General features: G+C 56.1%; 51 protein-coding genes and 1 riboswitch. Of the genes, 2 read left to right on the top strand and 49 right to left on the bottom strand.

All coding sequences use genetic code 11. The annotated features are described in order from the left end of the window. Positions 1-284: 284 nt before the first annotated feature. From lysS to yabP, 28 genes are all read right to left on the bottom strand, one after another. On the bottom strand, positions 285-1,808 hold the full coding sequence (lysS, locus tag AC0YNU_RS32110; protein WP_475763962.1) for a lysine--tRNA ligase: 1,524 nt from the start codon (positions 1,806-1,808) through the stop codon (positions 285-287). Between the two features lie 135 nt (positions 1,809-1,943). Continuing rightward, positions 1,944-2,420, bottom strand: a complete 477-nt coding sequence (gene greA, locus AC0YNU_RS32105) for a transcription elongation factor GreA (RefSeq protein WP_161705580.1) — start codon at positions 2,418-2,420, stop codon at positions 1,944-1,946. A 262-nt stretch (positions 2,421-2,682) separates the two neighbouring features. After that, complete coding sequence (gene dusB / locus AC0YNU_RS32100) at positions 2,683-3,714, bottom strand: tRNA dihydrouridine synthase DusB (protein WP_475763959.1); 1,032 nt, start codon at positions 3,712-3,714, stop codon at positions 2,683-2,685. 65 nt (positions 3,715-3,779) lie between these two features. Continuing rightward, a complete protein-coding gene (locus AC0YNU_RS32095) occupies positions 3,780-3,986 on the bottom strand; it encodes a helix-turn-helix domain-containing protein (RefSeq protein WP_475763957.1) in 207 nt (68 codons plus the stop codon). After that, entirely contained in the window at positions 3,938-4,510 is a 573-nt protein-coding gene (gene folK / locus AC0YNU_RS32090; RefSeq protein WP_475763955.1) for a 2-amino-4-hydroxy-6-hydroxymethyldihydropteridine diphosphokinase, read from the bottom strand. Before folK ends, AC0YNU_RS32095 begins: the two co-directional genes overlap by 49 nt. Continuing rightward, positions 4,482-4,874, bottom strand: a complete 393-nt coding sequence (gene folB / locus AC0YNU_RS32085; protein WP_475763966.1) for a dihydroneopterin aldolase — start codon at positions 4,872-4,874, stop codon at positions 4,482-4,484. Before folB ends, folK begins: the two co-directional genes overlap by 29 nt. Positions 4,875-4,960: 86 nt before the next feature. After that, the gene (gene folP / locus AC0YNU_RS32080) at positions 4,961-5,806 is read right to left on the bottom strand and encodes a dihydropteroate synthase (RefSeq protein WP_475763964.1); all 846 of its coding nucleotides are present in this window, start codon (positions 5,804-5,806) and stop codon (positions 4,961-4,963) included. Between the two features lie 56 nt (positions 5,807-5,862). Further along, positions 5,863-6,735, bottom strand: coding sequence for an aminodeoxychorismate lyase (gene pabC / locus AC0YNU_RS32075; RefSeq protein ID WP_475763953.1), 873 nt, complete (start codon positions 6,733-6,735; stop codon positions 5,863-5,865). Further along, the gene (pabA, locus tag AC0YNU_RS32070; protein WP_475763951.1) at positions 6,732-7,313 is read right to left on the bottom strand and encodes an aminodeoxychorismate/anthranilate synthase component II; all 582 of its coding nucleotides are present in this window, start codon (positions 7,311-7,313) and stop codon (positions 6,732-6,734) included. The genes pabC and pabA overlap by 4 nt, the downstream gene beginning before the upstream one ends. Further along, positions 7,297-8,919 carry an anthranilate synthase component I family protein gene (locus tag AC0YNU_RS32065; protein ID WP_475763948.1) on the bottom strand — a complete coding sequence of 541 codons (1,623 nt, stop codon included), beginning with the start codon at positions 8,917-8,919 and terminating at the stop codon, positions 7,297-7,299. The genes pabA and AC0YNU_RS32065 overlap by 17 nt, the downstream gene beginning before the upstream one ends. Before the next feature lie 231 nt (positions 8,920-9,150). Continuing rightward, positions 9,151-10,089, bottom strand: coding sequence for a cysteine synthase A (gene cysK / locus AC0YNU_RS32060; RefSeq protein WP_475763946.1), 939 nt, complete (start codon positions 10,087-10,089; stop codon positions 9,151-9,153). A 114-nt stretch (positions 10,090-10,203) separates the two neighbouring features. After that, positions 10,204-11,178 (bottom strand): peptidylprolyl isomerase, encoded by a 975-nt coding sequence (locus AC0YNU_RS32055; protein WP_475763944.1) that lies wholly within the window; start codon positions 11,176-11,178, stop codon positions 10,204-10,206. A gap of 104 nt (positions 11,179-11,282) precedes the next feature. Beyond that, the gene (gene hslO, locus AC0YNU_RS32050) at positions 11,283-12,191 is read right to left on the bottom strand and encodes an Hsp33 family molecular chaperone HslO (RefSeq protein ID WP_475763942.1); all 909 of its coding nucleotides are present in this window, start codon (positions 12,189-12,191) and stop codon (positions 11,283-11,285) included. 52 nt (positions 12,192-12,243) lie between these two features. After that, entirely contained in the window at positions 12,244-13,011 is a 768-nt protein-coding gene (locus AC0YNU_RS32045; protein ID WP_475763940.1) for a type III pantothenate kinase, read from the bottom strand. Beyond that, a complete protein-coding gene (gene nadC / locus AC0YNU_RS32040; RefSeq protein ID WP_475763938.1) occupies positions 13,008-13,904 on the bottom strand; it encodes a carboxylating nicotinate-nucleotide diphosphorylase in 897 nt (298 codons plus the stop codon). The genes AC0YNU_RS32045 and nadC overlap by 4 nt, the downstream gene beginning before the upstream one ends. Beyond that, positions 13,897-15,516: an L-aspartate oxidase gene (nadB, locus tag AC0YNU_RS32035; protein WP_475763936.1), complete on the bottom strand. Its 1,620-nt coding sequence runs from the start codon at positions 15,514-15,516 to the stop codon at positions 13,897-13,899. The genes nadC and nadB overlap by 8 nt, the downstream gene beginning before the upstream one ends. 40 nt (positions 15,517-15,556) lie before the next feature. After that, positions 15,557-16,495: a quinolinate synthase NadA gene (gene nadA, locus AC0YNU_RS32030; RefSeq protein WP_475763934.1), complete on the bottom strand. Its 939-nt coding sequence runs from the start codon at positions 16,493-16,495 to the stop codon at positions 15,557-15,559. Positions 16,496-16,900: 405 nt separating this feature from the next. Beyond that, positions 16,901-18,919, bottom strand: a complete 2,019-nt coding sequence (ftsH, locus tag AC0YNU_RS32025) for an ATP-dependent zinc metalloprotease FtsH (protein ID WP_475763932.1) — start codon at positions 18,917-18,919, stop codon at positions 16,901-16,903. Between the two features lie 103 nt (positions 18,920-19,022). Further along, positions 19,023-19,562: a hypoxanthine phosphoribosyltransferase gene (gene hpt / locus AC0YNU_RS32020; protein WP_475763930.1), complete on the bottom strand. Its 540-nt coding sequence runs from the start codon at positions 19,560-19,562 to the stop codon at positions 19,023-19,025. Between the two features lie 68 nt (positions 19,563-19,630). Continuing rightward, on the bottom strand, positions 19,631-21,085 hold the full coding sequence (gene tilS / locus AC0YNU_RS32015; RefSeq protein ID WP_475763928.1) for a tRNA lysidine(34) synthetase TilS: 1,455 nt from the start codon (positions 21,083-21,085) through the stop codon (positions 19,631-19,633). Between the two features lie 106 nt (positions 21,086-21,191). Continuing rightward, positions 21,192-22,133, bottom strand: a complete 942-nt coding sequence (locus AC0YNU_RS32010; RefSeq protein WP_475763926.1) for a serine/threonine protein kinase — start codon at positions 22,131-22,133, stop codon at positions 21,192-21,194. Next, complete coding sequence (locus AC0YNU_RS32005; protein WP_475763924.1) at positions 22,117-22,842, bottom strand: vWA domain-containing protein; 726 nt, start codon at positions 22,840-22,842, stop codon at positions 22,117-22,119. The genes AC0YNU_RS32010 and AC0YNU_RS32005 overlap by 17 nt, the downstream gene beginning before the upstream one ends. A gap of 276 nt (positions 22,843-23,118) precedes the next feature. Continuing rightward, on the bottom strand, positions 23,119-23,727 hold the full coding sequence (locus AC0YNU_RS32000; RefSeq protein WP_475763922.1) for a hypothetical protein: 609 nt from the start codon (positions 23,725-23,727) through the stop codon (positions 23,119-23,121). 1 nt (position 23,728) lies between these two features. Next, a complete protein-coding gene (gene spoIIE / locus AC0YNU_RS31995) occupies positions 23,729-26,227 on the bottom strand; it encodes a stage II sporulation protein E (protein ID WP_475763920.1) in 2,499 nt (832 codons plus the stop codon). 476 nt (positions 26,228-26,703) lie between these two features. After that, a complete protein-coding gene (locus AC0YNU_RS31990; protein ID WP_475763918.1) occupies positions 26,704-27,282 on the bottom strand; it encodes a S1 domain-containing RNA-binding protein in 579 nt (192 codons plus the stop codon). Positions 27,283-27,451: 169 nt separating this feature from the next. Beyond that, on the bottom strand, positions 27,452-27,769 hold the full coding sequence (locus tag AC0YNU_RS31985) for an FtsB family cell division protein (RefSeq protein WP_475763916.1): 318 nt from the start codon (positions 27,767-27,769) through the stop codon (positions 27,452-27,454). A gap of 23 nt (positions 27,770-27,792) precedes the next feature. Next, positions 27,793-28,443 (bottom strand): spore cortex biosynthesis protein YabQ, encoded by a 651-nt coding sequence (yabQ, locus tag AC0YNU_RS31980; RefSeq protein ID WP_475763914.1) that lies wholly within the window; start codon positions 28,441-28,443, stop codon positions 27,793-27,795. Then, positions 28,440-28,727, bottom strand: coding sequence for a sporulation protein YabP (gene yabP, locus AC0YNU_RS31975; protein ID WP_475763912.1), 288 nt, complete (start codon positions 28,725-28,727; stop codon positions 28,440-28,442). The genes yabQ and yabP overlap by 4 nt, the downstream gene beginning before the upstream one ends. Positions 28,728-28,943: 216 nt before the next feature. Here yabP and AC0YNU_RS31970 point away from each other — a divergent pair, with 216 nt between their 5' ends. Continuing rightward, on the top strand, positions 28,944-29,525 hold the full coding sequence (locus AC0YNU_RS31970) for a hypothetical protein (protein ID WP_475763910.1): 582 nt from the start codon (positions 28,944-28,946) through the stop codon (positions 29,523-29,525). A gap of 146 nt (positions 29,526-29,671) precedes the next feature. On the opposite strand, the gene AC0YNU_RS31965 is transcribed toward AC0YNU_RS31970, so the two are convergent. From AC0YNU_RS31965 to AC0YNU_RS31925, 9 genes are all read right to left on the bottom strand, one after another. Continuing rightward, positions 29,672-29,953 carry an RNA-binding S4 domain-containing protein gene (locus tag AC0YNU_RS31965; RefSeq protein ID WP_475763908.1) on the bottom strand — a complete coding sequence of 94 codons (282 nt, stop codon included), beginning with the start codon at positions 29,951-29,953 and terminating at the stop codon, positions 29,672-29,674. Then, on the bottom strand, positions 29,954-30,226 hold the full coding sequence (locus tag AC0YNU_RS31960) for an HU family DNA-binding protein (RefSeq protein WP_161705641.1): 273 nt from the start codon (positions 30,224-30,226) through the stop codon (positions 29,954-29,956). It abuts the gene before it with no gap. Positions 30,227-30,404: 178 nt separating this feature from the next. Beyond that, entirely contained in the window at positions 30,405-31,883 is a 1,479-nt protein-coding gene (gene yabN, locus AC0YNU_RS31955) for a bifunctional methyltransferase/pyrophosphohydrolase YabN (protein WP_475763905.1), read from the bottom strand. Positions 31,884-32,144: 261 nt separating this feature from the next. Beyond that, the gene (locus tag AC0YNU_RS31950) at positions 32,145-33,227 is read right to left on the bottom strand and encodes an ABC transporter substrate-binding protein (protein WP_475763903.1); all 1,083 of its coding nucleotides are present in this window, start codon (positions 33,225-33,227) and stop codon (positions 32,145-32,147) included. A 287-nt stretch (positions 33,228-33,514) separates the two neighbouring features. Further along, positions 33,515-35,620, bottom strand: coding sequence for a polysaccharide biosynthesis protein (locus tag AC0YNU_RS31945; RefSeq protein ID WP_475763901.1), 2,106 nt, complete (start codon positions 35,618-35,620; stop codon positions 33,515-33,517). 151 nt (positions 35,621-35,771) lie between these two features. Continuing rightward, positions 35,772-36,314 carry a stage V sporulation protein T gene (spoVT, locus tag AC0YNU_RS31940; RefSeq protein ID WP_475763899.1) on the bottom strand — a complete coding sequence of 181 codons (543 nt, stop codon included), beginning with the start codon at positions 36,312-36,314 and terminating at the stop codon, positions 35,772-35,774. 300 nt (positions 36,315-36,614) lie between these two features. Continuing rightward, positions 36,615-37,649, bottom strand: a complete 1,035-nt coding sequence (locus tag AC0YNU_RS31935) for a glycoside hydrolase family 18 protein (RefSeq protein WP_475763897.1) — start codon at positions 37,647-37,649, stop codon at positions 36,615-36,617. 26 nt (positions 37,650-37,675) lie between these two features. Further along, a complete protein-coding gene (locus AC0YNU_RS31930) occupies positions 37,676-40,303 on the bottom strand; it encodes a transglutaminase domain-containing protein (RefSeq protein ID WP_475763895.1) in 2,628 nt (875 codons plus the stop codon). Then, positions 40,300-41,340, bottom strand: a complete 1,041-nt coding sequence (locus AC0YNU_RS31925; RefSeq protein WP_475763893.1) for a carbohydrate-binding family 9-like protein — start codon at positions 41,338-41,340, stop codon at positions 40,300-40,302. Before AC0YNU_RS31925 ends, AC0YNU_RS31930 begins: the two co-directional genes overlap by 4 nt. A gap of 99 nt (positions 41,341-41,439) precedes the next feature. On the opposite strand from AC0YNU_RS31925, the gene AC0YNU_RS31920 reads away from it, so the two are divergent. After that, the gene (locus tag AC0YNU_RS31920; RefSeq protein ID WP_475763891.1) at positions 41,440-43,746 is read left to right on the top strand and encodes a helix-turn-helix domain-containing protein; all 2,307 of its coding nucleotides are present in this window, start codon (positions 41,440-41,442) and stop codon (positions 43,744-43,746) included. A 113-nt stretch (positions 43,747-43,859) separates the two neighbouring features. Here AC0YNU_RS31920 and AC0YNU_RS31915 read toward each other — a convergent pair whose 3' ends face one another. From AC0YNU_RS31915 to AC0YNU_RS31860, 12 genes are all read right to left on the bottom strand, one after another. Further along, the gene (locus AC0YNU_RS31915; RefSeq protein WP_475763889.1) at positions 43,860-45,494 is read right to left on the bottom strand and encodes a type 2 periplasmic-binding domain-containing protein; all 1,635 of its coding nucleotides are present in this window, start codon (positions 45,492-45,494) and stop codon (positions 43,860-43,862) included. A 48-nt stretch (positions 45,495-45,542) separates the two neighbouring features. Beyond that, complete coding sequence (locus tag AC0YNU_RS31910; RefSeq protein ID WP_475763887.1) at positions 45,543-46,451, bottom strand: carbohydrate ABC transporter permease; 909 nt, start codon at positions 46,449-46,451, stop codon at positions 45,543-45,545. A gap of 18 nt (positions 46,452-46,469) precedes the next feature. Further along, positions 46,470-47,441 carry an ABC transporter permease gene (locus AC0YNU_RS31905; protein WP_475763885.1) on the bottom strand — a complete coding sequence of 324 codons (972 nt, stop codon included), beginning with the start codon at positions 47,439-47,441 and terminating at the stop codon, positions 46,470-46,472. 712 nt (positions 47,442-48,153) lie between these two features. Continuing rightward, complete coding sequence (locus AC0YNU_RS31900) at positions 48,154-48,987, bottom strand: ABC transporter ATP-binding protein (protein ID WP_475763883.1); 834 nt, start codon at positions 48,985-48,987, stop codon at positions 48,154-48,156. A 75-nt stretch (positions 48,988-49,062) separates the two neighbouring features. Next, a complete protein-coding gene (locus tag AC0YNU_RS31895) occupies positions 49,063-49,863 on the bottom strand; it encodes an ABC transporter permease (RefSeq protein WP_475763881.1) in 801 nt (266 codons plus the stop codon). Positions 49,864-49,869: 6 nt separating this feature from the next. Next, complete coding sequence (locus tag AC0YNU_RS31890) at positions 49,870-50,880, bottom strand: ABC transporter substrate-binding protein (protein ID WP_475763879.1); 1,011 nt, start codon at positions 50,878-50,880, stop codon at positions 49,870-49,872. Positions 50,881-50,983: 103 nt separating this feature from the next. Then, positions 50,984-51,110, bottom strand: a riboswitch (guanidine-I (ykkC/yxkD leader). Positions 51,111-51,244: 134 nt separating this feature from the next. Next, positions 51,245-51,940, bottom strand: a complete 696-nt coding sequence (urtE, locus tag AC0YNU_RS31885; protein WP_475763876.1) for an urea ABC transporter ATP-binding subunit UrtE — start codon at positions 51,938-51,940, stop codon at positions 51,245-51,247. After that, a complete protein-coding gene (gene urtD, locus AC0YNU_RS31880; protein WP_475763874.1) occupies positions 51,918-52,712 on the bottom strand; it encodes an urea ABC transporter ATP-binding protein UrtD in 795 nt (264 codons plus the stop codon). Before urtD ends, urtE begins: the two co-directional genes overlap by 23 nt. Then, a complete protein-coding gene (urtC, locus tag AC0YNU_RS31875) occupies positions 52,675-53,763 on the bottom strand; it encodes an urea ABC transporter permease subunit UrtC (protein ID WP_475763872.1) in 1,089 nt (362 codons plus the stop codon). The genes urtD and urtC overlap by 38 nt, the downstream gene beginning before the upstream one ends. 39 nt (positions 53,764-53,802) lie before the next feature. Continuing rightward, positions 53,803-54,708 (bottom strand): urea ABC transporter permease subunit UrtB, encoded by a 906-nt coding sequence (gene urtB / locus AC0YNU_RS31870; protein ID WP_475763870.1) that lies wholly within the window; start codon positions 54,706-54,708, stop codon positions 53,803-53,805. Between the two features lie 544 nt (positions 54,709-55,252). Next, on the bottom strand, positions 55,253-56,533 hold the full coding sequence (gene urtA, locus AC0YNU_RS31865) for an urea ABC transporter substrate-binding protein (RefSeq protein WP_475763868.1): 1,281 nt from the start codon (positions 56,531-56,533) through the stop codon (positions 55,253-55,255). Between the two features lie 678 nt (positions 56,534-57,211). Further along, a partial coding sequence (locus AC0YNU_RS31860; RefSeq protein ID WP_475763865.1) for a hypothetical protein occupies positions 57,212-57,420 on the bottom strand: 209 nt, incomplete at its 5' end.

The raw sequence follows: 57,420 nt of genomic DNA, 5'->3' as shown, positions 1-57,420 counted from the left end.
GTCGCTCATTGTTCAGTTTTCAAGGAACAAATTCAAGTGTCGTTCGCCCAATGTCTCAGCGGCGACTTGATTAATATATCACAGTTGCTTGTCTCAATGCAAGCTTTTTTTATTTTACTTACTAAAAAACTGTGATACATTTCTTTGCCTCAAAAGCGGCAAGGAGTAATATATCACAGTTATTATAGAGGGGTCAAGCCTTCTTTTGAATTTCTTTTTGTACACTCGATGCTCTCTGAAATACAAAAGGATCGCAGCACTTTGGGCTGCGTTCCCTTCATCTATTATTCGCCTGCACGCTCACGCATAGCCGGGAACAACAGTACGTCCCTGATTGATGGCGCATCCGTCAGCAGCATAACCAATCGATCGATACCGATGCCGAGCCCGCCTGTAGGCGGCATGCCATATTCCAGTGCACGGATGAAGTCTTCATCCATTTCGTGCGCTTCATCGTTGCCTTGTTCCTTCTCAACCAACTGCGACTCAAACCGTTGGCGCTGGTCAATCGGATCATTCAGCTCCGTAAAGGCGTTCGCATGCTCCCGCGCGACGATGAACAGCTCGAAGCGGTCGGTAAACCGCGGATCGAGATCGTTTTTCTTGGCAAGCGGCGAAATTGCAACGGGGTGGCCCGTTACGAACGTCGGTTGAATCAGCGTATGCTCAACGAATTCTTCGAAGAATGCATTAAGGATATGGCCAAACGTCATATGCGGCTCGACCTTCACGTTGTGAGCTTTGGCATGCGCATGTGCTTCCTCGTCGGTCATTTGCTGGCTGAAGTCGACGCCTGTCGTTTCCTTAACCAGATCAACCATGGATACGCGGCGCCATTGCGGCGTCAGGTCGACTTCTTGGCCTTGGTACGTAATCTTCGTCGTGCCCAGCACTTCTTGCGCGATATGGGCGATAAGTGTTTCCGTGAGCGCCATAATGTCTTTGTAATCCGCATACGCTTCATACAGCTCAATCATCGTAAACTCAGGGTTATGACGTGTCGAGATGCCCTCGTTACGATACACGCGGCCGATCTCGTAGACTTTCTCCATTCCCCCGACGATCAGACGTTTCAGGTGAAGCTCGATTGCGATCCGCATATAGAGCTGCATGTCCAGCGCATTATGGTGCGTAATGAATGGACGGGCAGCCGCTCCGCCGGCAATCGCGTGCAGCGTAGGCGTCTCTACTTCCAGGTAGCCGCGCGAATCCAAGTAACGACGCATCGACTGGATGATCCGCGAACGGGAGATGAACGTTTGCTGTACATCTGGATTCGTAATGAGATCGACATAACGTTGACGATAGCGAAGCTCGACATCCTTCAGGCCATGGAATTTATCAGGCAGCGGCAGAAGCGACTTAGACAGCACCACAATTTCTTTCGCTTTAATGGATGTCTCGCCCGTATTGGTCTTGAATACCGTGCCTCGAACGCCGATAATATCACCGATATCCAGCAATTCGAACGCTTGATACTGCGTCTCGGCAACGGAATCTTTCCGTACGTAGATTTGGATCTTGCCGCTCAGATCTTGAATATGTGCAAAGCTGGCCTTACCCATGCTGCGTTTCTGCATAATACGGCCCGCAACCGTTACTTCGACGCCTTGCGTTTCCAGCTCTTCCTTGCTAACTTCGTCATACGATTCGAGAATCTGCTTTGCATGATGAGACCGTTCGAATTTGCCGCCAAATGGATCAATCCCAAGACCGCGCAGTTCGTCCAGCTTATCTCTTCTGATCTGCAGAAGCTCGCTTAATTCTTGCTCCTGTGTACCCGTGCCCGTACCCGTACCTTGCTCCACCGCATTTCATCTCCTTATCGTTCCAGCAGGCCGTCTCATAACCGCCTACTGCTTAATCCCTGTTTAGACCAAAAACTACTCCTCTATGTTGAAAAAAGCTTCCACAAGGAAGCTTTTTCGAAAGGCATGCCTGTTTTATTTCTTGATATCGACGATTTTATATTGAATAATGCCGGCAGGTACGCTGACTTCCACGGTAGTTCCTTTGCTCTTGCCGAGAATCGCTTTTCCAACCGGGCTTTCATTCGAAATCTTGTTCTTGAGCGGATCCGATTCCGCCGTGCCAACGATCGCATATTCCATCGTATCGCCGTATTCCAGATCTTCTACCGTCACGATCGAGCCGATGCTGACCGTATCGATATCAATATCGTCATTATTGATGATGCGCGCATTACGGAGCATCTTCTCCAGCGTAATAATACGGCCTTCGATAAACGCTTGCTCGTTCTTCGCATCCTCGTATTCCGAGTTCTCGCTGATATCGCCATAGCCGATTGCCACTTTGATCCGTTCGGCAACTTCGCGCCTCTTGACGGATTTCAGGTTCTCCAGTTCGTCCTCAAGCTTATTTAGACCGTCTTGTGTAAGAATAATCTCTTTATCGCTCATGTGACCATTTCTCCTGTCGTGTGGCTTTTATTCATACCGTGTATGAGCTCACTGTTACTTAAATATATTACGCTTCATGCCCTTGATGACACCGCGCAGTAAGCAGTTCGACATTCCCAAACCCAGGCAGACGGTTTGTTATTGGAAGATTATATTGCAAGTTTATCTATATGTCAACGAAAGCCAATTCACTATGTAATCGCTTTACTTCTTAAAACACCAAGAGCCGGCCGGGCTCCTTGGTGTTCTCCTTGGTGTTCCGTTAATGGTAAGCGACTTCGTCTCTGGCGGAAGTGACCGCAGCCACTGGGGCTTCGCTTATTTCGCCTAGGGATTCGACAAATTGCCCCAAAATTCCAACCATTTTATCACGCGTCGTCTCCTCCATGATGACATCCTTCACGCGAGCGCCTCCTGGAATGCCCTTCAAGTACCAGGCCATATGCTTCCGCATCTCGCGGACGGCCGTGAATTCTCCCTTGAGGTTCACGAGCCGGTCCATATGAAGAATCGCCACATCCATCTTCTCGCGCGGCGTTGGGTCGTTCAGGAGTTCCCCCGTCGTCAGGTAATGAATCGTGCGGTACAGCATCCACGGATTGCCAAGCGCGCCCCGCCCAATCATGACGCCGTCGCAGCCGGTGTGATCCAGAATCTTCCGCGCATCCTCCGGCGTGAATACATCCCCGTTGCCGATAACGGGAATCGATACCGCTTGTTTAACATCTCTTATAATATCCCAATTGGCCGTACCCGTATACAATTGTTCCCTTGTACGTCCGTGTACGCTGACGGCTTTGCCGCCTGCACGCTCGACAGCCCGGGCATTCTCGACCGCATAGATATGATCGCTGTCCCAGCCGATACGCATCTTGACGGTAACGGGCTTCTCGACCGCGTCGACAACAGCCGACACCATTTCATAAATTTTATTCGGATCGAGCAGCCATCTGGCGCCCGCATCGCATTTTGTTACTTTCGGCACGGGGCAGCCCATGTTGATGTCGATAATATCGGCATTCGTTTGTTTATCGACGACTTTGGCCGCTTCTACGAGCGATTCACGGTCACCGCCAAAAATTTGCAGGCTGAGCGGCTTCTCGCGATCGTCGACGTACAGCATCTCCATGGTGCGTTTGTTACCGTGCAAAATGGCTTTATCGCTAACCATCTCGGCGCAGACGAGGCCTGTGCCGAATTCCTTGGCTATCAGTCGAAAAGCCGGATTGCACACGCCTGCCATCGGCGCCAGCACGACTTTATTTTTCATCTCGATGTTTCCGATCTTAAGCATGGACATCCAGTCTCCCTTCTGATTCGCAGAGGATATTTATATACAGTGTGACGATAGGGCAAATTCTATGATTCGGCGGTTAAGTCGGCGTAGCTGACTCCGAGCGCATCCGAAATTCGCTCAAGCAGCTTGGGATCCGGCTTGCGCGTTCCCCGCTCGAGCGAGCCTAGAACCGCAACGGATATTTCAAGCTTCGCGGCCAGCCCCTGCTGCGTGTACCCTTTCAGCTTTCGGAATGCGCGGACGCGCCCTGCCAGTTGATCGTATTCCATAGCGCGATTCCTTCCCCTCTGTCCTGCAACGCTCGCTGCGCGATATCGGTTGCTTGCTTGTACAGCGGATGCACGGCCTCCAGCACATCGGCAAGCGGAACGAGCACGAATGCCCGCTCCATCATTCGCGGATGAGGCAGAGTCAGCTCTTCCCCTGACAGCTCGACGGCTTCGTAAAGCAGCAAATCCAGATCGATCGTACGCGGTCCCCAGCGGATATCTCGCGTGCGGCCAAGCCGTCCCTCCATGTCCAGCATGGCATGAAGCAGCTGAAGCGGCGCAAGCGAAGTGCCGAGGGCAGCAGCCATATTAAGAAAAGCCGGTTGATCGGTAAAACCGACCGGTTCGGTTTCATACACGGCCGATACGCGGAGCACCTGAATATCGGGATGCTGTTCCAGCAAGCTCAGCGCATCCCGCAGAAGTCCTGCCCGATCCCCGACATTGGAACCAAGCGCGATATAAGCAACTTGGCACGCATCCTTCAGCCGTTCGTTAATTCCCGGCGGGTTGTTGTCTTCCATGGTCATCCCGCTTTCTGCAAAGTTCCACCGTTACCCCGTCGAAGTGAATTTCGAACGGCGGATGCGGCTTCGTTACGGATACCGTCACTTCATTTACACTAGTATAAGCGTCGAGCACGGCCGATGCAATGTGACCAGCTAAAGCCTCGATCAGTTTGAACGGCGGTCCTTCCACGATCGTCTTCACGAAAGCATGAACTTCGGCGTAATTGACGGTCGCTTCCAGATTGTCCGTGGCTGCTGCTTCCGATAAATCCATTTGAAGCGAGAGATCAACGAAATACTGCTGGCCCAGCTTGTTTTCTTCGGGAAAAACGCCATGATACCCAAAAAACCGCATTCCCCGTAGCGTCATTTTATCCATAGACATGATTCTATTCCCCTTCCCGCTTATCAAGCTTGTACCGCTTGCTCTCGTATTAGCTTACAATAACCGCGCCACGCGTTTCGTTAACGCGGATAGACGATGGCATCCGTCATCATGGCCGACTCCCGGTTACTGCGCACGTCATGCACACGCACGATCTGGCAGCCCTGGACGATGCCGAGTACCGTTGTGGCGGCTGTACCGAAGGCCACCTCGTCCGATGCCAGTCCCAGCGTATCGCGGATGAATTTCTTGCGAGATGTACCGAGCAGCACGGGATAACCTTCTCCGGTCAGCTTGTGCAGCTGGTTCATGAGCGCAAGGTTATCCTCATGGGTTTTGGCAAAGCCAATGCCTGGATCCAGCCAAATACAATCGTCGGTGACGCCGGCTGCTTTCGCAAGCGCGACACTTTCTTGGAGATCGGCCAGCACATCTGCCGCGAGATCCACATAGTCGCGATTATGCCGATTGTGGCTGATAATGACCGGGCATCGATAATTCGCCGCAACCCTCGCCATATCAGGGTCGCCTTTCAGTCCCCAAATATCATTGATGATATGGGCGCCAGCTTCCAGTGCCTGCTTGGCCGTCTCCGCTTTGTAGGTATCGATGGACAGGACCACTTCCGGCAATGCCTCCCGAATGGCGCGTATGGCCGGGAGGACCCGCTTCAGCTCCTCCTCCAGCGGCACGGCCGCGAATCCAGGACGAGTAGACTCGCCGCCGATATCGATAATATCCGCTCCTTCGGCTGCCAATTGGCGAGCGCGCTGGACTGCGGTATCGACGTCCATATAACGTCCTCCATCGGAAAAGGAATCCGGCGTCGTATTCAAGATGCCCATGATGCACGTACGCTGCCCCAGCTCCAGCTTAGCTCCATCCTGGAATTCGTAGACGCGCTTGTAAGGCCACTGATCATGCATGTGTCGTTGGTTCTCTTGTTGGCCGACCTGTTGATGATCCTGCGATTGTTGTGTATTCATTGCATGGTATCCTTCCTGTAAAGGGCCAGCAGCCGGGATGTCATCGTTCCGGCTTGGCCGCCGCCGACTGCGCAGGCGCGCCCTTCCGTATCTCTTAACGTTGTGACGGGCACCAGCTCCTGCACGGAATTGGTGACCCACACTTCATCCGCCTCCGTAAGCGTCTCCCACGGATAGAAGCCCTCCTCGGCAGCGATCCCTTCCTGAGCGGCAAGCTCAAGCACTCGCGCCCGCGTTATACCCGGCAGGATGCCAGTCGCGATAGATGGGGTGAACAGCCTCCCCTCTCGCGCCCAGAACAGATTGCTGACGATGCCTTCCGACAGCCAGCCTTCCCGTGTGAGCATGAGGCCTTCGGCGCCCGGCGATGCCTCTACCGCCGTTAATTCCCGCTTCGCTAAAATATTATTCATATAATGCAGCGATTTTAACCGAATCTCGCCTTCGGGCGTATTGCGTCGTGTCGAGAGCAGCACCAGCTCGCGGCCGTCCGCGTATAGCTTGTGACTAGATGCCGCCAACGGCTTCACGAGCAGCAGCGCATTAGGATGCTCGTACTCGCCGGAAGGCAGACCGACAATGCCCTCTCCCGCCGTTATGGTCAGGCGAACGTAGGCTTCACTCAGCTCGTTCGCGGCCATCAGCTCGCGAAGCCAGGCGCGAATGAGCTGCTCGTCCGGCTCGTAGCAGATGCCGATCGATCTGCATCCCTCCGCCAGTCGACGCAAATGACGTTCAAGCAGGTAAGGCTGCCCGCCGTAGGTCCGGAATGTCTCGAACAATCCCATTCCATATAAAAAACCGTGATCGTAGACCGAGATCACGGCTTCCTCCTGACGTTTGATGCTGCCATTCCATCCGACGCTCATCGCGCCGCACCCGCCCGCGTACGGAGGAAATTGCGGAGCAGCGTCAGGCCGTTCTCGGTAATGATGGATTCCGGGTGAAATTGCACCCCTTCAATGGCGTATTCCTTATGGCGAAGCCCCATGATCTCGCCTTCGCTTGTTTCCGCGCTGATTTCCAGGCAATCCGGCAGCGTCTCCCGCTTCACGATCAGCGAATGGTATCTTGTCGCCGTGTATGGCGAAGGAATGCCCGAGAAGATCGTACGTCCGTCGTGATAAATCTGCGAGGTCTTGCCATGCATCAGCTTCTCCGCGCGCACGACGTCGCCGCCGAAGGCTTGTCCGATCGCTTGATGCCCCAGGCAGACGCCGAAGATCGGGATCTCGCCCTTGAACCGGTCGATCAGCGCCAAGCTGATACCTGCCTCATTGGGACTGCACGGTCCAGGCGAAATCAGGATATGATCCGGCGCCAGCTCCGCTATGCCTTCCAGATCGATTTCGTCATTCCGTTTGACGACGATATCCTCGCCCAGCTCGCCGAGGTATTGCACCAGGTTATACGTAAACGAGTCGTAATTATCAATGACCAATATCATGCGCGTTTCCCCCTTCGGTAACTAGCTGGCTGCCTGCCGTTATTGGGCTCAGCGCCGCCCACTGCTCGTTGTACTGAATTGCCTTCCACAGCGCTTTGGCCTTGTTCATCGACTCTACGTACTCGCGTTCCGGTAAAGAATCGATGACGATGCCGGCGCCGGCCTGAATATGGACGACTTCTTCCTTAACAAGCATCGTGCGTATAATAATATTAAATTCCATATCCCCGTTGTAGTCAATCCATCCCATAGATCCCGTATAGGGCCCGCGCCTCGTGGGCTCCAGCTCCTCGATGATTTCCATGGTGCGGATCTTAGGCGCGCCGGTAATCGTTCCGCCCGGGAACGTCGCGCCGATGACATCGTAAGCATCCTTGCCATCTGCCAGTCTGCCTTCGACTTGGGAAACCAAGTGCATGACATGGCTGTAATACTCGATGACCATCAGCTCCTCGACCTTCACCGTTCCGAAAGCCGAAATACGGCCAAGGTCATTGCGCTCCAAATCGACGAGCATGATATGTTCCGCCCGCTCCTTCTCCGTTCCAAGAAGCTCGTCAGCCATTTTGCGGTCTTCTTCTTCCGTGCGGCCGCGCCTGCGCGTGCCGGCGATCGGACGCGTCGCCAGCTTGCCGTCCGACAGCTCTACGAGCAGCTCCGGCGATGCGGACACCAGCTGGAAGTCAGGCGCGCTCATGTAGCCCATATAAGGGGAGGGATTCACCAGACGCAGCCATTCATACAACTCGCGCGGATCCGCCTGGGATGCACGGTCCTGACGCTGGGACAGATTCACTTGAAAGACGTCGCCGGCGGCGATATACTCCCGAATCCGTTCAACAGCTGACTGATAAGCCGCCTGGGAGAATGGCGATTGGATGCCGCTCAGCGGCTCCGTATCGGCGATGGACATTTGCGCCTCCATGAATCGGGTCCGATCTCCGCGAAGCTTGGCCGCCGCTTCCCCTGCCTGACCTTCCGCGAACGTCGCCCATTGCTCCATCAGCTCGTCCGCGCGGGAGACTGCCTTCGCGTACAACGATTCGAGCTGCGCCCGAGGGAGTTCTGCCGCGCCTGAGACCTCCGTATGCACCGCAGCATACAACTGCTTCCGCTCGTGATCGATGATCCACAGCTCGTCCATTCGCATGAATACATAATCCGGCAATGCAAGATCATCCACCGACTGCTCCGGAATGCGCTCGATCGTACGGATCACATCGTAGCTCCAATAGCCGGCGCAGCCGCCCGTCCATTTGGGCGCTCCGGGTACGCGCGGCGCCCTGTTTCCGCCCATCCAGCTGCGAACCGCATCCAGCGGCTTCTGCTCGTATACGGTCCTATGGCCGGTTGCTTGATCGACTGCTTCCCCACGTAAACCCTTGCCTCGTATCACGGATGCCGGCCGAAGCCCGAGGTACGTGTACCGGCCGACTTTGCCGCTCTCCAGTACGAAGGCATACGGTGAACCTTGCTGCCATGCCGACTCCCATGAGGCGGGATTACCGCCGTCATTGCTTTCCAGGGGGCGCTTCGCAAGCAGCGGCAGTGACGTATAGCCCTGCGCCTGCCAGTCCAGCCAATCTTGAAAGGCCGTCCGTTCCATTACATTGCCGCCCTCCGCTTCTTGTCCGTTCCCTAAAACGTTCCCTAAAACCCGTCGCGCTTTGTTTGGAAGCTAGTATACCGAAATTGCTTGGAAAAGGAAAGTGCCGGTACCACCGTGAACCCTGTCCGCCGCTGCTCGTTGGGATAACTAGCGAGCATGAGAAAGAGGACCTCCCGAATGAAGGTCCCCTCCCTGTATAATCGGCAATCTGCCGGTATGAGTTCGTTCTTAGTTCTCGAAGTTGAACAGCGGCGTGGACAGGTAACGTTCGCCGTTGGACGGAACAATCGCCACGACGCGTTTGCCTTTGCCGAGCTCTTTCGCTACTTTCAGTGCCGCGAAGATCGCAGCGCCGGAGGAAATACCGCACAGAATGCCTTCTTCTTTGGCAGCGCGGCGAGCGGTTTCGAATGCTTCCTCGTTCTCGATCGTGATCACTTGATCGTAGATTTCGCGGTTCAGAATCTCAGGGATGAAGTTAGCGCCAATCCCTTGGATCTTGTGGCCGCCTGGGTTGCCGCCGGACAGCAGCGGGGATGCCGCCGGTTCCACTGCAACGACTTTGATGCCCGGGAAGTTCTGTTTCAGCACTTCGCCGGCGCCGGAAATCGTACCGCCAGTTCCGATACCTGCTACGAAGGCGTCCAACTTGCCGTCAAGCGAGTTGATCGCTTCCACGATTTCCGGGCCTGTCGTTTCGCGGTGAATTTTCACGTTCGCTTGGTTCTTGAATTGCTGCGGAATAAAGTAGGAAGGGTTCTCCGCTTGCAGCTCCTCTGCACGGCGAACCGCACCGTTCATGCCTTCTGCTCCAGGCGTCAGAACAAGCTCCGCACCATAGGCGCGTAGCAGGTTACGGCGCTCAACGCTCATCGTCTCAGGCATAACGAGAATGGCTTTGTAGCCTTTCGCCGCAGCGACCATTGCAAGACCGATACCGGTGTTGCCGCTCGTAGGCTCAACGATCGTATCTCCTGGTTTGAGGCGGCCTTCTTGCTCGGCAACTTCGATCATGCTGATGGCAATCCGGTCCTTAACGCTTGCACCCGGATTCTGGTACTCCAGTTTAACGTAAATTTCAGCACTGTCCTCCGGCACCAAACGGTTCAAACGGACCAGCGGCGTATCCCCGATTAGCTCTGTTACGCTCTGTACAATTTTAGCCATGAAAGTTGCTCCTCCTTATTCCGACTAATTCAGTTGGTATTACCTACATATTAACAATCTCCACCAGTGGTTGTCAATAGCGAGTTTCGGTGCAGTAGGATCTTGGACCCGGTACTACGGCATGACCACAGCATTATATTTCGTTAACAAACGGTCTTCGATCGTCCGTTCCCCGTTCAGCTTAGACACGGCGATTTCTCGCCGAGCCTTGTCATGCATTTGCTGCTGGTCGAGCTGTTCATCCGTCTTCTTCTCGGTCAGGAGAAGGACGGCCTGCCCTTGATCGACTTCGACCGGTCCGGCCGTCTCCCCTACGCCGAGCTGTCTCGCCGCCTCGAGCATATGCTGGTCGACAATCGGATCTTCGCTATCGATATACCCGAGATCGCCGCCGTCAGGCGCCGTGTCTTCATCGACGGAATACGTTCTAGCCAGCATTGCGAAATCCTGCCCATCCGCCAGCATTCCCAGCACCTCTTCGGCTTCCTTCTCCGTGGCCGTTACAATCCATGAGACGCGGAGCTGGGTATGCGGCGCGAACTCCTGCACGTTGTCCGAAATGTAGGCATCCTCATCGGCTTCGCTGACCGAAGTCAGCTTCACCGCAATCTTCTGCAGCAACAGCGAGTACTTGGCATCTTCGCGAATCTCCGCCTGCGTCAAGCCCAGCTGGTCTTTCATCGTATCGAAATACTGCTGTTCGCTGTCATAGCCGGCCATCGAAGCGGCAAGCTCTCGATCCAGCTCCCCGCTGGTAGCCTGCAGTCCGTAAGCGAGCGCTTCCATCCGGATCGCCGCCCGCACCATTAGCGTGCGCAGTACGTCTTCGCCGTATTGCAGCCGCAGCTGGTCTTCCAGCTCCTTGACCGTGATCTGCTCATCGCCTACTTTGGCCGCAATAGGGCCCGGCGCCTCCGCGGACGAACCCGCTGGAGACCCCGTGCTATTGTGATCCTGCGCGCCTTCCGGCGGCAGCTGAGGTGCGGCTCGCGGCGGCAGCAGCACGCGGTACACGACGATCAACGCCAATAGGATCAAACACAATGCTTGAAGCATCACGATGCGCTTCAGCACCCGGTCTTTATTCATGATCGCTCGGCCTCCGATTAATGCATCCGTACTGCATTTCTAATGCATTCATCATGCATCGTTCATGCTTGATGATGCATTGTTCATGCATCGTTCATACATTGTTAATGCATCGGTTTCGGCTTCGCCTGTTCGAGCAGCATTTCCAGCTGCGGACGGTCAAATACGTACTTCTCGTTGCAGAAATGACACTCGACTTCAGCTTGTCCGTCTTCATCAATCAACTGTTGCAGCTCCTGCTCACCCATGCTGACGAGAGTACGCTCCACGCGTTCTTTGGTACATTGGCATTTGAAGACGATGTCTAGTTCATCCATAAGCTGAAGCTCTTCGCCGACGACCCAGCGCAGCAGCCCCTCCGGCGTCTCCCCTTGTTCAAGCAGCGCCGAGATCGGCGGCAGTCCCGCAATCGCAGTCTCCAGCCGCGTAATTCCTTCTTCGGTCATACCCGGTAAGACTTGTACGATAAAGCCCCCTGCCGTGATCACGCGGCCGTATTCATCTACGAGGACACTAAGTCCGACTACGGACGGCGTCTGTTCCGAGGTGGCGAAATAATACGTGAAGTCTTCCGCGAGCTCGCCCGAAACGATCGGCGTGCTTCCACGGTAGGGCTCTTTCAGACCTAAGTCTTTAATGATATGGATATAGCCGGTGCTACCCACAGCGCCTGCCACGTCCAGCTTGCCCAGTGCATTGCTTGGCAGCTGCACTTCCGGGTTATCCACATAACCGCGGACCTCGCCGTTTGCGTTGGCATCGACCACGATTTGACCGACAGGGCCGTCGCCTTTGACTTGAATCGTCAGTTTCTCCTTGCCTTTCAACATGGCCCCCATCATTGCGCCCGCCGTGGCAGTGCGCCCAAGAGCAGCCGTCGTTGTCGGCATCGTTTGGTGACGTCTGCGCAGTTCCTCGACCAGCTCCGTCGTTTGGACGGCAAATACGCGCAGTTGACCGTTCCATGCTGTACCTCGAACAAGATAATCGTGTTTCAATGCATCCTTTGCCATAGTAGTGATGGCCTCCTTACTCCTTGCATTTCTCTATTTAGACGAAATGTTTCTAATCTTGGTTGCGTTCATATATCATGCGAAGTCCTTCTAATGTGAGCAGCGGATCGACTTCCTCGATCGTTTCCGATTCCGCGGCGATCAGATCAGCCAAACCGCCGGTTGCGATTACCCGCGGATTAACGTTGAATTCTTTGCGAATCCGGTAGACGATGCCATCCACCTGACCTGCATAGCCGAAAATAATTCCAGCCTGCATGGAGGTAGTCGGATTCCGACCGATGACGCTCTTCGGCTTCACCAGCTCGATCCGCGGCAGCTTGGCGGCGCGTTGATACAGCGCCTCCGTCGAGATGCCGATACCCGGCACGATCGCGCCGCCCAAATAATTGCTGTTCGCATCGATATAATCGAACGTCGTAGCCGTTCCGAAATCGACGACGATGAGCGGCGATCCGTATTTCTCAATGCCTGCTACGGCGTTGACGATCCGGTCGGCACCTACCTCGCGCGGGTTCTCGTAACGGATATTCAGCCCGGTCTTAATGCCTGGACCGACGACAAGCGGCGTTTTACGCATATATTTCTGGCACAGCTGCTCCAGCGTGCGCATCAGCGGAGGCACGACGGAGGAAATGATAACGCCTTGAATTTGATCCAGCCTCACGCCCGCGATTTGGAACAGATTATGAATCATAATCCCGTACTCGTCCACGGTCGCCGAGCGATTGGTGCTGAGGCGCCAATGATATACAAGCTTACGCCCTTCGTAGATGCCGAGCACAATGTTCGTGTTGCCTACGTCGACGACAACGATCAAGCGGTAGCGCCACCTTTCTTCCCATGGAGGTCCAGACTGATGTCCAAGGATTGGAACGAATAGGTAAGTCCGCCGACGGAAATCACATCAACCCCGCATTCCGCGATCGCACGGACGGTATCCAGTCGGACATTGCCCGATGCTTCGACGATCACATGGGCAGCACGAGCCTTAATGATCGCGGAGGCTTCGCGCATTCGGTCATGCGGCATATTATCGAGCATGATAATATCGGCGCCGCATGCGAGCGCTTCTTCTACCTGCTCCAGCGACTCTGTCTCGACTTCGATCTTCATCGTATGGGGAATCGCGTGACGCGCGGCGTTCACGGCGCCGGTAATGCCCCCGGAGCCTTTGATATGATTGTCCTTGATCATCACGGCATCGTAGAGACCAAACCGGTGGTTGAAGCCGCCACCGACTCGTACTGCGTATTTCTCCAGCTGGCGATGCCCCGGCGTTGTCTTGCGCGTGTCGACCAACCGCGTCGGAAGCCCTTCCAGCGCATCGACAAACGCGCGCGTCTTCGTAGCGATGCCGGACATCCGCTGCATCAAATTCAGCGCAAGACGTTCGCCGGTCAAAATGCTGTGCGTGCTGCCCTCGACTTCGGCAATCACGTCGCCTTTCGTGACTTTGTCGCCGTCAGCCGCTAGCGGACGAAATTCAAGCGACGCATCGACGACTTCAAACACGAGGCGCGCGATCGGAATACCAGCTAGTATGCCTGTTTCCTTCACATGAATAACCGCACTCGACCGACTTCCAACAGGAATCGTCGCCCAGCTCGTAATATCGCCCGAACCTATATCTTCCGCAAGCCATGCCCGGATCTGCGCGCGCGCCGTCTCCGCGCTAATGCCGCCGGGCGTTCCCGCCATAATCTCAAACATCTTCAATCCGCTCCTCTGTTAGGCCGTGATCGCGATTGAGCACGACATGTTTACGCCACACCAGATCGTCCCGTTCCGGAAAATCTTCGCGGCTATGTCCTCCGCGGCTCTCTTCGCGAATCGCGGCGGCGTTCGTGGTCAGCATCGCGCAGGTCAACAAATTGGCGAATTCATATTCCTCGCGCTTGGTAATCACCGTCCGGAAAATGGAATTGAGCCGGCCCAGCTCCTCCGCCCCTTTACTGAGACCGCTGGCACTTCGGCGAAAACCCGCATAACGCACCATAATCTTCTGCAGCTTTAGCCGTTTCTCCACGACCGCCTGAATCGGAGCCTCGCTCCGCTCCAGCGAATCCATATGCAGACGAACGTCTTGCTCCTCAAGCGGAGCAAGCGAATTAATCCGCTCCACGATCCGGCGCCCGAATACGATCGCCTCCGACAGCGAGTTGCTCGCAAGCCGATTCGCCCCGTGAACGCCCGTCGACGAGCACTCTCCGCAGGCAAACAGCCGGGACAAGTTCGTTTCGCCGTGCAGATCCGTTTTCACTCCGCCCATCATATAATGCGCCGCAGGTGCAACCGGAATCCAGTCCGTCGTCAAATCCAATCCGTAACTCAAGCAATATTCATAGATATTCGGAAAACGGTGACGGACCATATCCGCGGATTCATGCGTCACGTCCAAATAGACGAACGGCGACTTCGTTTCTTCCATCTCGGTTACGATGGCGCGCGCCACGACATCGCGAGGAGCAAGCTCAAGCTGCTCATGGTACTTCTCCATGAACCGCTCGCCTCTAATATTGCGCAGCACGGCGCCTTCGCCGCGGACGGCTTCCGAGATCAAGAATCGCGGAGCCCCCGGGTAACAGAGCGAGGTTGGATGAAACTGAACGAATTCCATATCCCGGATATCGGCGCCGGCGCGGTATGCCATGGCGATGCCGTCGCCTGTTGCGACTTCCGGATTGGTCGTATAACGGTAGAGCTGACCGGTTCCGCCAGAGCAGAGAACCGTCGCTTTGCCGCGCACGATCATACGCTGACCGTCCGGTTTCTGAACCAGTGCGCCCACGCATACTTGTCCGTCCGTAATCAAATCAATGACAAAATGATCGTCCCACACATCGATGCGGGGATTAGCCACCGCTTTCTCCGACAGTGCACGAACGATCTCGAATCCGGTAGCATCGCCATTCGCATGCAAAATACGCCGCTGACTATGCGCCCCTTCTTTGGTTAAAGCGAATTCGCCATTCTCGACATCAAACTGCGTGCCCATCTTCACCAGATCCTGAACGCCCATCGTGCCTTCATGCACCAAAACGTTCACGGCTTCGACGGAACAGAGCCCTGCCCCGGCAATCAGCGTATCCTGACGATGATAAGCCGGGGAATCGTCCTCCGAGATAACGGCAGCAACGCCGCCTTGCGCATAACGCGTGTTGCTGTCGAGCAGCGACTTCTTCGTAATCATCAGGACGTCATTGTCCTCGCTTGCTTTAATCGCGGTAAAAAGACCGGCGATGCCGGCCCCGATGACAATGACGTCTTTATAAATAACCGGCAGCTTTTCCAGCTGCACATCGACGAGGTAACGTGGAATCATATTCGATGCTTTCCTCTCTTCGGAAAGTAGGCCCCGCATCTTATTTCACCTGCAGCATGCGTTCCAAGGATAGACGAGCCTTGCTGGCAACGTCTTCAGGGACATAAATCTGCGGCTGCATCGTCTCCAAGCATTTCACAAGCTTCTTCAAGTTGTTGACTTTCATGTTCGGGCACACCAAGTACTTGGTTGCAAAATGGAACGTCTTGTTCGGGCTGTCCAGGCGGAGCTGGTATCCCGTGCCGTCCTCCGTGCCGACGATGAATTCTTGGCAATCCGATTCCTTGCAATATTTAATGATCGCGGTCGTACTGCCGACAAAATCGCCGAGCTCCACGACTTCCGGACGGCATTCCGGATGCACGACAAACTGCGCATTCGGGTATTTCGCCTTCATTTCTTCGACGTCTTTCACCGTCAGCATGTCATGCGTGTTGCAATAGCCTTCCCAGATGATCATTTTCTTGTCCGTTAACTGTTGGACGTAATGGCCCAAATTCTTGTCAGGCACCCAAATGATTTCATCGGAATCGACGGAGTTCACGACGCGCACCGCATTGGCGGACGTACAGCAAATATCGGTTTCCGCTTTGATCTCGGCAGAGGAGTTAATGTAGGTGACCACTTTCGCGTTCGGGTGCTGCGCTTTCAGCTTGCGCAAGCCATCCACGTTGACCATATCCGCCATTGGGCAGCCGGCTCGTTCATCCGGAATGATAACGGTTTTGTTCGGAGCCAGAATCTTCGCGCTCTCGCCCATAAAATGAACGCCGCAAAATACGATGACGTCGGCATCGGTTTCGGCTGCTTTCTGCGCAAGCAGGAAAGAGTCTCCCCGGAAATCGGCCACCTCTTGAATTTCGTCCCGTTGATAATAATGCGCGAGTATGATGGCGTTACGTTCTTTCTTCAGCTGCATCAAACGTTCCCTCAGTTCGCGGTTTTGCTCCGCTTTCCGCTCGAGAGCTAATGCTTCCATGGCTACTTCTCCTCTTTTCACTAACTTTGTGAACAGATGCACAAACTCTGACAAAATAAATCGGCCCATTCGCCCTTTCACCTGTTTGTGCAGCTATATAATCGAGAATTGCAAGCTTGAACGTGACGGCTGCCGTTAGCATGCCCCCGCCTTCAAACCCTTGATTCACAGTCGGCGTTACAAGTGATTAACATTTAATTTACACAAGGCGCGGTATGCTGTCAACTCATAAAAGCGGCCGTTTTGGCCGTTATCGGCAGGTGAGGACGGATTTGAAACGCACGGGTCCCCCAGGCTTGATTCTTCTCGACTGCATGCCGTTCCATTGCCAAAATCGCGTCTTGCGCATAAAAAAACTGCCCACCGCAGTAAATTCTGCGATGGACAGCTTCGCCGTGCCCTAACTTACGATTGTTTCGAACCGTCGTCGTTGCCGCTGTCCGGATCGATTGGAGGGGCGAGATCGCCGGCTTCCTTCGATTGAATGCGCACTTTCACGCCGCCGATCGTATCGATGATCGGCTCGCCTTTCGGCTCATCGGTTACAGGGGAAGGCGACGAACCGCTTTCTCCCTCTCCGCCTCCGTTGATAGAACCGCTCTCGATCAGGCGCTTGATTTGCTCGATCTCGAGTGTTTCTTCCGTAAGCAAGGTTTGCGCAATGAGATGCACTTCCTTGCTCTTCTCGGTAAGCAGCTTCTTCGCTCGTGCATAACATTCTTGGATAATCGACTGCATCTCCTGGTCAATCTCATAGGCAATGGCATCGGAGTAATTCTGTTCGTGTCCGATATCGCGGCCCAAGAATACTTGGCCTTGCGAGCTGCCGAATTGCATAGGTCCGAGCTTGTCGCTCATGCCGTATTCCATGATCATGGCGCGTACGATGCTCGTCGCTTGCTTGAAGTCGCTGTAAGCGCCGGTGCCGATTTCGCCGATGAAGACTTCTTCGGCCACGCGTCCGCCAAGCAAACCAGTGATTTTATCGAGTAATTCCTGTTTGGTTGCCAGCATGCGGTCGCCATCTTTTGGAAGCATGATGACATAGCCGCCTGCTTTACCCCGAGGAATGATCGTAACTTTGTGCACTTGATCGGCATGCTCCAGGAAGTAGCCGACGATCGTATGACCAGCTTCGTGGTAGGCGACGATCCGCTTCTCGCGGTCGCTGACGACACGGCTGCGTTTCTCCGTACCGACAATGACGCGATCGATGGCATCGTCCACTTCCAACATGCCGATGTCTTTCTTGTTGCGGCGGGCTGCCAGGAGAGCTGCCTCGTTAAGCAGGTTCTCTAGATCCGCGCCGGTAAAGCCTGTCGTACGTTTGGCAACGACGTCGAGCTTCACGTCGCGCGTCAGCGGTTTGTTGCGCGAATGCACTTTCAGTACCGCTTCGCGGCCTTTCACGTCCGGACGGTCAACCGTGATTTGACGGTCAAAGCGTCCTGGGCGAAGAAGCGCCGGATCCAGAATGTCCGGACGGTTCGTTGCCGCTACGATGATGATGCCTTCGTTCGCGCCGAAGCCGTCCATTTCGACGAGGAGCTGATTGAGCGTTTGCTCGCGCTCGTCATGTCCCCCGCCTAGTCCGGCTCCACGCTGACGACCGACGGCGTCGATCTCATCGATAAAGATAATACAAGGCGCGTTCTTCTTCGCGTTCTCGAACAGGTCACGCACGCGGGATGCGCCGACACCGACGAACATTTCCACGAAATCGGAACCGGAGATGCTGAAGAACGGCACGCCCGCTTCGCCCGCAACTGCGCGAGCAAGGAGCGTTTTACCGGTACCCGGAGGGCCGTTCAGCAAGACACCCTTCGGAATTCTTGCCCCGACGGCCGCGAATTTACGCGGATCCTTGAGGAATTCGACCACTTCGACGAGTTCCTGTTTCTCTTCGTCGGCGCCTGCCACGTCCTCGAACGTGACGCGCTTCTTCTCTTCGTTATATAACCTCGCACGGCTCTTGCCGAAGTTCATGACTTTGCCGCCGCCGCCTTGAGCTTGATTAATAAGGAAGAAGAACAGGATGAAGATGATCACGAACGGAATGATCGACGTCAGGAAGGTCAGCCAAATGCTTTGGCCCTCCATCGGCTTGCTCTTGATTTGGAATCCGTTCTTGGCCTGCGCATCGTAAACTTCCTTGACGACAAACTCTTCAACGTTGGAGTGGGTGTAGAATTGAGCAGAGTCTGCCCCCTCCGGCTTGGTCTTGTACTCACCTGTAATTAAGTACGAATACCCGTCGAATTGGTACGCCAGCTCAGCGACGTTATTGTTCTGAAGCTCCGTCCTAAATTGGTCATAGGTAAGCTCCGTGCTGGAATCGTTTTGGCTGCTGATAAATTGGAAGATCCCGACGGTCACCAAAAAAATAATCAAATAAAAGCCAGTATTGCGGATGATCCGATTCATCCCCTACCTCCTCTCAAGACGCAAAAAATAAGTTGACCTTGCACGAGAAGCCCCCGGGTGCGGGAGCCTCTAACAAGGCGGGATTGCATCCATGTCTGCCTCATTACTTCTCGTAAACCTCGGGCTTCAAGATGCCGATAAACGGCAAATTGCGGTAGTGCTCCGCATAATCAAGCCCGTAACCGACGACGAACGCGTCAGGAAGAACAAAGCCTTTATGGTCCGCTTCCAACTCCACCTTGCGGCCCGCCGGCTTATCGAACAGCGTAACAAGCGTGATGGATTTGGCATTGCGGCGCTCGAGCACGTCAATGAGGTAGCTGAGCGTAAGCCCGCTGTCGATAATATCCTCGACAATGAGCACGTCGCGACCCTGCACCGAAGCGTCGAGGTCCTTGATGATTTTGACGACGCCGCTCGTCTTGGTCGATTGACCGTAACTGGACACCGCCATAAAATCGATCTCAAGCGGAATCGTAATGGTCTTCACCAAATCCGCCATAAAAATAAATGCGCCCTTGAGCACGCAGATAACAAGCGGGTTGCGCCCTTCAAACTCACGGCTGATGGTTTCGCCAAGCTCTTGTACCTTCTGCTGAATTTGGTCTGCGTCGTAAAGCACTTCTTGAATGTCGTTCAGCAACTCGGGCCCTCCTAAATGTTTCTTGCCTATACTATGAATGGTTCCGCGCATCTTATTCGGACAATTGGTCAACCGTTAAAATCCGACGCAAACCGCGCTTTCATGCGCATGACGCGTTTTGTCGAATCCGTGATTTGAGCCAGTGCCGATCTGCGAATGCCTGGAATCCATAGCACAAATCCATTGGCGTCGACAACAATCGGCAACACCTCGCGACGCGAGGGAGCAACGCGATCATCAACGAACATATCTTGTACTTTTTTGGTGCCGTTTAAACCAAGCACCGCCATGCGGTCCCCGGGCTGCCGGTTACGAATCGTGAGCGGATAATGAATCAGATCGGCGTCGAACAGTGCTTCAAGCCGGTTGCCCGGTCTGCGTGCGGCTGATCCTGCCATGGCTTCAAACGTCAATTGCCCTTCTGCTTCTGGCAGCTTCAAGGTTGTTACGCCCGCTGTCACCGCATAAGCGTAGCCGCTTGAGGAGGATGATCTCTCTCCCGCAACGGAACGGACAAACAGCAAATTGTCGTACTCACGAATGAACCGGATACCGCCGCCCGCATCTAGGCTCCACGTCGCGGCCGCGCGCTCAGAGGCCGCAAACCGTATCGTTTCTACGCTGTCGAATGAGGAGGGATCCGTTTCCAAGCCAATATAGTTCAATATTAGTTTAATCAATCTCCTTTGTAAAGCGACGTGCAAACCGAGCAGCGCTTTGCGGTTCAATTGGCATCCTTCGCGGTGCGGCAGGACATAGCGTTCGTAAACCGCCCTCGTTTCTTGAGCCAGCCAGTCGTCCTCGGCGGCTGCAAGCTCTGCCAATCGGGCGAGTGACTGCGGCAATTGCGGGTTATGCGCCGACAGGTACGGCAGGATATCCAACCGGACAAGGTTGCGAAAATAGTGCTTCTGCCCGTTGCTGCTGTCATGACTGTACGGAATAGCCCACAAATCGCAGTAGCGCAGGATGTCTGCCTTGTATTTACGCAAAAGCGGCCGAATAAGTTCCACGTTTTTTTCGGATCTGGAAATCGGGATGCCGGCAAGCCCGGCAAGTCCGGTTCCGCGTATGATTCGCATGAGGACAGTTTCAGCCTGATCGTCGGCATGATGGGCAAGCGCAATCCGGGATGCGCCATATGTATGGGCGACGCCATGAAGGAAGCCGTACCGCTTCTCCCGCGAAGCGGCTTGGCTGTTCATGTTGGATTCTTCTATATAAGCCGGCATATCGATAAAGGTAGATTCGCAGGGGATACCGAGCTCGGCGGCGTATCGCCGAACGATTTCCCCTTCTCTCGCGGACTCCTCGCCCCGGAATCCATGATCGAGATGGGCGGCTACCAGCGACAGCTGCTCCGGTTCGGCCAGACGGTGAAGCAGATGCAGCAGCGCCAAGGAGTCCGGTCCGCCGGAGACCGCCACCACGACCGTATCGCCCGCCGACCAAAGCTTTTCTTCTCTGGCAAGCTCTATCAGCTCGCCAAGCCATTCATCCACTTCTTTCATTCCTTCCTGCACGGCTACTCTTCCAGCTAGCCGTCTCCGCCTAAGCGATTAACGTCAAAGCAACGGACGCGACAACGGATGCGAACGCATCAAGACGCGAACTGCGCGAAGGAATCCGTTACAGTCCTGAACGAAGCAGCCAATAGACCGTGGTGGCCAGCACGACCGCCGATGCGGCGAACAAGCCCTTCATCCAGCGCGGGGCCGGCGCACCCGGTCCGCTCCGCTCGCGGCTCGGCCGATGCATCCACTGCTGCCAGGCGGCCGCCGCTTCGCGCGCGTTACCGAATTCCCCATAGAACGCCTTGCGCAGCCAGCCGCTCATCGGCTTCAACTGCGGGCTCGTCGCCGCAAGCTTCGCCAGTTCTTCCTGCGTTCGCGTCTGAGGCAGCAGTCCAGCCGACAGCTGGGCAAGTCTGCGGCCTTCGTGCAGCTGCAGGCAAAGGACAGCAAAAGAGAATAGGTCGTAGCTCGCATTGGCCGTGCGCGATCCGGCGTTCCAATAACCGCGGTCATAAATTTCCGTAAACTGTCGAACGCCTTTGCCGAATGCAGTCGCGCCGCCGTAGTCTACTAACTCCGGCCGCCCGAAGTCGGCAACGATGACGTTCTCGACCTTCAGGTCCCCGAAGGCCCAGCCCGCTTCATGCAGCTCCGCCAGCTTGTTCAACAGATGAAAGCCGACGACGGGAAACCACTCCTTGCCCTGACGCTGCAAGTAATCGCCGAGCGTCATGCCTTTGATATAACGCATGACGTAGAATGGGTAATCCTTGCCATCCGCTGCCTGGTAATCGTCCACGTCAACCAGAAATGCGCCGGACTTGGAGCCCTGCTTCTGTTTCTGCTTGGCGATCGACTGCAGCACATTCACTTCGGACTGAAGATCTACGGCGTCTGCCCCGATCTTCAGGGCGTAATAATACCGCTGCCGCTCCACCAAGAACACCTTACCGTTGGCACCCTCGCCGAGCGGTCTCTCCACCCGGTAAGTACCCTGCTTCCACTTGCCCCGGATCGGCGTGCCGCGCGGGAGGCTCCAGTCAAACGACGTAGTCACTCATCATCCCGTCCGTTTCATCATTCTTCCTATTACCATAATCGGCTTTTTGGTAAAAATCAATGACATGCAGGATGGCCGGACCCGTCGGCGTCGTGCCGCGCATCTGCAGCCGCGGGAAAATCGCGTTCACGCCGCTGATATCCCGTGTCCAGTCGAGGTCAAGCTTGCAGTCTTCCCCATAGGCGGAACCGGGGAAATGGAATACGGCGAGCTCGCTGCTGCCCTGTCTCGATTTGAGGCTGATCGCCAGGTCGCGAATCGCTTCCTCGACCGCATGGAGCTTGGGCTTCATGCTGGCGCTGGCGTCGATCAGGAGCGCCACGCTCAGACTGCTCGTCTCGCTGAGGTCATCGATGACGCGAACGACCTCGCCCCGTTTATCAGGCGGGAGCTCCTCGATCGAAGACGCGCCGAGAACCTGCTTCAACTCGCGGTGAACCGCATGTTGAATCGTCTGCACGACCGTCTTCCGCGTGAGCATCTGCACTGTCTGGGACAGTTGGCGCGTATGGGACAGCCGGCTGAGGCCGCCTCCGGCTTTCGCGATTTCTTCGATTTCATTCGTGCCGAATTCGACAAGATCCCCTTGGTCCACGATACCGACGACGTTGACCGTAATGCCGGAAGCATGCGCCTCCGCTGCCGCAATGACGGGACTTACGCCGACGTTAGAGCATCCGTCAGTCACTAATAGAATTTGCTTCATTGTTCATTCCCCCAATTGCTTGAGATTCAAACCCAGGCGCTGCCGCTGGCTAGCACTCGTTCTATCAGCATTGCCACATTTAAGAGAGGCTAACCGTAAGCACGCGCAGGCGAAAGCCGCCGAGAGATGGCCGATGCCGCGCCATGCGCCGGGACAATCCGTATAGTCGGAGATTCTTGCGCGATTGGGGGAAGTAGAGTACAAAGCGGCTTCATAGGAACAACGCAAAAAGCCTGCCCGAAACAGGCAGGCTTGGCTGAGCTCAGCCTTCGCCGATCATTGGTCCCGCAGGATGGCCGGTTCGCGTTCCGGCTGTTGGGAGTAGGTTGTTCGTTTACGCTGCCTAGGTTCCGACATTCGTTTTACCTGACCCGTATCGGCAGCTTGTTTCGGTTGCCCCGAGCGTGCCTGGCGCTGCTTCGCCTGTCCGGCTCCAATCGGCGGCTGCAGTTGTTCATGAACGAATGCTGCCGGTATCGGCGGACGCATGTAGCGCGCAGGCACTGCCTCAGTCAGACGCGCTACCGGCGCGAGCTCCAGATCAGGCAGTCGATGTTCTTGCGCAGGCACAGGCTTCATCTCCTCCCGCTTATGCACGCTGCTCCCCGCTGAAGGCTGCAGGTCATTTGAGATCGGCGGCCCGCTGTTCAAGTCCATGACATCCATTTCCAGATCCATATCCAGATCCATATCCAGATTCATAACCTTCGTCCGCCCGTTCAACACGCGCTTACGGGCTCTCCGTCGCTCCAGCTGAATAACGACTTCCCCTCGAACGTCCGTCTCGATCCCCTTGTCGCTCACGGATTGGCCGACCTGAGCAGCCGCGGCTGTCTCCTTGCTTCTATTAAAAAATGCGCCTCGCATGATATCGATAATCTTCATCTCAGCTCACCGTCCTTGGACGCTCGACCTTGGTCATGCCAGGCCAGCGGAATGTTGCCCATTCGGGCTGATGCTTGTCTACTCTCGCGACGACAACCGTCATATCGTCCACAATGTCGCCTTTATGGTGCCGTACGACCGTATCGAGGAGCGAATCGGCGATTTCCTGCGGATTGTCGGTCTTGATCTCGTGAATGATGCGCTTCATCCACATTTCCTTGTTGACGGCATGCCCCGGAGCGTCGTAGATCCCGTCAGTCATCATGATGAGCGTATCCCCGGGCTGCAGCTGAACGCGAATCAAATCTATGTCAATGTCCTGCAATATCCCTACCGGCAAATTGTTGGCCGAGATCGGAATCACTTCGTTCCCGCGCTTGATAAAGCTGGGCGTTGATCCGATTTTCATAAAAGTCGTCTTCGCCGAGTACATGTCGATGAGTGCGACATCGACCGTCGCGAAGATTTCGTCCGAGGAGCGAAGCAGCAGCACGGAATTAACCGACTTGATCGCAAGCTTCTCGTCCATCCCGGACTGCAACAGCTGCTGCAATATCGTGAGCGCCGTGCTGCTCTCCTGCTTCGCCCGCTCGCCGTTACCCATGCCGTCGCTGATTGCCACGGCAAACTTGCCATTACCCAATTCGACGGTGCTGAAGCTGTCTCCCGACAGCAAATCCCCGCCCTTGGCGAGACCCGCCACGCCGGTCTCCACCTCGAATGCCTTGGCCGTGCCGAAGATGACAAGCGCGGCGCCTCCTTCTTTCTCCGGCAGCTTCTCTGCCATCACGGCGATCGGTTCGCCTAGAATGTCGGATAGCAGCGGCGCAATGATTTTGCGGCATTCGTCATAGCCTTGCCCGAAGGTGTGATACACCTCGATCTCAACATTCCCCTCCTCCAAATTAATCACTTCGATGCCCTGTATCGATAAACCGAGTCCTTCCAGCGCCTCTCGGATTTGTTCTTCCTGCAAATGCAGCTGCTGTCCTTCCCTCCTGATCTCCTTCGCGAGGTCTTCCATGACCTGCGATACGCCGGACAGCTGCTCGGCTACGAGCTGACGCGAATCGCTCAGCTGCTTCCGCCATCTCAAATCATGCTGATACAGTTCATACTGCTGCTGCATCACCCCAAGCACCTGCTGCGGCTTGTTGCAATGCTGGCTCCACTCTCTCGGCACCTCCTTCGGCCCTACGCGGCGTCCTTCCTCCACGACCGTCATCATGCCGGTCATCATTTTGTAGGTTTCATAAAATTTCCCCTCCCAGCATGAAGTATTCCGATGACAGGTACTGCATGTTTGTTCCGCCGCCGCATTCATGAAGTGATTGACGGTCTCTTCCCGCTTCTGCTTCTCATCCTGTACGCCGCCGAATTGCCCGAAGCTTCGGGACAGCTGACGAAACACTTCCGAGAACTGCGCAACCCGCTGCGCCGTCACATCCCGAACGCGCTTGGCGTATTCATGCTGGGATTTGACATGTTCCTGCGTGCCTGGCACATATTTCGAAATGACGCGCGTAATCGATTTGGGCGTTGCCAGCAGCAGCGCTGCCGCAACCACGGACTCCCAGGTCGAATTCATAACGTCCGCCTGGTTGCCAATATAGATAGACAAGATGCAAGAGCCGAGAAGCATCCCGAAGGCGACGGCCATTTTGCCCCCCTCGCGGAGCAGTCCGGCCAGGAGTCCGGCAAACGCGAGCAGGCTCATCTGCACGATCGCATTCGCGTCCGCCAAGCTTAAGATCAATCCGGCGACGACGCCGACGGAAGCTCCAAGCGGCGCCCCGCCTACCAAGGCGAACAGCAGCAGCATATACCGCGACATGATGTGTTCGATGGACAAGCCTTCGACGGCCCAGCCGACCGCTCCCGTCATGATGGAAGCCAACATGATCATGAGACAGATGATTTCCTCGTTCTTCAAAGCGGAGGTCTTCTTCGTGAAGGTCAGCACCGGTATGGCTTGCACGAAGACGAGCGTCAGCACGAAGGCTAATGATGCCTCCACGCCGACCATCATCAGCTCGTACCACCCGAGCGTGCTTTGGGTGACGACCCCGAAGAGCCTGACCAGCAAGGTTGCTACGAATACGAGCAGCGGCGCATATGAGAGCTCCGCCCGTTCGAAGGCTTCCAAGCCCCTCATCAGCAAGTAGACGGCGGCAAGCTCCATGGCGATCCATATGGGCTCCGGCGTGACGGCGAACCAGCTGCCGGCGATGATCGCTGCGGCAACCGGCAGGTATAAATCCCGCCGAAGAAAATAGATGACCGTGAAGTAGGCAACCGCGAACGGGGCCAATGATTCCAAGATGACGGCTCGTCCAAGGAGAAATCCGACGGCCATGAGAATGAACGTCCACTTACGCGAGGCGATTAGGTCTGATAAACGAAGGACGCCGGTGCGATCCAGCCCTTTATGAAGAGCCGATTGAACGAAGCTTGTTTTGCGTACGCCGGGGAACATCACGACTTTCGGTTTCGCTGCCATGGTGAGGAGCACCACCCTTTTCAAAATTAATGTATCGCCATTATAGAATCGGGCAGTCAAGAAAGTTTGTCAGAAAGCGTTGTCAACGCCAAAGTTTTTTCCGACAATTTCGCCGCGGCGGGCGGCGGCGTGTCGCTAGCTGCCTTTCCTGCGGTCCTTATGGGATTCACCGTGGGCTGCGCCGTTCCGCGACTGACGGTTTCAACAAAATCTGTGGCCGATGTCGGCGCCGACGCTGACAAATCGCCGTCCGAACCTGTCGGGATTGCGTGAGAACAAGAGAAAAGTTTTTGCGGTGGGCGGGTATATTTCGTGAATGGGCTGCATAACAATCGCGTTGGCGGACATAAAACGGGGGTACTGAGGCGGAAATGCCGGGGAGTGACCCAGGAATGCGGCCAAGCTGTCGTTGAAAATGTCTTGAAAATCAGAAAAGGCAGCGCCTCGGGGGCACTGCCTTCAAAGATACTATGCTATTAAACGCGCTTCGCTCCGCGTCCGCCGCGTTTGGATTCCGTGTTCTTCTTCAGGGAGGACATACGCTCTTCACTGTCTTTCAAGAATCGCGACACCTTATCCTCGAACGAAGGCTTGCCATAGGCTGGTTTGCCGCCGCCAGCTTTGTTGAAAGGACGTCCGCCGCCCCCACCGCCGCCTGGACGATTGAAGCCGCCGCCACCGCCACCCGGTCCGCGATCTCCGCCACCTGGACGATTGAAGCCGCCGCCGCCCGGTCCGCGATCTCCGCCGCCTGGACGACTGAAGCCGCCTGGACGATCTCCGGAACGTTCGCGCTGAGGAGGTACAGAACCTTCTGGCCGGTCGATTGCTTGTTTGATGGAAAGCCCGATTTTTCCGTCTTTGTCCACATTAATGACCTTCACTGTCACAACATCTTCCAGCTTCAAATGGTCCTTAACATCCTTGACGTAGTTATCGGCAATCTCTGAGATGTGAACTAGCCCTGTGACACCTCCCGACAAATCGACGAATGCTCCGAAATGCGTAATGCCTGTCACCTTGCCTTCTAACTTGGCGCCCACTTCAATTGCCATAGGTAAAAATGTTCCTCCCTAACCGTTATGCGAAGCTTCTAGCTTCGAGGTCCGCAGTCCGCAAGAGCTGCGGGTAAGAATAAGGTAAGCCGAAAAATGCGGTTACTAACGTGATTATACCCGAACCGCAGAAGCAAGGCAACAGACGGATACCCGTATTGGCGCCCAACTACGGCTGCTGCAATACCTCGATGGGACGTTCGCCCTTCTTCACCATGCCCAGCTCCTGCGTTGCCTTAAGCCCAATATATTCCGGATCGTTGAGACGCTTCACTTCGAGCGTCAGCGCATCGGATTCCTTGTTGGTCTCGGTGATCTTGTTCTTCGCAGCAGCCAGCTTCTCTTCCGCCTGGCTCTGGTGATTCACCTGCGTAGCGAATGTATAGAGTGCCCAGCCCATGAAAAGTATAACGAACATCAACCATAGCTTCAGCCTGCGTTTGCTGCCCGCGTGCGAAGAAGATGGATTCGCGCTTGCCGTTGTCATTTCATGAGCCTCCTGACGTCGATTTATTCGTGATCCTTGTTCGAATCCTTGCGGTTCTTCCAGCGCTGCCACAGCCCTTGCAAGGTGCTGATGCCCGACTGGTACCGTTCGGCAATGCGCCACTTGGCGATAAGAGGATTTACCCATTTATTCCACCAGCGAAACACCGGCTTCCAAATCGGTTTGGTCATCCATGAGAAAAGAAGCCAGAGCGGACGAAGCAATTGTACCACAATTTTCAAGAGGAACATAGCAAAGGCCCGGAAAAAGGCCAAAATAAGCTTGGCCAGCCGATAGAGCAGAATCAGCGGCTTCACGACCAGCAGACGAAAGGCTTGTATCGCAAAATTCGTCACGGCACGGACGGTAAGGATCAGCAGCTTCACGAGCCGAACGGTGATTTTGCTAAACAACCAGTAGTAGAAGCCGATGCCGAGGAGGAGACCCAGAAACACGTAGAACCGCACTTCCCCGTGATTGCTGGAGGACAACACCTGAAAGACCGCGATCGTCGCGGCAATCCAATACAGCAGATCGAAGATCGGCACCCATATGCGGCTGATTCGAAGCTCGTCCGACACGACGCGGTAACCGTCGAAAACGATGCCCATCCCGATCCCAGAGAGAAGCATCGTCATCATGGTCCAAAATTGAACGCTTAAGCTTACGCTCACTTGAACATCTTCCCGAATAAGCCCTTGGACTTCGAGGGCGCATTGCCGTCCAAATACGTCAGCGAATGGACCAGCCCCTCTATGGCGACAAGCCCCTGCTCCAGGCTGAGATGCTTCATATGCAGATTCTGTCCGCGAATCGCCAGGAAGCCCAGCTCCGTCTCCAGCAGAAATTCTTCATTATCGAAGCTCTCCACGTTCATGACGCCGGTAATCTCAAGGATCTTGCGATTAAGCATTTTGATTTCCTGGCGTTTCTGTCCTTTGTTTCCTTGCTCCGTCATTGCCCCGTCCCCCTCCTACGAGCGTACTGGTAACTGAGACTAGCCTATGAGGATGGGACAGGGATTAGAACGAAAAAAGCGTAACCTCGAACTGCCTTCGCCGCGGGCTCCGATAACCGTGCAGGCTCTCACCCCTCCATTCCATTCACCCAAACTCGCGGCCGCTAGCAGACATAGAATAGTAAAAAAAGGATAGATGGAGGAGTGAGCGCGAGAATGAAAAGAAGCGTGCATCAGGGAGTGCGGCAGTCGCGGTCATGGCAAGAAAATCAAGGACGAAATCGGCGTGCGGCCGGCCGCACGGCAACGGCGGCGGCAGCGGCAATGGCGCCTCAGCAGCGCCTCACGTCTACCGGCAGTCCGACGGCTGCCATGGCTGACGGTGCGGCGGGAGCAGGAATGCCCGGCGGCAGCGGTGCGCCCGGCTTTATGGGAGCCGGTCCAGCCGGCGGGAGTGCGGTCAACGTTCCTGCAGCGGGCAACGCGGGCAACGTTCCTGCAGCAGGCAACGCGATCAATGCCCAGACCGGCCCCGCGCAGTGGAACGCTCCCGGCAATCGGCCGGAGAACTTGTTCACCCGCATCGGCGGCATGGAAGGCATCATGACAGGCATGACGAACGTGCAGAAATTGTATGGGATGTACAAACAAATACAGCCCATGATGAAGTGGCTGGGCGGAATCGGCGGCGGCGGAATCGGCGCGACGGCTGCTATCCAATCCGTAGCCAAAGGCGCTCCGCGCCATCGAAGCGGCCGGTCTGCCGGCAAGCAATCGGCTAATAAAAAGAGAGGCTAGCAGCAGGGTCGAAGGCGATGGTCGATCGAACGTCGAGCAAGATGAAATAGAGGAAAATCGAAGAGCAAGAAAGGATAAGCAGGAGTTTAAGAAGGGAAACACAGCAAAAAGAAGGCCTCCCGGGAATGCCGGGAGGCCTTCTTCGTTTATTGCCAGTCGAGCTTGTTCTCGGGCTGGCGGGATTCTTCTTTCAACAAAGTATACATGCCGCTCGCTTCGTCCTTCTTGGTCGTCTCCGCGATCCGCTCCACGCGGATGGTGACGATCTTCTGGCCGTATTGGATCTTGAGCTCGTCGCCGGCTTTGACGGTGCTGCTCGCTTTGGCTTCGCGGTCGTTGATCCAGACGCGCCCTTGGTCGGATACGTCCTTCGCAACGGTGCGCCGCTTGATCAGGCGTGATACTTTGAGAAATTTATCGAGACGCACTTATTTAATGGCGTCCTTGAGTTTGTTGCCGGCTTTGAATGCAGGTACTTTGGATTCCGCGATCGTGATCGGGTTGCCCGTTTGCGGGTTGCGGCCCGTGCGTCCGGAACGTTTGCGCGTCTCGAACGTACCGAAGCCGATCAGCTGTACTTTGTCGCCAGTTGCAAGAGCGTCAGTCACTTCACCCAGGAAGCCGTTCAGAACTGCTTCTACGTCGCGTTTCGTCAAACCGCTTTTTGCCGCAATGTTGTTCACCAAGTCTGTTTTGTTCATTGTAAAAAATCCTCCTAATCGATCAAATATAGTTGTAGACAGCCAGAAAGCCGCCGCATAGCTTGATTTCCTCAACGTAGTATTCTGCTTGCTAGCAAATAAATCCTGCCTGACTGGAAAATTTTTTTGTGTTTTATGAGGAAATTAGCCGAATTTTGACGAATCTTCTGAAATGTTTTCAGGGCAGCCTTTTGGCTTCCTCCCAAAAACGATCCATCTCTGTTAAATCAGTTTGGTCAAAGGTTCGCCCGCTTATACGAAGCTGCTCCTCAATATATGAAAATCGTTTCTTGAATTTCATATTCGTGCGGGCAAGCGCTTCTTCCGGATCGGCTTTGATGAACCGCGCGGCATTGACCGTCGCGAACAAAAGATCGCCCAGCTCGCTCGCCTGTTCGTCGGCATCCTTCTCCGCAATCGCCTCTCGCAGCTCGAGCAGCTCCTCTTGAATCTTGTCCAGCACGGGGCCGATCTCATCCCAGTCGAAGCCGACCTTGGCCGCTTTCTTCTGAATCTTGTAGGCTTTCATCAGCGCCGGCAGATCCGGAGGAATGCCGTCCAGCTGCGAGGCTTGCGTAGGATCGATGCCCTTGCGGCGCTTCTCCTCGGCCTTCATCTGCTCCCAATTCTGCAACGCTTCCTGCGCATCGCCTGCGGCGGAGTCGCCGAATACATGCGGATGGCGGAAGAGCAGCTTCTCGTTAAGCGTCTGGATGACATCGTACACGGAGAACGTGCCGGTCTCTTCTTCCATCTGGCTGTGAAGCATGACCTGCAGGATCACGTCCCCGAACTCTTCGCGCATGCCGTCGGGATCGTCGTTGTCGAGCGCTTCGATCGCTTCGTACGTCTCCTCGATGAAGTTCTTGCGGATGGATTGGTGCGTCTGCTCCATATCCCAAGGACATCCCTCGGGGCTGCGCAAAATCGCGACGATCTCGTGCAGCCGCTCGAAGCTCCGATTGCGCAGCGACTCGTCCGTGGAACGAGGCAGATAGATCAGCGACAGATTGCCGTAGCCCGGCGTCCGGTCCAGCTCGTAGAGCGGCACGGTGACGATCTGTTCCTCGCCCGGCACGCCGAGTGCGTGGCCGATGGTAACCGGATGATCGTCCGGCAGCAGCTCCATGAGCGTCAGCTTCACGTCGGATGCCGTGAAATTGTCGTATACTTGCCCGATGACGGTATGCAGCTCCGTCCGGATGACGGACGGCTTGAGGTCGGCCGCGTCCAGCAGCTGGAAGCCTTCGATCGGATCGAAGCCGAGGCGCGTGAATGCTTGATCGAGGAAGCTCTCGCCGCCGAGAATATGGAGCGTGATGCCGTGCTCTGGGCAGCGCTCGCGGAGCAGCTGCACCGTGCGTTCCGCCACCATCGGATGGCCGGGCACGGCGTAGATCAAGGATTGTTTCGCTTGGACGTGCTCGATGAGCGCGTTCGCGATCGCTTCGTACACATCGGGAAACGAGTCCATCTGCTCGTAAAATGTATCGAACGAGTCATAGGTCAGGTTATGGTCGGCGAACAAACGCATCATGGGATGTTTGTCCGTCCGCACGAAACGATGCTCGGTTTCCTGCAGCTTGCGCCACACGCCGAGCGTAAGCTGATCGGCGTCGCCGGAGCCTAGGCCGACGACGGTTATGGTCGGTTGCATGTATGTATTCCTCCTGGAAATGATTTCTCGCATCACTGGATTCATTATAACACTCCGTTCTCTCAAACAGAAAAATCCACCTCGAGCGAACGCTCGAGGTGGAGCCTGGCCGGGAAAACGGACTGCCGCGCAGCTTGAATCTATGCGGCGGGCTTGGGTTCCCAATTGCGGGTTTAATGCAATGGCCAGGTAGGCGACCATGCGCGGTTGCCGCGGAGGTTACGCGATTGACCCGGCGCTTATAGGCGGCGCATTATCAAACTACGGCTTCGCCAGGAACTCGGTCGTGAAGGCTTTCGTCACGTCCTGCTTCTCCTTCAAGCCCTTGATCTCGATCAGTTGATCCTGCAGCTGGTTCCACCTGTCCGCCGTCATGGCGCCGATGCCGTTCGCCTTGGTCTCGTCGGTCAAAATAAATTCCTTCTCGTGCTCCGCCTCGTAATTCATCGCGTCCAAAGTCGCCTCCGGGTTGTATGTCTTGATGAGGGGATTGACGGTCTTGTAGTTGTCCAAATAGTAGCTCCAGCCCAACTGGCTCGCCTGCACGACGGCCTTCACGACGTCCGGATGCTTAGCCAGGTAATCCTCCGTCGTGAACAGCACGTCGGCATAGTTGGCATAGCCCGAATCGGCGACTTTCAGCAGGGATACGTCGACCCCTTGGTTGGCAAGCGCGTACGGCTCGTTCGTGATATAGCCTTGGTTCAGCGATTTCTTGTTCTTGATGAAATTGACCAGCTGGCCGGTGTAGGCCATCGGATTCGCTTTCGTCAGCTTGAACTTGCTCTTGATGTACTCCCAATACAGCGTGCCCGGCGTCACGTAGACGGTCCGGTCCCCAATATCGGCGAAGCTCTCGATCCTGTCGTCCGCATGGTGAATCAGCACTTGGGGCGAATATTGGAAGCCGGCCAGGATGCCGACGACCGGAATGCCCTGCTGCCTCGCGAGCAGGATGTCATCCGCGTAGGAGATGCCGAAGTCGGCTTTCCCCGAAGCGACCAGCGTCATGGCGGAGATCTGCGGACCGCCTGGCGTAATCGTCATGTTCACGCCGGCGTCTCGATAATAATTTTGTTGGAGCCCGGCAAAATAACCCCCGTCCTCGCCTTTTGCATACCAGCCCTCGATTAAGGTGACATCTGTAGAATTCGTGCTTGCCGAAGCTTCCGCGGCCGGCTCGTCCGCAGCGGCCGAGGCGGTATTGGCCGGCTCAGCGGTTGTCGCGTCGGCTGCCGGCTTGACATTCGAGTCCGGCTCGTTCTTCGCGTTCGTGCCGCAGCCCACGAGCGACAGCAGGATGAGCAGCATCGCGATTCCTGTGCCAGTTACCTGTCTAAACATGGTATCCCTCCCGTATTTCGATCCCATCCGGCTTCTCTCGTATACGCCATCTCGCTGGGTCCTTACGACTTCATTGTAAGATTTTAAAGAAGTATATGTAAATATAATTGACATAATTGTGGGGAAATGTCCGAAAAAACATGCTTTTTTTGTGCAGAATGACAACGCACGATCTGATTTCAGTGATATATATTCCATAATCATTACATAAACATGCCATATGCAGGATATAAAAAAGCCCTTTTTCCCTCGAATGAGGAAAGAAGAGCCTTGGTCTTGGCGCCAGCCTAGGCGCCTTTGGGCAGCAGGCGCCAGCGGGCCAGCCGGGCGGCCAGCGCATCGCCGCCCGGCAGCGCGCGCAGCTCGCGCGCGCTTATGCCGCCGAAGCGCAGCACGGCGGCGGCGAAGAGCGCTCCGCCGAGGGCGGTGCCGCCGAGCGCGAGCGCAGCGGCTGCCGCCCGCGGCGGCAGCACTAGGCCGAGCAGCGGGGTCCCGCCGCGCTCGGCAAGGACGAGCACCGCGGCCATGACCGCGAGTGCGAGTCCCGGGCCCGCGGCGCTGCGCGCGGGCACGGCCGCGCCACAGGCGCGGCGGGCGGCCGCCGAGCCCAGCAGGGCGGCCGCCGTGAGCGCGGCGATGCCGGCGCAGGCGGCGCCGGCCGTGCCGAACGCCGGCACGAGCGCGGCGTTCAGCGCCGCCTTCAACCCGGCCGCGGCCAGCATGAGCAGGGCGGGGGTGCGAACCGCCCCCAGCCCCTGAAGCACGGCCGCCGCGAGCGCGCTGACGGTGCCCGCGAGTGCCGTGCACCCGACAAGGGCAAACGTGCGCGTGCCGGCGGCGTCCGCGTACAGCATGACATTGACGGGCTCGGCCAGCAGCACGAGCCCCAAAGCCGCGGCTGCGCCGACGCCCCACGCGGCGCGCAGGACGAGGGCGCCCTGCTGCCGAACGGCGGCCGCGTCCCCGCTCGCGCGGGAGCGCGCCAGCGCGGGGACGAACGCCCCGCCCATCGCGCCGGCAATCATGACGACCAGCTGCACAAGCGGCTGGCCGCGGCTGTACAGGCCGAAGAGCGCCATCGCCTCGTCCTGGGCAAGGCCGGTTCCGTGCAGCAGCCGCGGAACCGTGAAGGCGTCCACGACGTTCAGCGCCGGCACCGCAAGAGCGCCCAGCGTCACGGGTACCGCCAACCGCGCAAGCCGCCGCATCAACGCCAACAAGCTCGATCGCTCGCCGAGCGTCCTCCCTGAAGAGCGTTCTGCGTCTACAAGAGCACCCGTCTCTTCGTCACCGTTAACGGGTATCGCCATAAACCGCTCCCGGCTCGGCCTACCTTCTTCTGTTGATACGCCGTTAATCCGTACCATCACGCCCTGCTCCCGAGCCGGTCTTCCCTCTTCCGATCCCGCTTGGTTCCCAGCATGACCGGCCCATTCCGCAGTCATTCGACCGCGCCCCGAAGCCTGTCCGCGGCGATCCCGCGCTTGGACCCGTCCGGCTCCGCCTGACGCCTCTGCGGACCTCTGCTCCTCCCGCAGCCAATAGGCAACGATGAAGACCAGTCCTACCGTCCCGCCGATGGCCGAACCCGCCGTCGCTCCGGCGGCAAGCCGATCATCGGCCCAGCCGTAATGCCAGCCGAGCAGCAGAAGCGCCAGCATTCCGGCGACGCGCACCGTCTGCTCGGAGAGCTGCGATACGGCCGACGGCAGCATCCGTCCGCGTCCTTGGTAATACCCGCGGAACGCCGCCATTGCGGGGGCGACCCAGAACGCTAGCGCCGATGCCCGCACAGCAGGCGCCGCAGCGCTGTCGCCCAGCCAGCCGGCCACTTGCCGCGATCCGGCCCACAGCAGCAGGAACCCGGCAATGCCGCCCGCGCTCAGCAGCCAGACGCTCGCCTTCAGCACGCGTGCCGAGCCTTCCCGATCGCCTGCGGTCTCCCGCTCCGCGACAAGCAGCGATACCGCGACCGGGAAGCCTGCCGTCACCATGACGAGCAGCAGCTGATAGATCGGATAGACAGCGTTATAGATGCCGAAGACGCGATCGCCGGCGATGTTCTGAAGCGGTATCTTCTGCAGCGTGCCGAGCATCTTGCTGACCGCCATGGCAGCGCCCATCAATGCCGCGCCCTTCATAAACCGAGGGCCTGCTCCGCCTGAGCCGCCGCCGCCGTGCTTCACGAGCGGCCGTCCCGCCGACGCCTCGCCGTCTGGCGCCGGCCGTTCCTCGGGCGGCAGCTCGGGGCCGGCGCCCGGCGCCTTATATTTCGCGCGTTCCGCATGTTCCGCACGCGAATCGCCAGTCGCCGGCCCGACCGCATCCCCATAACTTGCCGGGCGCCCGGCGGCCGTTTCGGCGATGGCACGCTCCTCTTGCTTTTGCTTCAACTTCCGCACCTGCCCGTCTCTTCTCCTGCTCCCATTATACCCTAAACGCAGGCGAGATGAGTCCGCAAGCGCGCCCATGTCTGCCGAAGACGGCAAAAAAGCTCCCCTGAAGGCTTGTCCTTCAAGAAAGCTGATCTGGATCTTCTGCCGATTACTGCTCCATTTGTTTGGCTAGAAATCCCGCTGCGGTTTCCGCCATCTTCGTCTCCATCTGCGCCATCTTGACTGCCTCGTCCTTACTTAGCAGGACAACCGTGCCGATCGGGTCTCCGCCCGCTACGATCGGTGCTGCCACGAAGGAGCTAAACGTCTCGCCGATGTCCTTCACGACCTCGAACGACCCGCCTCCGGCTTCCACGAGCGTCTTCCGGTTCTCCATGCAGCTCTCCAGCATGGCGCCGATCTGCTTCTCCAGATATTCCTTCTTCGGCGCGCCTGCCACGGCGATGATATTGTCGCGATCCGTAATAAGCGTAATATGATTCGTGCTCTCCGAAAGGGATTCCGCATACTCCTTCGCAAAATCGCCGAGCTCTCCGATGGGGGAGTACTTCTTAAGAATGACTTCGCCGTCGCGGTCGACGAATATTTCCAGCGGGTCGCCCTCGCGGATACGCAGTGTACGACGAATCTCCTTAGGGATGACGACCCGGCCGAGATCATCAATGCGACGGACAATTCCAGTTGCTTTCATGTTCTAGTTGCCCCACTTTCCTTGGAAGGTTTTGAATTGGACTGGACGTTTGAGAAGCTGGTGCTGCTTTATTATTCAAGAGGAGAGAATCCTTGAAAGAGGTGTTTAGCGAACTGACCATAGTATTCATTCCTTCCCATTTTCTTATGCATTGCGCGGGACGCCGGAAACCATCATCTGGCGCCTTGGCATGACCAGCCTGCAAAAGGCGAAGGCGGTAGATGTTCCCATCCGGCAAAACGCGCAAAACGGCCATCTCTACAGTTAGAGATGGCCGTTTAGAGATGGCTTTATGCTTGCCTAGCCGACGAAGCCTTGGTTGATGGCCTCCAGCAGCCGGTGCGTCTTATCGCAGCCGTACTCCCAGAACATGATGCCTCCGAGACCTTGATCCTTCACGTACGCGCATTTGCACAGGATGGACTGCTCGTCTTCATAAGAGATGAAGCTCGACCCGTTGAACAAGTACGGCGCGCAAGCCTCTTCATCCCAATACCGGGTATAGCCCGACTGACCGATGTAATTAGCGGCCAACTCGGTAAACGAAGGACCGTAACCTCCCGTGGTACCGGCCATTTGGTGAAGGCCTTGGTTATGGTCCGGCACCTGGTTCCACAGCCGGGAATAGAAGGCGGCGCCGATGACGATCTTCTCCTTGGGCACGCCGGCGCCGACGAATAGGCGGACGGAGGCGTCCGTACTGATCCGGAACAAGTCCCCGGTCGGCGTGAATAAATTCGAATGATGGCCGGTAAGCACTTGGAATCCGCCGCGCATGTCGTAAGTCATCAGTTGAACGTAGTCCAGATACTGCTGCACCCGGTCCATCTCTGTTCCATCGACGTAATACTGGTCCGCACCCGCGGCAATCGTGAGCAAATAATGGCGGTCATCGCGGGAACCCAGCGCATCCAGCTCTTCGCGAATCGTCTTGAGCAGCAGCGTGAAGTTCTGTTTATCCGCCGGACTCGACGCGATTCCCGCTTCGCCGTAGCACGGATACTCCCAATCCAGGTCGATCCCGTCAAAAGGCTGCGTCGTCAGCACCCGGACCGCCGAAGCCGCCATCTTCTTCCTGCCCGCCTCGGTCGAAGCCGCTTCCGAGAACCCGCCGGCACTCCAGCCGCCTACGGACAGGAGCACCTTCAACTCCGGGTGCTCTTGCTTCCATTCATGGATCACCTCCGCATGCTTCAGATGCTCCGTGACGATCTCGTCTTCGCGAACATGACCGAACGCGACGTTGATGTGGGTAAGCTTCAGCAGATCCTCCCGGGTCATCTCCCGCATCGCCTCATCGACGACATAACCGACCTTGATATACTGTTTAGACATTACAGTTCACTCCACTCTCGATGAATTCAGGCTAGGCCCGCTATGATTTGCATCGCTTCATTTCCCATGCCGATCTTGTACCCGGAAGCGGTGTAACGAACCCGATCCCGGCTGTCCACGACGAACAGATGCGGGAATCCGGATTCTTTGGCCGCCGAATGGACGAGCCCGTCCGGCAAGGCTTCGCCGCTTGTGTCGCGCACGAATACCGTTCGGCGCGGAAGCTTCGGATAATGGGCGGGATCGAAGGAAGCCGTCCATTCCGAATCGCCGATGAGCAGGACGATCGGGATTCCCAGCGCGTCAAGCGGCTCGGCCAGCTCGCTCAGTTCCCGGAGCAGATGCTTGCTCGGCTCCCGCTCCGGTTCCAGCCAAGCGACGATAGCGCCTTTGCCTGTCGCCCCGTCCGCTTCGAGCAGGTCCTCCCATGCAGCACCCGTTCCATTCAACCGCGTAATCGGCCTGCTGCGGTCGAACGCGCCCAGATCCGGAATGTCGATCGACGTCTCGCGGAAGGTTAAGGTCACCTCCGTCGTTTCTCCGGCTTGAACGTCAACGTACGCAAACCGTACCTTGACCGCGCCGTCCTTCAGGCGAATGCCCGACGTTAACCGGTAAGCTCCCGGTTCCACTTCGAACGGCTCTTCGTAAACCTCTTTCATCCCGTGCGGATAGACCAGCGTTTTGTAGCTGCCCTGCTCCAGGCGGGCAACAGTGAAATTCTCGGCATAGGAGGCGGCCGGCGTATCCGGTGAAGCCGCAGCGTCCTTAAGCAGCCGCAGCGCACCCGTTGACTGATGCTCCCGATTACCGGAAGATGCATCGGTCAGTACGGCATCCTGCCAGCTGCCTTGCTTCATATACTGGGGCTTCTGCTCGCTCGGGTGCAGACGCGCCGGGATCCCCAGACTCCGGCAGACGGCCACGAACAGGATATCCAGCGACGCCGGGTCGCCTTTCTTCAGCTTGTACGTCCCTGCCGGATTTCCTCGCCCAGACAAATTCGGTACGTCCTGCCAGATGCCGAAGCCCTCCTTCAGATTGCGGGCCAATGCGGATGGATCGGACCGGAATGCCGCGATCTCGTCTGTCTTGAAGGCTTCTCTCAGGACGCGTCTATAAGGAACGAGCATTTCATGCAGTACCCGCGGACAAAGCACGTATCGGACAAAATCATCCTCGCCGATATCGCCGCGCACCGCCAATGAACCGATTAAATGATCCTCCAGCACCGGACGGAACGTGTCCGTCAGATCCTTGTCGTTCAGCGACTCCAGCAGTCGCAAAGGCCATTCCCCGTATTCACCCGAGCGCTCCCGAAGGAAGGCGGCGATCTCCGCGCTGTTGCCGCGGGCCGTGCGAAGCACGTTCCATACGCGTTCCGGAGGCAGTCCAGCCGTCTCCGCGAGACGGAATGCTTCGTCCTGCCCTTGGAAGGTACTCTCATAGTCGGTTCGAATTTTCGTTCCTTCCTCCAGGCGGCTGTTGTGCCGCTGCGTCTGTGCTGCGGTCAACGGCTCCACCGTCTCTCCTTCACGTTCCGGTGGCGGCACCATATCGAAGTCCGCGATGCCGGATGGCTGTTCTGTCGTATCCAGCACGATTTGGGCGGCGGCGCAGTCCTTCACCGAAATCTTGGCTTCGCCCCACTTGCCGTCTTTCACCGCGCGAATGATCAAGTCGCCAAGCCCCGTCTTGAAGGCGGCCGCGCCCTGCTCATTCGTCGGCACGGCGGCTATCGGGAACAATTCCGCCATGTTGTACAGCTCGAAACGGACCTCGGCCCCGGCGACAGGCTCGCCTTGCCCGTCCGTCACGGTCACTTGGATGTCGCGCGTCGGCGCGTACAGATCCAACAGGTTGATCTCCGTAAACCATTCGTCGGCAAGGGTAATCGCCTCGGGTCCCGAGTAATCCGCGTATACCCGCGTATTCACCAGCATCGCCCGGCGCGCGGGCGGCGTGAACCAGCCCTGGTTGAGCCGCGCTTCCGGCTCGCAGGCGCCGATGTAATACCACTGTCCATCGGCCCAGGCTTCCACCCAGGCATGATTATCGTCGCAATGGGCCCAGCGGGGCGTGTACACCTGGCGGGCGGGAATGCCGATGCTGCGGAGCGCGGCCACGGCCAGCGTCGATTCCTCGCCGCAGCGCCCGCGCGCGTTCCGGATCATGGAGCGCGGTGACAGCGTACGGAGATCGCTACCCACGTACGTCGCCTTCTCCTGGCACCAGTAGTTGGTCTCCAGGATGGCATCCTTCATCGACAATTGCGCCGTCCGGTCCGCTAATTGATCATGCAGCTCGCCGCGGGAATCTTCGATATTCTCCGTATTCACCCGATAGGGCAGCACGAAATGCAAGAACAGATGGTCCGGCACGCGTGCGCCCCAAGGCGCCTGCCTCCGGATGTCCAGCGTCCTGCGGACATGGCTTAAGAACAACGCGCCGTCGTAATCCGCCAGATCGTTCACGGGCATGTACGCGAATAAGTATTTTAGCGCCCATGCTTCCTCTTCGGTCAGCGCTTCTTGAAAAACATCAAACAGCTCCTGCTTGCGAGCCTCTGCGAGAACTTGCTTCGCGCGGAATTTCCGCTCGATTCGCTCCATCGTACGTGGATCCAGCGAGAATACGGATGAATGCTGGTTCATTCGGTTTGCTCCTTCCATAGCTTCCCGTCTTCCCGGATGCAGATCATAGCTTTGCCGTCCGAAGACGTTGCGGTAATTTGGAACAGACTGCGGGTCGTTTCAATGACGGGCTCGATCACCCACGAATCTCCGTCCTCCATGAGCAGCTTCGAGTCCGCCGTGAATTCGCCGTTCGCCTCGAAATAATTACGTTCGCGGTAGTAAAGCTTGCGCAGCTCCCATTTGATCCGCTCGTCGGCCGGCAGCTCGAAGGCGGGCGGTTCGCCGTCTCCGTCCGCGAATACGACATAGCCCCACAGCTCCGGATAATGCATATTCACGATGCCCATCGGCGACCAGACCCAATTGTCTTCGGGAAACGGCTTGCCCGTCTCCGGGTTGATCACTTTATGGTATTCGCCGTCCCGCACCTCGGCCTGCCATTCGACGCGCGAAAAATTGACGCGCCAGAACTCGCCGGCTAACGGCGGGCGCCCATTGGACGCGCATTCCCGCAGACTCGTCCAAGGCATCGCGACTTCAACGCTCCACTTGCGATTGACCGCAGAAGGGTTGTTCAGCTTGCCATCGATGTGCACGGCTGTCTTCAAGCCGTTAATATCCCAGCCGTTCACCGGCGGGCCTCCGTCTCGATAAGGCTTCACCAGCAGCAAGTCCCATACCGTGTTCATCGCGTTGATCTCGAATTCGTAGTATTGATGGGTGTCACCGTCCGGGTCGATGAAAATCTCGAAATCGTTGTCGTAGAAAATAACCGCGTCTCGCTCCGTCAACGTCGCCCAGATCTGATCCTCGACCAGCTCTGCCGCGAAGTAAAAGTACGCCTCGTCCCACAGCATCTTCGCCCGGGTTCGCTTCGCGGGCTTGGGACGGAGATCGCCTTCGATATCGACGAAATCCTCGGTCCATTCGGCCGCCGCCCAGAAAGGCTTGTCGATACGGCCGTCCAGCTCGAGCGGCCCTTGCGCACGCCGGCAGCTGTAATGTTTGGGCGCGTAAGCGATTTTCGGCTCCGGCACTCCGCTTCCGTTGTTCATGTCCTTGTCCTCCGTTCCTCCCATCTCTATGGGCAAAAAAATAAATTGTTGGTATGATTGAAAGGCATATTGACGACAGCAGCACAGGAGGCAGCATGTTTGACTAAGAACTACTTTAAATCAAAGCTTTTCTTGAAATACATCTGGTCCTACTTGTTCATTCTGCTTATCCCACTGGTACTGATGACGATTTTCATTTATGAAAATGCCGTCACGAATCTGCGTTCCGAAATCGAACAATCCCGGCTCAATCAACTGACGCAGGCCAAAGTGATCGTCGACGGCCGGGTCAAGGAGCTAACCGAGATCGCCTCCCGCATCTCCTACGATAAACGGCTGACGCCGTACCGGGTTCATGACCCGATCTTCAGCGGCGATGCGATTCAGGCCTTGGATCAATACAAATCTACCAGTTCGATGATCGACGAGCTCTATCTCTTCTTCCATAAGGACGGAAAAATCTACTCCAGCAAAGGCCTGTACGATCTGGACGTCTTCACCGATACCTTCAGCTTCCAAAACTGGCCGTCGGACCAGCTGTTCCAGGACCTCAACAACGTCAAGTATCCGACGATGCGTCCGGCCGACACGGTTACGAAATCTTCGAACATGACGGAACGTCTGCTCGCGTATCTCATTCCCATCACGCCGAACAATCCGATTCCGCATGGAACGGTGATGTACCTGATCCGGGAATCCGAGCTTTCCAGCCTGATCGAATCCGTTCTCGGCAACTATCAAGGGCTAACGTACATCCTGGACGACAAAGGCCGCATACTCGTAGACAACCGTCAGGGCGAGGCGTTATCCGCCGCCGCGGTGACGTCTCTGATCGACCTTGCGCCGGGGATCCACGACCGTACGATCAATGGCAGCGCGCACTCGGTCGTGTCCGTCAAATCCGAAACGAACGGCTGGACGTACGTGACGGCGATGCCAAGCTCGCAGTTCTTCAGCAGCGTGCTGCATGTCCGAAGCTTTATTATTCTACTGTTCTCGATCATTGTCCTTGTGGGAGCGGCGATCGCGCTCTTGCTGGCCAGAATGCAATACCAGCCGATATCGATGCTGGTGGACTTCGCGGCCTCGAAGTCGAATGCGAAGCGTCCGCCGGGCGGGACCGACACCCCCGTGCCCGGCAACGAGCTCGACCGGATTCGGTCCGCGCTGCAGGAATACAGCTCGCGCGTCGATCTTCACGAGCCCTTCGCCCGCAATCATTTTCTGTCGATGCTGCTGAAATACGGCAACGCGCAAAGCCTGTCTCCCGAGCTGCAGCAGTCGTTCGACCTTCGGTTCGACCGCTCGCATCATTTCGTTGCCGTCATCGGACCGGGCGAGCTCGGCGATTCCGCGAGCGAGAGGCAGGAACGCCAGGAAATCATCAAGCTGTTGAACCAGATCGAGTTCCCTGACCTGCATGCGATCGGTTATGGCGTAGAGCTTCCGCAGCTCGATCAGCTGGGGCTTATTATCAGCTTCGATCTGGACGCGGGGACGGAAGCATTCAGCCAAGTCCGACGAATCGCGGAGGCCGTTCACAGCCGATTGGCCGGCATCACCGACACCGTTCCGATGATTGGCGTCGGTACCTGCTATGACAGCCCGGATCAGCTGAACCAGTCCTTCATTGAGGCCTGCTCGGCCTTCGAGCTTCGGTCCTCCACCGGATCCGGATCGGTCACCTATTTCGAGAAGCTCTCGGATACGCCGGATCACGCGGATTGGATTCCGAACACGACCCTGATGAAGCTCTCGCAAAGCTTGAAGCAAGGCAGCTACGACGTCGCCGCCCAGATCATCAGCTCGGCCATCCAGGGCATGAGTGCCACTTCGGCATCCGCCCTGCTTACGCGCTGCATTTGCTTCGATCTGCTTAATACGATGCTGAAGACGGCATCCGAGCTAGGCATTCAAAACGTCGTTCAGGACATGTCGCCCGCGGCCATCTTCGGCAATTCGCTCGATGAGCTGGAACGCAGCTTCCTGAGCCTTGCCTCCCGGATTTGCAGCCACGTGGAGCAGAACACCCTGAAAGAAGAACAGACGTTAATCCATCGGATCGCAGCTTATATCGATGAACACTACATGGATCATTCGCTGAGCCTGGAGAGCGTCGCCTTTGAATTCAGCGTCTCGCCATCGCATGTCAGCCGGTCCTTCAAGGAGAAGATCGGGCTTAATTTCATCCAGTACATTTGGCAGAAACGGCTCGAAGAAGTCAGCCTCCAGCTGCGTACAACCGGTGATCCGCTCAAGGACATCATTCAGCGCGTGGGGTACCAGGATACGCCCAACTTTACCCGCAAGTTCAAGAAGGAAACCGGTTATACGCCCGGGCAATACCGCAAGCTGTTCTCCGAGAACGGCGACGCCGGACAGCTGCCCGATGGCGAAGATGAGTAGCTCAAGAATAAGTACTGCATAAGCAATGGATACGAGATAAATACAAGATGAATAAGAGAATAGCCAACCCCCGGTCATGCCGGGAAGGGTTGGCTATTTGCTTGTCGGGCTTGTTATTTGTTCGCGTTCCAGCCGTCGTAAGCGCCTTGGTACAGTTCTACGATTCGGTCGGCGCCCATTTTCTTAAGCTGCGCCGTATACTTGTCCCAATTGGACAACGGTTCTTGTCCGGTTACGAACTTCGCTTCCATCTGCTGCACGTAGGTGCTCAAGTCGGCCAGCAGCGTCGTCGCTTCCGTTTGATCGTCGTTCGTGAGATAGACGTTCGGGAACGGCGCTTTCGCGATCGGAACCAGCTTCTCCGCGTTCTCCTTGTCGAGCCAGCGGTCGAAGTCGCTCTTCAGTCCTTTGGTCAACTCGGCGGAGTTCATGCCCGGGGACATGAAGCCGTAGTTCGGGGTCAACGTGCCGCGAACTTCTTCGCGATCCTTGCCGCCTTCGACCGGAAGCCATTCTTTCTCATGCGTTTCTTTGTTCGTATATTTCCATAGCGTATTCTCCGGCCCTTGCGCGAACAGCGTCGCGCCGTCGTATCCGTATTGGTAGTCGATCCAGCGCATCGACGCCTCCGGCGACGGATTCGAGCTCGAAATCGCAAAGGTTCCGTACGTGGAGAGACCCGGATGCTTGCCGTATACCGGGGAGCCTGGCACTTCGCTCTTCACTGGCGTCATCATCGGATTATCGCCGCTAGGCTCGCCGCCCACCGTGAAGTACGGGAACCAGTCGTTGAACAAGGCCGTTTGGTTGTTCATGCCTTTGGCTTTCTTCTGCTCCGACGTTTGCGAGAACGTCTCGTGGTCCAGCAGCTCGTCTTTCCATAGACGGTTCAAGAAGGTCAGGTAGCCTTTATAGCCCTCTTCTTGCGGCGTGTAATGCACTTTGCCGTCCTTGTCGGCATAATACACTTCGCCGTAGATGCCCCAGAAGCCGAGGAAGAACATCCGCAGATCATCCAGCTTAACGGAAGTCAGCGGCACCTCGTCCTTCTTGCCGTTGCCGTTCGGATCTTCGTCCTTCACGCGCTTCAGGAACGTGTAGAGCTCGTCGGTCGTCTTCGGCAGTTCCGTCACGTTCAACGCCTTCAGAATCTTGCCGTTGTACCACATCGGGCTGCGGTACCATACCGCCGAAAGATCGACGTTCGGCAGGGAGTAGATATGGCCGTCCGGCGTCGTAAACGACTTGCGGATGTCCGGGTGTTGGTCGAAGATGGCTTTGATGTTCGGCGCGTAGCCTTCATCGATGTACTTCTCCAGCGGCACCAATACGCCTTGGGTTCCGTATGTCACTTGCTCCGCAGGCGTCAGGTCGGCTGCGTAGAAAATATCCGGCAAATCGCCGCTTGCGAAGATAAGGTTCTTCTTCGTCGCGAAGCTGTCGATCGGCGAAAGCTGATACTCCATGTGAACGCCTGTCAGTTTCTCCATCTCTTGCAAAACGGGCATTTTCTTCCAATCGGCAACGCCGGCGTCCTGCGACATCACCTTGAGCGTAATCGGCTCGTCCACGATCGGGAAGCCTTCTTTCTTAACGCCCCCTTCTGCAGCATTTGCATTGGATCCGGCATTGGATCCGGCATTCGCACCGTTATTGCTGGTGTTTGCATTCGAGCCGCAGGCTTGAAGCAGCGTTGCGGATGCCGTGAGGCTGAGGAGGATCAATGATGCCTTGCGAATCTTTTTCATGACAACAACTCCCTATATGTTCTTGGTGCACGCTATGGCAAGATCAGGTCAGCCTTTTACTGAACCGATCATAACACCCTGTACGAAATACCGCTGCAAAAACGGATAAATGGCAATAACGGGAACGGTCGCGACGATGATGACGGCGTATTTGACGAGCGCGGCGATCTCCGCTTTGCTGTTGAGCGCGGAAGCCGTGGAGGCATCCAGCGCGCCTCCGCCCTGGGCCGCCATTTCCTGCAGGACGAGAATTTGGCGCAGCACCAGCTGCAGCGGGAATTTGGACGCATCGTTCAAATAAATCATCGCCGAGAAGTAGCTGTTCCAGTTGCCGACCCCATAGAACAGCGCCATGACCGCGATGATCGGCATCGACAGCGGAAGGATGATTTTCAGAAACAGCCTCATGTTCGTGCAGCCGTCGATCTGCGCCGCTTCCTGCAGCTCTTTCGGCAGGGTACTCTGGAAGAAGGTGCGGGCGACGATGATGTTCCAGATGGAAGCAGCCGTAGGAAGAACGATTGCCCCGATCGTGTTGATGAGATGCAGTTTCTTGATGAGCAGGTAGGTCGGTACCAGACCGCCGCCGAAGAACATCGTGACCATGAATAGGCCCATAAACAAATTGCGGCCGACAAAGTCTTTGCGGCTCAAGGCATACGCCGCGGGCAGCGTGACCGCCAGGTTGATCAATGTTCCGACAACGGTATAGATAATCGTGTTCTTATACCCGACCCAAATGTTCGAATTCTCGAACACCCGCTTGTACCCGTCGAGCGTCAGGCCTCGCGGCCACAGCCACATTTCACCCGAGCCCACCAGCTTCGGATCGCTGATAGAAGCGCTGACCATATAAACCAACGGATAGAACACGATAAGGAACGCCAGGAATACGTAGATGTAATTGCAAATTAGAAATATTTTGTCCCGTCCGCTTTCTTTAACGCCTGTTAGCATACAAGTTGCTCCCCCTCTCTACCACAAACTGTTCTCGCTCGTACGACGAACGACCTGATTGACGACGATAAGCAGCACCGCATTAATGACGGAGTTGAACAAGCCGATCGCCGTCGAGAAGCTGTACTGGGCGCTCACGAGTCCCGAGCGATAGACGAACGTCGAGATCACGTCCGACGAGGTCATGTTGAGCGGGTTCTGAAGCAGCAGGATCTTCTCGAAGCCGACCCCAAGCAAGCTGCCCATGCTCAGAATGAGGAGAATGGTCATCGTCGGCATCAGCGTCGGAATGTTGATATGACGGACGCGCTGCATCCGCGAGGCGCCGTCGATAATGGCAGCCTCATGAAGACCGGGATCGACGCCGGACAACGCCGCCAAATAGATGATCGTGCCCCAGCCCGCGCTTTGCCACACATCCGAGAAGACGTACATCGTCTTGAACCAGCGCGGATCCGTGAGGAAGTCCGGCGATTCAAAGCCAAGTCCTTCGATGATATGCGTAATGATGCCGGTCGATGGAGAGATGAAGGTAATGATCATGCCGGCCATAACGACCATCGATATAAAGTGGGGCGCATACGTGACCGTCTGGGCGAGTTTCTTGAAGAACCCGTTGCGCACCTCATTGAAGGCGAGCGCCAGAATGATCGGAATCGGAAATCCGACGGCGAGCGAATACAAGCTGATGCTTAGCGTATTCCATAGGAGATCCCAGAAGTAATAGGAGTGGAAGAAGCGCACGAAATGGTCGAAGCCGACCCACGGACTCCCCGTAATTCCCTTTGTCGGGATGAAGTTTTTGAATGCAATTTGAATGCCGTACATCGGTCCGTAACAGAAGATTAGGAAGTAGAGGAGCGCCGGCGCAACAAAGATGTACAACTCCCAATTCTGGAGTATTCGCTTCCATGTGCGCTTCGAGCGTCTCGTCGACTGTTCCGTTCTCAATGCCGAACCGCCGGCAATCGCCGTTCTTGTATCCTGCATAGGATCACCCCTTCCTGATTTCATGGTCATGATTGGTTTCATGATTTCGTTTCAAGCTCCTGCCATACTCGCCGCGGCGAACCGAACGTGTTAGCGTTTGCACCCTAACGGTATCCGATCGTCCGACAGCTCGTAAATATGTCGTTTTCCGCTTCCCATGAAAGCGGATAACGTCAGGCTTTTCGGCACTTTGTCAGCATTCCTGACAAGCGTGTCATGTGTCATTTTTGTCCGGTGTACCTGTGTTGAAATTGCAGGGTCAATATTAACCAAGAGGCTTCAGACGATTCAACGGCGATGGTTGAAGATGCGGTAGAAATGCAGCAAAGACGCGGTAAAGATACAGTAGAGATACAGTGGAAATGTAGTGGGATTTCAATAAAAGCGCAGTAGAAATGCGGTAGATACACGGTAGATATGCGATAAGCGGCAGCCCTCTCCAAGCTGCATCCAATCGACTGCAACTTAAAGATCCCCGTCCCTCCACAAGGAGTTAACGGGGATCCTGTCCGAACATTATTTAGGATGTCCAGGCATAAAAAAAAGCCGCTCATCAACGAGCGGCAGGGTGACGGAAGAACATCATCGTAACGATGAAACCAAGCACAGCCAATAGTCGGGCCTGCCAGTGCCTTGCATTGCCTTCTCGTTTCATACGATCACGCCTCCTTATATCGAATAATGGGCTAATCCGTCCGTGCCACCCGTACAATCAGTGCTTCAGCAGCTGTCCAAGCTCGCGCCGCAGCGCCAAGAACGCGGGCATTTCCCGCACTTCCGGCGTCCGCTGCGCGGGCAGCGTGACGTCGAAAGTCTTCAGGATCCGTCCCGGATTCGCGCCCATGACAACGATCCGCTGCGAGAGAAAGATCGCCTCTTCGATATCATGGGTGATGAAGAGGACCGTTGTCTTCTCCTTCTCCCATACTTCGAGCAGCATCTCCTGCATATCCAGCTTCGTCTGCGCGTCCAGCGCGCCGAACGGCTCATCCATGAGCAGCACCTTCGGGCGGTTGGCAAGCGCGCGGGCAATCGCAACCCGCTGCTTCATCCCGCCGGAGAGCTGCTTCGGATATGCGGTTGCGAACGACTCCAGCTTGATGACCTTCAGAAAATGATTGCTGATCGCCCGGCGCTCCAGCGTCGAGATACCCTGCAGCTTCGGACCGTACTCGATATTCTCGCGCACCGTCAACCATGGGAACAGCGTATAGCCTTGGAACACCATGCCGCGTTCCGCGCCGGGACCAATCACTTCGGCACCGTCCAAGGTGACGGAGCCTTCCGTCTGTTCATCCAATCCCGCCACGATTCGCAGCAGGGTCGACTTGCCGCAGCCCGACGGGCCGACGACCGTCACGAACTCGTTGGAGCCGATGCTCAGATCGATATTGGACAAAGCCTCGAAACGGCTTTTCTTCGATTCGTACACTTTCCCCAGGCCGGCGATGACAATTTCGCCGCGCTGTCCTGACGCACGCGTACTGCCGGATGTTGGGACAGCAGGTTCCTCATGCGCTTTTACCTGTTGCTTGACTGCTTCCATGACATTCACTCCCGTTTCTTCTCCCTTGACGGGAGTTGCTTGCGACGCTTGCCTTGCTCCTTGAGCGGCCTAAGCCTAGGCCCAAGGGAACAATCTGCGGTTCAAGAAGGCGAAGATCCGATCGCTGATCAGTCCGAGCAGCCCAATGACGATGATGCCGACGAAGATTTGATCCGTATTCAGGAAGCGCTGCGCCTTCATGATGGCATAGCCGAGACCGCTGTTAGCGGCGACGAGCTCCGCCACGACAAGGTACGTCCAAGCCCAGCCGAGAATCAGTCGGAGCGTATTCATCAGCTGCGGCTGGATAGCGGGAATGAGAACCGTCTCGATCGCCTTCCAACGTCCGGCGCCGAGCGTGAACGAAGCCTGCAGCAAGTCCGCGGAGACGCGGCGCGTGTTGTCGGCGACCATCAGCACGAGTTGGAAGAAGCAGCCGATGAAGATCAGCAGGATTTTGGCCCATTCGCCAATCCCTGCCCATACCATAATGAGCGGAATGAAGGCGACGGCCGGCATGTAACGGATAAATTCCATAGGCGGCTCGACGAGCGCTTCCCCGTATTTGAACGTGCCGGCGAAGATGCCGAGCGGGATACCGACGATGCAGGCTAGGATAAAGCCGGCCGATACCCGGAAGACGCTGATCCCGATGAAGTTCCAGTACACGCTTGAGCTGAGCTGCTTGATCATCTCCGCCAACACCTGACTCGGCGTCGGCAGGAAGACGGGATTAACCGCCTTCGTATAGCTGAGCAGCGCCCATAAGGCAAGCATCAGCGCGAAGGACAATCCGGCCGTGAAGGCGAACGGCCTCGCGCCGATCTCCTTGAAGATTTGAAAACGATGGGGCTTTCGGCGTATTGGCGCGTTCATGACTCATCACTCCTTAGCGGCTTTTTCTACGAATCGCGAGTCGAACAAAGCGTCAAAGTCTTTGATTTCATCCACCATATCGAGCTTCTTCAAGAAATCGGCCGTCGTCTTCGCCGTATAGGCCAGCGATGTGTAATCCTCGCGTTTACCGAAGGCATTGACGTTATCCTGCGGCGTGAATAGCTTGATGCTTGCAAGACCGAGCTTGAAGTCTTCCGGCGTCGTCTCCGCATGCTTCGCCATGAGCGCAATCGCTTCATCCTGATGATCCTTGAAATAATTCAGGGCATCGAACCAAGCATCTACGATGTGCTGAATATCGTCCGGGCGCTTCTTCACGACGCTGTCGCGGAAGACGAGCAGATCCGGAATGAGGCCCGGCGTATCTTTGGAAGAGAAGAGCACCTTGCCTTTGCCTTCTTTGACCGCCGTCGTTTGGAACGGCTCCCACAGTACGGAAGCATCGGTCTTGCCCGATATGAAAGCAGGGCCCGCATCGTTCACGGTCATATTGACGTAGTTGACATCCTTCTCATCCATGCCGTTCTTGGCCAGTGCCGTCAAGAGCAGCAGATGATCGACCGTTCCAAGCTCCGTCGCGACGGTTTTACCCTTCAGGTCTTGGATGGAGTCGATGCCCGTCTTACTTACAATGGCGTCGCCGCCGAAGGAGTTGTCGTTGACGAGAACGGCTTTCAGCCCAATCCCCTTGGATGCCGGCGCGAGCGTGTCGCTGAGCGTTTGGCTGTTCGCGTCCACCTTGCCGGTCGCGAGCGCCTGCAGGGAGTCGCTGTACACGGGAAACCATTTCAGCTCGACGTTGACGTCATGCTTCTCGAAGAATCCTTTCTCATCCACCAGATACCAGAAGAACCAACCCGGCCAAGCGCTGAGCGCAATCGTGATCGGTTCGTCCGAAGCGCCAGAGGACGTTTCCTTGGAGCTTCCGCAGCCGGCAAGCGCCGTGAGCATGGCAATCAACATAAGCAGCACAACCGAACGTTTCATCACTTTCATGTTCTCCCCACTCCCATCTCTTTGTAGAAGATGAAACAGCCTCCGCTCAGGCGGCGAACGGCCGTTTCCAATCTTACCGAAAAAAGAAAAAGCCTAAGGAGAGATCTCCCAGGCTTTTGTCCTTCCGTGTTATATGGCCATGTACCGCATATGCGCGGAACGTTGGACCATACGCCGCCTCTTGGACCAGTCTGACCGCAATCGGTCACGGAACCCTAGACAGCATGGCGTTCCCAAGTGATGAAGCAAAGCCGGGAACCAATATGCGATTGTTAGATAACCTTACATTTGTCTCTATTGTAAAAGCCCGGTACATGATGTGTCAACACGTATGTCAGGTTTTATTACATCAATGCCAACTTATTTACACGGTGAGGTAGTGCCGAATCACTTCTTCATTCAAATCGCCTAAGCCGCCTTCCCAAGCTACGGCGCCCTTCTCCAGGATATAAAAGTAGTCGCCGACGCTCTTCACGAATTCCAAGCTCTGCTCGACGAGCAGGATCGCCGTCTTCCCGTCCGCCTTAATGGAACGGATAACGTCGCGGATATCATCGACGATGGATGGCTGGATACCTTCGCAAGGCTCGTCGAGCAGCAGCAAATCAGGCTCGGACGCCAGCGCCCGCGCGAATGCGAGCTGCTGCTGCTGCCCTCCGCTGAGGTCTCCGCCCCTGCGGCCGTACATCGTCGGCAGCACCGGGAATTTCGCGATCGCCGATTCCGGGATCGTCTTGCGTTTTGCCGTCGATGCTTCCAGGCCGAGCAGCACGTTCTCGAACACGGTCAGCTGCGGGAACACCTCCCGCCCTTGCGGCACGTAGCCGATTCCTTTCTTCGCCCGCTGCCCCGGGGCGCGCTTGGTGAGATCGCTGCCTTTATAAGCCACCGTCCCCTTACGCGCCTTGATGACGCCCATGATGCTCTTCATCAGCGTCGTCTTGCCTACGCCGTTTCGCCCGAGCAGGCAGACCACCTGCCCCGGCCTTACCTGCAGCGTGACTCCGCGCAGGATTACGCTCTCCCCATAACCGGCTTCAAGCTGTTGAACGGCTAGCATCGACATCCCGCCTTTTCCCTAAATACACTTCCGCCACCCGATCATCGCGCTGCACGTCCTCCATGGATCCTTCCTTCAGCAGCTTGCCCTCGTGCATGACGGTGACGAAGCTCGCGAAATTACGGACGAACTCCATGTCATGCTCCACCACGATGACCGACTGCGTCTTGCGAATTTCCTCCAACAGTTCGCCGGTCTTCTCGGTCTCGTTGTCTGTCATCCCCGCCACGGGTTCGTCGAGCAGCAAAATCTCCGGCTCCTGCAGCAGCATCATGCCGATCTCGAGCCACTGCTTCTCGCCATGCGACAGCCCGCCCGCGCGCCACTGCGACTTCTCGGCAAGCCCCACCATTTCCAGTTGGGCTGCGATGCGCTCGCCGTCTTCCTTGCGAAGCTTCGCGCGCATGGCCGCGAACACACCCCGATTCTGCTTCATGGCGATTTCGAAATTCTCGTGCACGGTGAGCGACGCGAAGATGGACGGCGTTTGAAATTTGCGGCCGATGCCAAGCTCCGCGATCTGATGCTCTTTCTTTCGCGTAATATCGATGCCGCTGTTATCGCCGCCGAAGAGCACTTTGCCGGCCGCCGGCTTCGTTTTGCCGCAGATGACGTCGAGCATCGTCGTCTTGCCCGCGCCGTTCGGCCCGATCAGAAAGCGAAGCTCCCCCTTCACCAGCGTCAGATTCATTCCCTGTACCGCTTTAAACCCGTCGAAATCGACAGTCACGTCGTCACACTGCAGGATAACGGACTCCATCTGCTCCTTCATCGGCCGCCTTCCTCCTTCTAAGTCGTTTCAATTGACCAAACAGGCCTGCCGCTCCCTTCGGAAGGAAGACGACGACGACAACGAACAACGCGCCCATGAACACGATCCAGATATTCGGGTACGATTCGCTAAAGGTGCTCTTGGCGTAGTTGAGCAGCACGGCTCCAAGCACCGCGCCAACCAACGTCCCTCTGCCGCCAATCGCGACCCATAGCACCATTTCGATCGAAGGGACGATGCCCATCATGGACGGAGAGATGATGCCGACATGCAGCACGAACAGCATGCCGGCCAGCCCGGCAAGCGCGGCCGAGAATGCGAAGGCGACCATTTGATAAATGGCCGGATTGTAGCCGATGAAGCGGACGCGGTTTTCTCCATCGCGGATCGCCCGCAGCACTTTGCCGAAGCGGCTCTTCACGAGCACCCGGCAGAGCAGGTAGGCGCCGATCAGCGCGGCGACCGTCACCCAATACAACCAGCGTTTCGTGTCCGGCGAACCGAGCGAATAACCGAACAGCTTGCTGTAGCCCGTAAGCCCGTTGGTGCCGCCCGTATACGCCTGCTGCCCGATGAAGAGCGTCGTCGTAATGATGACGAGCGCCTGCGTCAGGATCGTGAAGTACACGCCTCGAATGCGATTGCGAAATGTAAAGTAACCCAGAACGAGCGCAAGTATCGCCGGTAGTAATATGCCTGCCGCAATCGCGAACGGAAGGAATTCAAACGGCTTCCAGAACCACGGCAGCTTCGTCAGCCCGCTCCAATCCATGAAATCCGGCAACCTGCCGCCGCTGGACTGCATCTTTAAGTACATCGCCATCGCATAGCCGCCAAGCCCGAAGAATACGCCATGCCCCAAGCTGAGGATGCCGGTATAGCCCCATATCAGATCAAGCCCGAGCGCCACGATGGCGTAAGCCAGAAATTTCGCAAGCAGGTTAAGGCGAAAATCGCTCAGCACGAGCGGTGCGCAGAACAGCGCGGCCGCCGCGGCTGCATACGCGGCAAGCAGCCATAGGCGCTGCGCCGATAGTTTTCGGATTGGCATGATGTCCTCCACCTTCCCAGGGCCTTATGGTCCCGGATCTCAATTATCCAGAGAGCGCGAGCGCATCGCCACGAACCCGCTCGGCTTCCACTGCAGAAATGCGACGATGCACAGAAACACCAGCACCTTGCCAAGCGAAGCCGTCGTCCAATACTCGAACAGCGTGTTGGAGATGCCGATCCCGAATGCACCGAATACGGTGCCGACCAGTTTGCCGACGCCGCCGAGTACGACGACCATGAACGCATCGACGATGTAATACGTCCCGATGGCAGGTCCGATTGGCCCGATGAGCGTAAGCGCACAGCCCGCGATACCGGCAATACCCGAACCGATCGCGAACGTCATCGCATCCACTCTGCGTGTCGAGATGCCGAGGCAAGCAGCCATTTCGCGATTTTGCATGACCGCTCGCATGCGGCGGCCGGGATGGCTTCGATAAATGTACAGATACATCACGAACAAGCAGACGAGCACGAGTCCCATGATAAATAGTCTCTTGTAGGGGAATACATTATCGCCAACGGTTAATCCCCCCTCGAGCCAAGCCGGGCTCTTCACCCCGACGTTCGGCGCGCCGAATATGCTCCTCGCCAGCTGTTGAAGCATGAGACCGACGCCCCATGTCGCGAGCAGACTGTCGAGCGGACGGCCGTAGAGAAACCGAATTAATCCCATTTCCAGCACAAGCCCGAAGACGAACGCCACGATGAAGCTGACCGGGATCGCAATCGCGAAGTACCAGCCGAACATCGAGGCGGGCATGTAGTCGGCAAACAGATTTTGTACGACATAGGCGGTGTATGCCCCGATCATGATGAGCTCGCCGTGCGCCATGTTGATGACTTTCATCAGCCCGAACGTGATGGACAGCCCAAGCGCGATCAACAGCAGGATCGAGCTCACGCTAATGCCGTTAAATAGCTGCAGTATAATAACGTCCATGATTTCACCCCTAAAGGAGACCTGTGTGGCACAGCAAGCTTTCTGCCTGAAACGAATGTGAATGATTCGAATAAAAGAGCGATACAAAAGATAGGACTCAATGCCGCTTCGGCTAACAACCAACAAGGGAAGCATCCGAAGCAATCTGCCTGCGAATGCTTCCCCTGCCGAATGCCAGCTTCCACGTTTATGGTTGAAGATTTTTGATGATGATTTGTGATGATTTGAATGGATTTAAAATGGTTTGGATGATTTGTGATGAATAAAGATGTTTGAAATTGTTTTAAGATGTTCGAGGATACTTGCTTATGAGACCGCGCCGTGTATGGTTTCTCTCGCTTCTCCGCCTATAGTTTCCGATACTATAGGCGCTCCCTTGTTTTCTCTCTCTTGTCTTCTCTCTCTTGTCTTCTCTCTCTGGTTTTCTCTCTATCTATACTCTCTATTAAGCTTCTCTCTGTTGTTTCTTGGAAAGCTGGCGCTAATGCTCCTCTCTATCGATCGATCTCTAAGTATTCTCTTTTAAGTTCCACTCTAAGGTTGCTTACTTGCCTTCGCTCAGGCTCTTCGCCCAATCGTAGCCTTTCAGGAACGGATCCGGCTTGACCGGCGAACCGGAGTTCCAGACTTCCTTGAACTGGCCGTCTGTCTGCACTTCGCCGATCCGGACGGTTTTGTAGAGATGCTGCGTTTCTCCGTCGATCTTGACCTTGCCTTCCGGCGCGTCCCACTCCAGCTCCTTGGCCGCGTCCTTGACCTTGTCGACTTCCGTGGAACCGGCCTTCTCGACTGCCGCCGCCCAGAGATACACGGCGTCGTAGCCTGCCTCGATCGGATCCGCCGTTACGCGGTCGTCGCCGTACTTCTTCTTGTAGTTCTCGACGAAGGTTTTGTTCGCCGGCGTATCCGTCGTTTCGTAGTAGTTCCAGGCTGCGAACGTTCCAGCCAGCACATCTGCGCCGATACCGCGGATTTCTTCTTCAGCCACGGATACGGACAGCGTCGTCAGGTCCGTAGACGAAATGCCGGCATCCTTCAGTTGTTTGAAGAAGGCTACGTTGCTGTCGCCGTTCAGCGTGTTGAACACGACATCCGGCTTGGCTTCCTTGATCTTGGAGATAATCGTCGTGTAATCGGTATGGCCGAGCGGCGTGTACTCTTCACCGGCCAGCTCGCCGCCTTCCACCTTCAATTGCTCCTTAATGATTTTGTTCGCCGTGCGCGGGAACACATAATCGGAGCCGAGCAGGAAGAACTTCTTGCCCTTGTTCTCCAAGAGCCACGACACCGCAGGCACGATCTGTTGATTCGTCGTTGCCCCCGTGTACATGATGTTCGGCGATTGTTCGAGCCCTTCATATTGAACCGGATACCAGAGGAGACCGTTCAATTCCTCGAATACCGGCAGCATCGCTTTCCGGCTGGAGGACGTCCATCCACCGAATACCGTCGCGACTTTATCTTCGGAGATCAGCTTCCGTGCTTTCTCCGCGAATGTCGGCCAATCCGAGGCGCCATCCTCGACGACCGGCACGATTTTCTTGCCCATGACCCCGCCCTTTGCATTGATCTCGTCAATGGCCATCATTTCCGAATCCTTAACCGACACTTCGGAGATCGCCATCGTACCGCTTAGAGAATGAAGAATGCCGACTTTAATTTCCCCGCCGCTGCTAGTCTCGCTGCCGCTTCCGCTGTCGTTTGTTTTGGTGCCATCCGCATTTGTCGTTGTTGAAGCCGCGTTATCATTCTTCCCGCAGCCGGCCAGCACCATCATCAGTGCCAGTAATACAAATACCCCGCTTTTCCAAAACTTTCTCTTCATTCTCCCACTCCCCATCCATTTTCTTTTCTCTTTTTCCGAACATTAAACTGGATATGCTTTCCATTGTTCGTGGGTTCATTATAAAATCATGTGAGGTTATATGTCAATGAAGTTTACACAGATTTTTATTTTCACTAAAAACGAAGAAACGGAAGTGGTATTCCTCTTTAAATGATAGCGTTTTATATACGAATTCACACCTCAACAAAGTTAATGTGTAATATTATATAACTCACACATTACATAACAAGCAGTCAATGGCTACTTATCGGAGGAAACAAAAAACGCGCACCGATGAATGATCGATGAGCGTTGCAGCTAAATTTATAATTCCACCGCTCATTGAGCTGCATATGGCTCTGTCCCACCGTCATATGCAGCCTGTACGGACCGACCAATCGATCGCGAAACGCCACGATGCACCTTGGGCGAGACGCTTGCGGACGCGCGATTCGTCCATCGGTACATTCTATTAAAACTTACAGATACCAATGAAAACTAAAAAAGATGATCCCTGTACAATCCAGGAATCATCTTCTTTCCGCTGCGTAATATTGTTTATAAAGAATCAGTACCTCTTCGCACAAAGTGAACTTTTGTTGAGTCGGAGAGGTAACTTTCCCAAGGTCTAGCCTTATAGCATTATTTTAAGTACAAAATCCCTTTTTAAAAATTAGCTTATGCCTGCTCTACCACTACTTTATCTCCCCAGTATAAGCCCTTTTGGCCTTCTGCCAAAGCCGCGTTCATCAGGGCTTCAGGGTCGCCTTCAAAACCTGCTGGTACATAGAAGGCGATTTCATACGCCCCGGTAGGAATGGTGTTGCCGCTCTTTGTCAGTACACGGAATGGATCCGCATCATTTACAGCTGTCGTTTCAAAACCGA

It is taken from the genome of Paenibacillus sp. J31P316, from assembly GCF_056269105.1.
Note: the sequence above shows the minus strand (reverse complement) of the source record. Positions and strands in the feature narration are given on the sequence as shown.

What these genes read in the sequence shown, in the direction of transcription:
- greA (WP_161705580.1), bottom strand. Translation starts at nt 2,420, where the DNA reads ATGAGCGATAAAGAGATTATTCTTACACAAGACGGTCTAAATAAGCTT.
- dusB (WP_475763959.1), bottom strand. Translation starts at nt 3,714, where the DNA reads ATGCTTAAGATCGGAAACATCGAGATGAAAAATAAAGTCGTGCTGGCG.
- AC0YNU_RS32095 (WP_475763957.1), bottom strand. Translation starts at nt 3,986, where the DNA reads ATGGAATACGATCAACTGGCAGGGCGCGTCCGCGCATTCCGAAAGCTG.
- folK (WP_475763955.1), bottom strand. Translation starts at nt 4,510, where the DNA reads ATGGAAGACAACAACCCGCCGGGAATTAACGAACGGCTGAAGGATGCG.
- folB (WP_475763966.1), bottom strand. Translation starts at nt 4,874, where the DNA reads ATGGATAAAATGACGCTACGGGGAATGCGGTTTTTTGGGTATCATGGC.
- folP (WP_475763964.1), bottom strand. Translation starts at nt 5,806, where the DNA reads ATGCATGATCAGTGGCCTTACAAGCGCGTCTACGAATTCCAGGATGGA.
- pabC (WP_475763953.1), bottom strand. Translation starts at nt 6,735, where the DNA reads ATGAGCGTCGGATGGAATGGCAGCATCAAACGTCAGGAGGAAGCCGTG.
- pabA (WP_475763951.1), bottom strand. Translation starts at nt 7,313, where the DNA reads ATGATATTGGTCATTGATAATTACGACTCGTTTACGTATAACCTGGTG.
- AC0YNU_RS32065 (WP_475763948.1), bottom strand. Translation starts at nt 8,919, where the DNA reads ATGGAACGGACGGCCTTTCAAGATTGGCTGGACTGGCAGGCGCAGGGC.
- cysK (WP_475763946.1), bottom strand. Translation starts at nt 10,089, where the DNA reads ATGGCTAAAATTGTACAGAGCGTAACAGAGCTAATCGGGGATACGCCG.
- AC0YNU_RS32055 (WP_475763944.1), bottom strand. Translation starts at nt 11,178, where the DNA reads ATGAATAAAGACCGGGTGCTGAAGCGCATCGTGATGCTTCAAGCATTG.
- hslO (WP_475763942.1), bottom strand. Translation starts at nt 12,191, where the DNA reads ATGGCAAAGGATGCATTGAAACACGATTATCTTGTTCGAGGTACAGCA.
- nadC (WP_475763938.1), bottom strand. Translation starts at nt 13,904, where the DNA reads ATGTTTGAGATTATGGCGGGAACGCCCGGCGGCATTAGCGCGGAGACG.
- nadB (WP_475763936.1), bottom strand. Translation starts at nt 15,516, where the DNA reads ATGATTCCACGTTACCTCGTCGATGTGCAGCTGGAAAAGCTGCCGGTT.
- nadA (WP_475763934.1), bottom strand. Translation starts at nt 16,495, where the DNA reads ATGGAAGCATTAGCTCTCGAGCGGAAAGCGGAGCAAAACCGCGAACTG.
- ftsH (WP_475763932.1), bottom strand. Translation starts at nt 18,919, where the DNA reads ATGAATCGGATCATCCGCAATACTGGCTTTTATTTGATTATTTTTTTG.
- AC0YNU_RS32005 (WP_475763924.1), bottom strand. Translation starts at nt 22,842, where the DNA reads ATGAAGCAAATTCTATTAGTGACTGACGGATGCTCTAACGTCGGCGTA.
- AC0YNU_RS32000 (WP_475763922.1), bottom strand. Translation starts at nt 23,727, where the DNA reads ATGAAGATTATCGATATCATGCGAGGCGCATTTTTTAATAGAAGCAAG.
- spoIIE (WP_475763920.1), bottom strand. Translation starts at nt 26,227, where the DNA reads ATGGCAGCGAAACCGAAAGTCGTGATGTTCCCCGGCGTACGCAAAACA.
- AC0YNU_RS31990 (WP_475763918.1), bottom strand. Translation starts at nt 27,282, where the DNA reads ATGGCAATTGAAGTGGGCGCCAAGTTAGAAGGCAAGGTGACAGGCATT.
- AC0YNU_RS31985 (WP_475763916.1), bottom strand. Translation starts at nt 27,769, where the DNA reads ATGACAACGGCAAGCGCGAATCCATCTTCTTCGCACGCGGGCAGCAAA.
- yabP (WP_475763912.1), bottom strand. Translation starts at nt 28,727, where the DNA reads ATGACGGAGCAAGGAAACAAAGGACAGAAACGCCAGGAAATCAAAATG.
- AC0YNU_RS31970 (WP_475763910.1), top strand. Translation starts at nt 28,944, where the DNA reads ATGAAAAGAAGCGTGCATCAGGGAGTGCGGCAGTCGCGGTCATGGCAA.
- AC0YNU_RS31960 (WP_161705641.1), bottom strand. Translation starts at nt 30,226, where the DNA reads ATGAACAAAACAGACTTGGTGAACAACATTGCGGCAAAAAGCGGTTTG.
- yabN (WP_475763905.1), bottom strand. Translation starts at nt 31,883, where the DNA reads ATGCAACCGACCATAACCGTCGTCGGCCTAGGCTCCGGCGACGCCGAT.
- AC0YNU_RS31950 (WP_475763903.1), bottom strand. Translation starts at nt 33,227, where the DNA reads ATGTTTAGACAGGTAACTGGCACAGGAATCGCGATGCTGCTCATCCTG.
- spoVT (WP_475763899.1), bottom strand. Translation starts at nt 36,314, where the DNA reads ATGAAAGCAACTGGAATTGTCCGTCGCATTGATGATCTCGGCCGGGTC.
- AC0YNU_RS31935 (WP_475763897.1), bottom strand. Translation starts at nt 37,649, where the DNA reads ATGTCTAAACAGTATATCAAGGTCGGTTATGTCGTCGATGAGGCGATG.
- AC0YNU_RS31930 (WP_475763895.1), bottom strand. Translation starts at nt 40,303, where the DNA reads ATGAACCAGCATTCATCCGTATTCTCGCTGGATCCACGTACGATGGAG.
- AC0YNU_RS31925 (WP_475763893.1), bottom strand. Translation starts at nt 41,340, where the DNA reads ATGAACAACGGAAGCGGAGTGCCGGAGCCGAAAATCGCTTACGCGCCC.
- AC0YNU_RS31915 (WP_475763889.1), bottom strand. Translation starts at nt 45,494, where the DNA reads ATGAAAAAGATTCGCAAGGCATCATTGATCCTCCTCAGCCTCACGGCA.
- AC0YNU_RS31910 (WP_475763887.1), bottom strand. Translation starts at nt 46,451, where the DNA reads ATGCTAACAGGCGTTAAAGAAAGCGGACGGGACAAAATATTTCTAATT.
- AC0YNU_RS31905 (WP_475763885.1), bottom strand. Translation starts at nt 47,441, where the DNA reads ATGCAGGATACAAGAACGGCGATTGCCGGCGGTTCGGCATTGAGAACG.
- AC0YNU_RS31900 (WP_475763883.1), bottom strand. Translation starts at nt 48,987, where the DNA reads ATGGAAGCAGTCAAGCAACAGGTAAAAGCGCATGAGGAACCTGCTGTC.
- AC0YNU_RS31895 (WP_475763881.1), bottom strand. Translation starts at nt 49,863, where the DNA reads ATGAACGCGCCAATACGCCGAAAGCCCCATCGTTTTCAAATCTTCAAG.
- AC0YNU_RS31890 (WP_475763879.1), bottom strand. Translation starts at nt 50,880, where the DNA reads ATGAAAGTGATGAAACGTTCGGTTGTGCTGCTTATGTTGATTGCCATG.
- urtE (WP_475763876.1), bottom strand. Translation starts at nt 51,940, where the DNA reads ATGCTAGCCGTTCAACAGCTTGAAGCCGGTTATGGGGAGAGCGTAATC.
- urtD (WP_475763874.1), bottom strand. Translation starts at nt 52,712, where the DNA reads ATGAAGGAGCAGATGGAGTCCGTTATCCTGCAGTGTGACGACGTGACT.
- urtC (WP_475763872.1), bottom strand. Translation starts at nt 53,763, where the DNA reads ATGCCAATCCGAAAACTATCGGCGCAGCGCCTATGGCTGCTTGCCGCG.
- urtB (WP_475763870.1), bottom strand. Translation starts at nt 54,708, where the DNA reads ATGGACGTTATTATACTGCAGCTATTTAACGGCATTAGCGTGAGCTCG.
- urtA (WP_475763868.1), bottom strand. Translation starts at nt 56,533, where the DNA reads ATGAAGAGAAAGTTTTGGAAAAGCGGGGTATTTGTATTACTGGCACTG.